General features: G+C 72.3%; 55 protein-coding genes (2 of these 55 only partly in view). 25 read left to right on the top strand and 30 right to left on the bottom strand.

The features are described 5' to 3' along the window. Both AB0B68_RS12205 and AB0B68_RS12200 read left to right on the top strand, forming a co-directional pair. Positions 1–473, top strand: the 3' end of a protein-coding gene (locus AB0B68_RS12205; RefSeq protein WP_357205480.1) for a M48 family metalloprotease. 787 nt of this gene lie to the left of the window's left edge; only the last 473 of its 1,260 coding nucleotides appear in the window; its start codon lies beyond the left edge, outside the window; its stop codon occupies positions 471–473. Next, positions 470–1,594 carry a glycosyltransferase family 4 protein gene (locus tag AB0B68_RS12200; RefSeq protein WP_357259664.1) on the top strand — a complete coding sequence of 375 codons (1,125 nt, stop codon included), beginning with the start codon at positions 470–472 and terminating at the stop codon, positions 1,592–1,594. Before AB0B68_RS12205 ends, AB0B68_RS12200 begins: the two co-directional genes overlap by 4 nt. Positions 1,595–1,607: 13 nt before the next feature. Here AB0B68_RS12200 and AB0B68_RS12195 read toward each other — a convergent pair whose 3' ends face one another. From AB0B68_RS12195 to AB0B68_RS12165, 7 genes are all read right to left on the bottom strand, one after another. Further along, positions 1,608–2,270 (bottom strand): lysophospholipid acyltransferase family protein, encoded by a 663-nt coding sequence (locus AB0B68_RS12195; RefSeq protein WP_357205474.1) that lies wholly within the window; start codon positions 2,268–2,270, stop codon positions 1,608–1,610. Positions 2,271–2,289: 19 nt separating this feature from the next. Continuing rightward, positions 2,290–2,874, bottom strand: coding sequence for a TetR/AcrR family transcriptional regulator (locus tag AB0B68_RS12190; protein ID WP_357259660.1), 585 nt, complete (start codon positions 2,872–2,874; stop codon positions 2,290–2,292). Positions 2,875–3,249: 375 nt separating this feature from the next. Next, on the bottom strand, positions 3,250–4,908 hold the full coding sequence (locus tag AB0B68_RS12185) for a bifunctional diguanylate cyclase/phosphodiesterase (protein ID WP_357259781.1): 1,659 nt from the start codon (positions 4,906–4,908) through the stop codon (positions 3,250–3,252). 79 nt (positions 4,909–4,987) lie between these two features. Further along, a complete protein-coding gene (locus tag AB0B68_RS12180; RefSeq protein ID WP_357205468.1) occupies positions 4,988–5,797 on the bottom strand; it encodes an SAM-dependent methyltransferase in 810 nt (269 codons plus the stop codon). A 190-nt stretch (positions 5,798–5,987) separates the two neighbouring features. Next, positions 5,988–6,656 carry a response regulator transcription factor gene (locus AB0B68_RS12175; RefSeq protein WP_030337723.1) on the bottom strand — a complete coding sequence of 223 codons (669 nt, stop codon included), beginning with the start codon at positions 6,654–6,656 and terminating at the stop codon, positions 5,988–5,990. A gap of 7 nt (positions 6,657–6,663) precedes the next feature. After that, on the bottom strand, positions 6,664–8,355 hold the full coding sequence (locus tag AB0B68_RS12170; RefSeq protein WP_357199668.1) for a GAF domain-containing sensor histidine kinase: 1,692 nt from the start codon (positions 8,353–8,355) through the stop codon (positions 6,664–6,666). A 14-nt stretch (positions 8,356–8,369) separates the two neighbouring features. Then, positions 8,370–10,184, bottom strand: coding sequence for an AMP-dependent synthetase/ligase (locus AB0B68_RS12165; protein WP_357259657.1), 1,815 nt, complete (start codon positions 10,182–10,184; stop codon positions 8,370–8,372). A gap of 191 nt (positions 10,185–10,375) precedes the next feature. On the opposite strand from AB0B68_RS12165, the gene AB0B68_RS12160 reads away from it, so the two are divergent. From AB0B68_RS12160 to AB0B68_RS12135, 6 genes are all read left to right on the top strand, one after another. After that, a complete protein-coding gene (locus AB0B68_RS12160) occupies positions 10,376–10,831 on the top strand; it encodes an SRPBCC family protein (RefSeq protein ID WP_357199674.1) in 456 nt (151 codons plus the stop codon). Positions 10,832–10,862: 31 nt separating this feature from the next. Next, on the top strand, positions 10,863–11,567 hold the full coding sequence (locus AB0B68_RS12155; RefSeq protein ID WP_357199677.1) for a hypothetical protein: 705 nt from the start codon (positions 10,863–10,865) through the stop codon (positions 11,565–11,567). Between the two features lie 76 nt (positions 11,568–11,643). Continuing rightward, entirely contained in the window at positions 11,644–12,591 is a 948-nt protein-coding gene (locus AB0B68_RS12150; RefSeq protein ID WP_355007723.1) for an ROK family glucokinase, read from the top strand. Continuing rightward, positions 12,588–13,295 (top strand): endonuclease/exonuclease/phosphatase family protein, encoded by a 708-nt coding sequence (locus AB0B68_RS12145; protein ID WP_357199733.1) that lies wholly within the window; start codon positions 12,588–12,590, stop codon positions 13,293–13,295. The genes AB0B68_RS12150 and AB0B68_RS12145 overlap by 4 nt, the downstream gene beginning before the upstream one ends. A gap of 116 nt (positions 13,296–13,411) precedes the next feature. Continuing rightward, positions 13,412–14,818, top strand: a complete 1,407-nt coding sequence (locus tag AB0B68_RS12140) for an NAD(P)-binding domain-containing protein (protein WP_355007721.1) — start codon at positions 13,412–13,414, stop codon at positions 14,816–14,818. 137 nt (positions 14,819–14,955) lie between these two features. Next, positions 14,956–15,750, top strand: coding sequence for an alpha/beta fold hydrolase (locus AB0B68_RS12135; protein WP_357199736.1), 795 nt, complete (start codon positions 14,956–14,958; stop codon positions 15,748–15,750). A gap of 19 nt (positions 15,751–15,769) precedes the next feature. Here the strand turns inward: AB0B68_RS12135 and AB0B68_RS12130 are convergent, their stop codons facing one another. From AB0B68_RS12130 to AB0B68_RS12110, 5 genes are all read right to left on the bottom strand, one after another. After that, the gene (locus AB0B68_RS12130; protein WP_357199739.1) at positions 15,770–17,260 is read right to left on the bottom strand and encodes a trehalose-6-phosphate synthase; all 1,491 of its coding nucleotides are present in this window, start codon (positions 17,258–17,260) and stop codon (positions 15,770–15,772) included. Positions 17,261–17,419: 159 nt separating this feature from the next. Continuing rightward, positions 17,420–18,271, bottom strand: coding sequence for a DUF308 domain-containing protein (locus AB0B68_RS12125; RefSeq protein ID WP_357199682.1), 852 nt, complete (start codon positions 18,269–18,271; stop codon positions 17,420–17,422). Positions 18,272–18,763: 492 nt separating this feature from the next. Further along, positions 18,764–18,985, bottom strand: a complete 222-nt coding sequence (locus AB0B68_RS12120; RefSeq protein WP_357199685.1) for a hypothetical protein — start codon at positions 18,983–18,985, stop codon at positions 18,764–18,766. A 46-nt stretch (positions 18,986–19,031) separates the two neighbouring features. After that, entirely contained in the window at positions 19,032–19,367 is a 336-nt protein-coding gene (locus AB0B68_RS12115) for a hypothetical protein (protein WP_357199687.1), read from the bottom strand. Positions 19,368–19,419: 52 nt separating this feature from the next. Continuing rightward, complete coding sequence (locus tag AB0B68_RS12110) at positions 19,420–19,785, bottom strand: hypothetical protein (protein ID WP_357199690.1); 366 nt, start codon at positions 19,783–19,785, stop codon at positions 19,420–19,422. Between the two features lie 358 nt (positions 19,786–20,143). Here AB0B68_RS12110 and AB0B68_RS12105 point away from each other — a divergent pair, with 358 nt between their 5' ends. Continuing rightward, a complete protein-coding gene (locus tag AB0B68_RS12105) occupies positions 20,144–20,836 on the top strand; it encodes a lysophospholipid acyltransferase family protein (RefSeq protein ID WP_357199693.1) in 693 nt (230 codons plus the stop codon). A 54-nt stretch (positions 20,837–20,890) separates the two neighbouring features. Here AB0B68_RS12105 and AB0B68_RS12100 read toward each other — a convergent pair whose 3' ends face one another. Continuing rightward, on the bottom strand, positions 20,891–24,382 hold the full coding sequence (locus tag AB0B68_RS12100) for an adenylate/guanylate cyclase domain-containing protein (protein WP_357259778.1): 3,492 nt from the start codon (positions 24,380–24,382) through the stop codon (positions 20,891–20,893). On the opposite strand from AB0B68_RS12100, the gene AB0B68_RS12095 reads away from it, so the two are divergent. Beyond that, positions 24,381–24,776 carry a hypothetical protein gene (locus AB0B68_RS12095; protein ID WP_357259654.1) on the top strand — a complete coding sequence of 132 codons (396 nt, stop codon included), beginning with the start codon at positions 24,381–24,383 and terminating at the stop codon, positions 24,774–24,776. The two genes, AB0B68_RS12100 and AB0B68_RS12095, sit on opposite strands and share 2 nt — an antisense overlap. 56 nt (positions 24,777–24,832) lie before the next feature. On the opposite strand, the gene AB0B68_RS12090 is transcribed toward AB0B68_RS12095, so the two are convergent. Continuing rightward, positions 24,833–26,053 carry an MFS transporter gene (locus AB0B68_RS12090; RefSeq protein ID WP_357199697.1) on the bottom strand — a complete coding sequence of 407 codons (1,221 nt, stop codon included), beginning with the start codon at positions 26,051–26,053 and terminating at the stop codon, positions 24,833–24,835. Positions 26,054–26,264: 211 nt separating this feature from the next. Between AB0B68_RS12090 and AB0B68_RS12085 the strand changes: the two genes are divergently transcribed. Continuing rightward, complete coding sequence (locus AB0B68_RS12085) at positions 26,265–26,417, top strand: hypothetical protein (RefSeq protein WP_357199700.1); 153 nt, start codon at positions 26,265–26,267, stop codon at positions 26,415–26,417. Between the two features lie 136 nt (positions 26,418–26,553). On the opposite strand, the gene AB0B68_RS12080 is transcribed toward AB0B68_RS12085, so the two are convergent. Continuing rightward, the gene (locus AB0B68_RS12080) at positions 26,554–27,246 is read right to left on the bottom strand and encodes a Crp/Fnr family transcriptional regulator (RefSeq protein ID WP_091407574.1); all 693 of its coding nucleotides are present in this window, start codon (positions 27,244–27,246) and stop codon (positions 26,554–26,556) included. A 269-nt stretch (positions 27,247–27,515) separates the two neighbouring features. On the opposite strand from AB0B68_RS12080, the gene AB0B68_RS12075 reads away from it, so the two are divergent. The 5 genes from AB0B68_RS12075 (at position 27,516) to AB0B68_RS12055 (ending at position 31,074) form a co-directional block, all read left to right on the top strand. Beyond that, on the top strand, positions 27,516–28,013 hold the full coding sequence (locus AB0B68_RS12075) for a polyadenylate-specific 3'-exoribonuclease AS (protein WP_357259775.1): 498 nt from the start codon (positions 27,516–27,518) through the stop codon (positions 28,011–28,013). A 78-nt stretch (positions 28,014–28,091) separates the two neighbouring features. Then, complete coding sequence (locus AB0B68_RS12070) at positions 28,092–28,595, top strand: pyridoxamine 5'-phosphate oxidase family protein (RefSeq protein ID WP_357199703.1); 504 nt, start codon at positions 28,092–28,094, stop codon at positions 28,593–28,595. A gap of 162 nt (positions 28,596–28,757) precedes the next feature. Beyond that, positions 28,758–29,786 (top strand): 6-phosphofructokinase, encoded by a 1,029-nt coding sequence (locus tag AB0B68_RS12065; protein WP_091408060.1) that lies wholly within the window; start codon positions 28,758–28,760, stop codon positions 29,784–29,786. Between the two features lie 72 nt (positions 29,787–29,858). Beyond that, a complete protein-coding gene (proC, locus tag AB0B68_RS12060) occupies positions 29,859–30,677 on the top strand; it encodes a pyrroline-5-carboxylate reductase (protein WP_357199706.1) in 819 nt (272 codons plus the stop codon). Positions 30,678–30,723: 46 nt separating this feature from the next. Then, positions 30,724–31,074, top strand: a complete 351-nt coding sequence (locus AB0B68_RS12055) for a DUF2203 domain-containing protein (RefSeq protein WP_357199709.1) — start codon at positions 30,724–30,726, stop codon at positions 31,072–31,074. Between the two features lie 109 nt (positions 31,075–31,183). Here AB0B68_RS12055 and AB0B68_RS12050 read toward each other — a convergent pair whose 3' ends face one another. From AB0B68_RS12050 to AB0B68_RS12040, 3 genes are all read right to left on the bottom strand, one after another. Further along, a complete protein-coding gene (locus AB0B68_RS12050; protein WP_357199712.1) occupies positions 31,184–31,861 on the bottom strand; it encodes a class F sortase in 678 nt (225 codons plus the stop codon). Next, the gene (locus tag AB0B68_RS12045) at positions 31,858–32,721 is read right to left on the bottom strand and encodes a DUF4397 domain-containing protein (RefSeq protein WP_357259650.1); all 864 of its coding nucleotides are present in this window, start codon (positions 32,719–32,721) and stop codon (positions 31,858–31,860) included. The genes AB0B68_RS12050 and AB0B68_RS12045 overlap by 4 nt, the downstream gene beginning before the upstream one ends. Before the next feature lie 124 nt (positions 32,722–32,845). Next, positions 32,846–33,517, bottom strand: coding sequence for a methyltransferase domain-containing protein (locus tag AB0B68_RS12040; protein ID WP_357259647.1), 672 nt, complete (start codon positions 33,515–33,517; stop codon positions 32,846–32,848). A 152-nt stretch (positions 33,518–33,669) separates the two neighbouring features. Between AB0B68_RS12040 and AB0B68_RS12035 the strand changes: the two genes are divergently transcribed. Beyond that, positions 33,670–35,271 (top strand): glycosyltransferase 87 family protein, encoded by a 1,602-nt coding sequence (locus tag AB0B68_RS12035; RefSeq protein ID WP_357199721.1) that lies wholly within the window; start codon positions 33,670–33,672, stop codon positions 35,269–35,271. Between the two features lie 32 nt (positions 35,272–35,303). On the opposite strand, the gene AB0B68_RS12030 is transcribed toward AB0B68_RS12035, so the two are convergent. Both AB0B68_RS12030 and AB0B68_RS12025 read right to left on the bottom strand, forming a co-directional pair. Beyond that, positions 35,304–35,978, bottom strand: a complete 675-nt coding sequence (locus AB0B68_RS12030; RefSeq protein WP_357199724.1) for an NADPH-dependent F420 reductase — start codon at positions 35,976–35,978, stop codon at positions 35,304–35,306. Positions 35,979–36,206: 228 nt separating this feature from the next. Further along, the gene (locus AB0B68_RS12025) at positions 36,207–36,698 is read right to left on the bottom strand and encodes a glutathione peroxidase (RefSeq protein ID WP_357199727.1); all 492 of its coding nucleotides are present in this window, start codon (positions 36,696–36,698) and stop codon (positions 36,207–36,209) included. Between the two features lie 167 nt (positions 36,699–36,865). Between AB0B68_RS12025 and AB0B68_RS12020 the strand changes: the two genes are divergently transcribed. The 4 genes from AB0B68_RS12020 to AB0B68_RS12005 all read left to right on the top strand — a co-directional run bounded on the left by AB0B68_RS12020 (position 36,866) and on the right by AB0B68_RS12005 (position 41,810). Beyond that, positions 36,866–38,491, top strand: a complete 1,626-nt coding sequence (locus tag AB0B68_RS12020; RefSeq protein ID WP_357199730.1) for a glycosyl hydrolase family 18 protein — start codon at positions 36,866–36,868, stop codon at positions 38,489–38,491. 183 nt (positions 38,492–38,674) lie between these two features. After that, positions 38,675–39,187, top strand: a complete 513-nt coding sequence (locus AB0B68_RS12015) for a hypothetical protein (protein WP_357259644.1) — start codon at positions 38,675–38,677, stop codon at positions 39,185–39,187. A gap of 87 nt (positions 39,188–39,274) precedes the next feature. Next, a complete protein-coding gene (locus AB0B68_RS12010; RefSeq protein ID WP_091407607.1) occupies positions 39,275–40,681 on the top strand; it encodes a class II 3-deoxy-7-phosphoheptulonate synthase in 1,407 nt (468 codons plus the stop codon). Between the two features lie 88 nt (positions 40,682–40,769). Continuing rightward, on the top strand, positions 40,770–41,810 hold the full coding sequence (locus AB0B68_RS12005; RefSeq protein WP_357205695.1) for a GntG family PLP-dependent aldolase: 1,041 nt from the start codon (positions 40,770–40,772) through the stop codon (positions 41,808–41,810). Positions 41,811–41,915: 105 nt separating this feature from the next. Here AB0B68_RS12005 and AB0B68_RS12000 read toward each other — a convergent pair whose 3' ends face one another. Both AB0B68_RS12000 and pknB read right to left on the bottom strand, forming a co-directional pair. Further along, positions 41,916–42,785: a deoxyribonuclease IV gene (locus AB0B68_RS12000; RefSeq protein ID WP_357205686.1), complete on the bottom strand. Its 870-nt coding sequence runs from the start codon at positions 42,783–42,785 to the stop codon at positions 41,916–41,918. Further along, positions 42,785–44,773: a Stk1 family PASTA domain-containing Ser/Thr kinase gene (gene pknB, locus AB0B68_RS11995; protein WP_357205683.1), complete on the bottom strand. Its 1,989-nt coding sequence runs from the start codon at positions 44,771–44,773 to the stop codon at positions 42,785–42,787. Before pknB ends, AB0B68_RS12000 begins: the two co-directional genes overlap by 1 nt. 188 nt (positions 44,774–44,961) lie before the next feature. Here pknB and AB0B68_RS11990 point away from each other — a divergent pair, with 188 nt between their 5' ends. Further along, entirely contained in the window at positions 44,962–45,351 is a 390-nt protein-coding gene (locus tag AB0B68_RS11990) for an Rv2175c family DNA-binding protein (RefSeq protein WP_357205680.1), read from the top strand. Between the two features lie 138 nt (positions 45,352–45,489). On the opposite strand, the gene AB0B68_RS11985 is transcribed toward AB0B68_RS11990, so the two are convergent. Next, positions 45,490–46,572 (bottom strand): polyprenyl synthetase family protein, encoded by a 1,083-nt coding sequence (locus tag AB0B68_RS11985; protein WP_357205677.1) that lies wholly within the window; start codon positions 46,570–46,572, stop codon positions 45,490–45,492. A gap of 9 nt (positions 46,573–46,581) precedes the next feature. Next, positions 46,582–46,980: a helix-turn-helix domain-containing protein gene (locus tag AB0B68_RS11980; RefSeq protein WP_357205674.1), complete on the bottom strand. Its 399-nt coding sequence runs from the start codon at positions 46,978–46,980 to the stop codon at positions 46,582–46,584. A 371-nt stretch (positions 46,981–47,351) separates the two neighbouring features. On the opposite strand from AB0B68_RS11980, the gene metF reads away from it, so the two are divergent. Both metF and AB0B68_RS11970 read left to right on the top strand, forming a co-directional pair. Further along, positions 47,352–48,269 carry a methylenetetrahydrofolate reductase [NAD(P)H] gene (gene metF, locus AB0B68_RS11975; protein ID WP_091407621.1) on the top strand — a complete coding sequence of 306 codons (918 nt, stop codon included), beginning with the start codon at positions 47,352–47,354 and terminating at the stop codon, positions 48,267–48,269. Positions 48,270–48,313: 44 nt separating this feature from the next. Continuing rightward, entirely contained in the window at positions 48,314–49,003 is a 690-nt protein-coding gene (locus AB0B68_RS11970) for a CDP-alcohol phosphatidyltransferase family protein (protein ID WP_112582773.1), read from the top strand. A 31-nt stretch (positions 49,004–49,034) separates the two neighbouring features. On the opposite strand, the gene crtI is transcribed toward AB0B68_RS11970, so the two are convergent. From crtI to AB0B68_RS11940, 6 genes are read right to left on the bottom strand one after another with little or no spacing between them, the layout of a single operon-like run. Further along, positions 49,035–50,522, bottom strand: a complete 1,488-nt coding sequence (gene crtI, locus AB0B68_RS11965; protein WP_357205670.1) for a phytoene desaturase family protein — start codon at positions 50,520–50,522, stop codon at positions 49,035–49,037. A gap of 12 nt (positions 50,523–50,534) precedes the next feature. Continuing rightward, positions 50,535–51,662 (bottom strand): glycosyltransferase family 2 protein, encoded by a 1,128-nt coding sequence (locus AB0B68_RS11960; RefSeq protein ID WP_357205667.1) that lies wholly within the window; start codon positions 51,660–51,662, stop codon positions 50,535–50,537. Then, positions 51,659–52,537: a carotenoid biosynthesis protein gene (locus AB0B68_RS11955; RefSeq protein WP_357259641.1), complete on the bottom strand. Its 879-nt coding sequence runs from the start codon at positions 52,535–52,537 to the stop codon at positions 51,659–51,661. Before AB0B68_RS11955 ends, AB0B68_RS11960 begins: the two co-directional genes overlap by 4 nt. Beyond that, complete coding sequence (locus tag AB0B68_RS11950; RefSeq protein ID WP_355007690.1) at positions 52,534–53,085, bottom strand: GNAT family N-acetyltransferase; 552 nt, start codon at positions 53,083–53,085, stop codon at positions 52,534–52,536. The genes AB0B68_RS11955 and AB0B68_RS11950 overlap by 4 nt, the downstream gene beginning before the upstream one ends. Beyond that, positions 53,082–53,852: a monooxygenase gene (locus AB0B68_RS11945; RefSeq protein ID WP_357205659.1), complete on the bottom strand. Its 771-nt coding sequence runs from the start codon at positions 53,850–53,852 to the stop codon at positions 53,082–53,084. Before AB0B68_RS11945 ends, AB0B68_RS11950 begins: the two co-directional genes overlap by 4 nt. Next, on the bottom strand, positions 53,849–54,337 hold the full coding sequence (locus AB0B68_RS11940; RefSeq protein ID WP_355007689.1) for a YbaK/EbsC family protein: 489 nt from the start codon (positions 54,335–54,337) through the stop codon (positions 53,849–53,851). The genes AB0B68_RS11945 and AB0B68_RS11940 overlap by 4 nt, the downstream gene beginning before the upstream one ends. Positions 54,338–54,783: 446 nt before the next feature. On the opposite strand from AB0B68_RS11940, the gene AB0B68_RS11935 reads away from it, so the two are divergent. Beyond that, a protein-coding gene (locus AB0B68_RS11935) for an SAV_6107 family HEPN domain-containing protein (protein WP_007463070.1) crosses the window boundary here: on the top strand, positions 54,784–54,964 show its 5' portion. The gene runs 269 nt beyond the window's last position; 181 of the gene's 450 nt are visible here — the first part of the coding sequence; it begins with the start codon at positions 54,784–54,786; the stop codon falls past the right edge of the window.

Genomic DNA, 54,964 nt, shown 5'->3' with positions numbered 1-54,964 from the left:
TGCGCGAGGCGACCCCGGCCGAGGTGACCGCCGTCGTGGCGCACGAGTTGGGGCACGCGAAGGATTCCGACGTGGCGGCCGGCACGCTGACCGGGGCGCTGGGTGCCGCGGCCGCCGTGGTGGCGCTCTACCTGCTCGGCTCGTGGGGGCCACTGCTACGGCTGGCAGGTGTCGACTCGGTGGCCCAACCGCGCGCGTTCCCGCTGCTGATCGCCCTGGTCACGGTGGCCGGGCTGGTCGCCGCTCCGGTGCAGGCGCTGATGTCCCGACGGGTGGAGGCGCGGGCCGATGCGCACGCGCTCGCGCTCACCGACGACCCGGAGTCCTTCGAGTCGATGCAGCGCCGGTTGGGCTCGGTCAACCTCGGTGATCCCGACCCGCCCCGCTGGGAATACCTCTACTCGGCCTCACACCCGTCCACAGTGGAGCGGATTGCCGCCGCCCGCGCGTACGCCCGGGAGGCCGGCCGATGAACCGCACCCTGCTGATCACCAATGACTTTCCGCCCCGCCCGGGTGGGATCCAGTCGTTCGTGCACCACCTCGCGGTCCGTCAACCGGCCGGCTCGGTGGTCGTCTACGCGTCGAGCTGGCGCGGGGCGGCGAAGTTCGACGCCGACCAGCCGTACGAGGTGATCCGGGAGCGCACCCGGGTGTTGTTGCCCACCCCGTTGATCGCCCGCAGGGCGGCCCGTTTGGCTCGCGCGTACGACTGCGACACGGTGTGGTTCGGCGCGGCGGCCCCGTTGGGCCTGCTCGCGGCCGGCCTGCGGCGGCGGGCCGGCATCCGTCGGGTGGTGGCGCAGACCCATGGCCACGAGGTCGGTTGGGCGGCCGTGCCGGCCGCCCGGCCGGCGCTGCGGCGCATCGGTCGGGGTGTGGACGTGACCACCTATCTGGGCGAGTACACGCGCAGCCGGTTGGCCCGGGTGCTGGACGGGGTGACCGAGCTGCGCCGCCTCGCGCCCGGGGTCGACGTGGACACCTACCACCCGAGCGTGGACGGTGAACAGGTCCGGGCCCGGCTCGGTTTGACCGACCGGCCGGTGGTCGTCTGTGTGTCCCGGCTGGTGCCGCGCAAGGGTCAGGACACCCTGATCCGGGCCCTGCCGGAGATCCGCCGCCGGGTGCCCGAGGCGGCGCTGCTGATCGTCGGTGGCGGGCCGTACCGGGCGACCCTGGAGAAGCTGGCCCGCCAGGCCGGTGTGGAACGGGATGTGGTGTTCACCGGCACTGTGCCGTCGGTCGAGTTGCCGGCGCACTACGCGGCCGGTGACGTCTACGCGATGCCGTGCCGCACCCGCAACCGTGGTCTCGACGTCGAAGGGCTGGGCATCGTCTACCTGGAGGCATCAGCGACCGGCCTGCCGGTGGTGGCCGGTGACTCCGGGGGAGCGCCGGACGCCGTCCGGGAGGGGGAGACCGGCTACGTCGTGGGCGGCCGGGACATCGCCCAGCTCGCCGACCGGGTCGCCCGGCTGCTCGCCGACCGGGACCTGGCCCGTCAGCTGGGCGCGGCCGGCCGGGCCTGGGTGGAACGGGAGTGGCGCTGGGAGACGCAGGCGGACCGCATGACGGCACTGCTCGCCGGCTGATCGCCGCCCGCGTTCAGCTCTCCCGGGCGGGCGCGTAGTGCGGCACGTACTCCTGGCCGGTGAGCCGCTGGATCGCCGCCATCACCTCGTCGGTGACCGTCCGGATGTCCCGCGGCCCGTTGATCCGCTCGGCGACCGGGATCGGCGGGCCGAACCGCAGGGTGATCGGGTGGCGACGGGGCAGCCGCGCGTCGACCGGCAGCACCTCGGCGGTGCCGAGCACGCCGACCGGGATGATCGGCACCCCGGCGTCGCGGGCCAGCCGGGTCATCCCGACCCGGCCTCGGTAGAGCCGCCCGTCCGGGGAGCGGGTGCCCTCCGGGTAGACGGCGACCAGGCCGCCGGAGCGGAGTACCGGGACGGCGGCGTCGAGGGCGCGCAGGGCGGCCCGGCCGTCGGCGCGGTCGACCGGGATGGCGCCCATGCCGGCGACGATCCGCCGGTTGAGCCAGCCGCCCGGACCCCGGCCGTTGAAGTACTCGACCTTCGCCCAGAAGGTGACGTGTCGGGGCGCCGAGCAGACGAGGAACAACTCGTCGGCGACGGACAGGTGGTTGCCGGCGAGGATCGCGCCGCCGTGTCGGGGCAGGTGCTCCAGCCCTTCCACCCGGGGCTGCCAGCCAAACCGCAGCACGGTGCCGACGGTCAGCTTGGTGACGTCGTACAGCAGGGGCACGTGTCCTCCGGGTTGGTTTTCAGGCGGGCGTCGGGCCGAGGTGCGCGTCCAACGCGGCGTGCAGCAGGGCATCGTCGTCGGTGGCGCCGGGGGCCAGCGGCAGGCTGCCCCAGGCCCAGAGTTGGGCGATGCCGTGCAGGTTCGCCCAGAGCGCGCCGGCCAGCACCGCTGCGGGCGCGTCGGCGTGCCGGCGTGCCTGCGCCACCAGGTCGGCCAGCATGGCGAACAACGGCAGGCTCGTCTCGCGCAGCCGAAGTCGGCCACTGTCCAGCAGGTCGTGGCGGAACATCAGCTCGAACATGCCGCGGTGGGCCGCCGCGAAGTCCAGGTACGTCCGGGCCAGCGCGGTCAATCGGGTACGGGGGTCCGGACCGACGTCGCGCAACGTTCGCTCGATCTGGGCGGTGAGGTCGGCGAAGCCCTCCCGGGCGATGGCGGAGAGCAGGTCGACGTGGGTGGGGAAGTAGCGGCGCGGTGCACCGTGCGAGACCCCGGCGCGCCGGGCTATCTCCCGCAGCGACACCGCCGACTGGCCCTCGCGCAGCACGAGGTCCACCCCGACGGCCACCAACCGAGCCCGCAGCCCCGTCTCGTCCGCGTCCATAGACACTGTCTACCAGCCCCCGTAGACGGTGTCTACCTCTTGCCCTGCGGCGCGTGGTGCGTGCCCAGCCGCGACGTCGTCCACTTTGGCGGTGGGTTGGCTCACGCAGGCGTGTCTCGGCGGCCTGCCGTGCCTTGCCGGAATCAGCATGATGTCTATGAGTCATCAAGATGACTCACAGACATCACACTCAACGCAGTGTCCGGGCCGCGCTGTCCGCTCGCGTCGTTCGCTCGACCCCTGGCCACGGCTGCTCCCCTGCGAGTTTCGTGAAGCGCCCACTGGTGAGCCCGGCGAGCTGCGGGTGATAGGTGCCGGGTGAGCCGCAGTGTGCGAAGTGGGCGGGAACGGGTGGAGCGTGGGCGGGCCCGAGGGTCAGCGGATGCGGGCCAGGATGCGATCGGCGGGGGCCGGGCGGCCGAAGTGCCAGCCCTGGGCCGCGTCGCAGCCGATCGCGCGTAGCCGCTCGGCCTGCCCGGCGGTCTCCACCCCCTCGGCGGTGACGGTCAGGTCCAGCGCGTGCGCCAGCGAGACCAGGGAGGCGAGGATCCGCTCGTCGGTGCGGCCGACGGAGGGCGACCGCAGGCCAGCCACGAACTCCCCGGCCACCTTCAGTTCGGTCACCGGCAGGTCCCGCAGGTAGGCCAGGTTGCTGTAGCCGGTGCCGAAGTCGTCGATGGCGATGCGCACCCCGAGGTCGGCAAGGACCCGCAGGGCGCGGACGGGCTCCTCGGCGGTGCTCATCATCGTGCTCTCGGTGATCTCCAGTTGGAGCCGCTCCGGTGGCAGGCCGGTCTGCCGCAGCAGCGCCCGGACCTCCTGCACCAACCCGGGCCGGTGCACCTGCCGTACCGCCAGGTTGACGCTGACGAAGGGCGCGGCGGCACCCCCGGCCGACCACGCCTCGGCCTCGCGGCACGCCTCGGCCAACACCCAACCGCCCAGCTGGACGATCAGGCCGGTCTCCTCGGCCAACCCGATGAAGCTGTCCGGGCGCAGCACCCCCAACTCGGGGTGCCGCCAGCGGACCAGCGCCTCCACGCCGACCAGGCTGCCGTCGCGCAGTGAGGTCAGCGGCTGATAGTCGAGGTAGAACTCGCCCCGCTCCAACGCCGCCGGGATTGCCGCGGAGAGCGCGTAGCGGGCCAGTTCACGTTGGTTGCGCTCGGCGTCGTAGAGCGCCCAGCGTGCCCCACCGGCGGACTTCGCCCAGTGCAGAGTGCTGCCGGCGGCCCGCATCAGGTCCGTGGGGTTGGCCCCGGCGACCTGGCGCTCGACGATGCCGATGCTCGCGGAGATCTGCAACTCGTGCCCGTCGACCAGGGCCGGTGTGCCTACCGCGGCGAGCGCGGTCTCGGCCACCGCCACCATGTCGTCGGTGCCGGCAGTGCGTTCCACCAGGATGACGAACTCGTCGCCGCCGAGCCGGGCCACCAGGTGCTCACCCATGGCCTTGCGCAGCCGCTCGGCCACCGTGGCCAGCAGCAGGTCACCGATCTGGTGCCCCAGCGTGTCGTTGACCACCTTGAAGCGGTCCAGATCCAGGAAGCACACCCCGACCCGCTGCGCGCCCCGGCCCGGTTCGTTGAGCGCGGCGGCGAGCCGTTCGGTGAACAGCGTCCGGTTGGGCAGGCCGGTCAGCGGGTCGTGGGTGGCCTGATGCCGGAAACGGGCCTCGCTGGCCCGCAGCGCCCGCTCGGCCTGGGTGCGAGCCCGCATGGCGGCGCGGCGGATCGACTCCTGCTCGTCGAGCGTCCGGTCGCGCAGCGCGCGGGCGTAGCCGGTTGCCACGGCCGCCAACAGCCGGGCCATCCGGTCCTCGACGTCCTCGGCCACCAGGCCCAGGTCGCGCACCAGGCGGAGCTGGATGACCTCGACGGTACGACCCAGCCCTTCGGCGGAAGCGATGTGCGCGGCGACCAACTCGGCGCCGACCCGGTGCCCGGCACGCAGGTCGAACGGCTCGGTGAGCAACGCCCCGGCCAGTTGCCCGGTGAGCCGGTCCAGCAGGGACTCCAACTGGGCCTGGGTCATCGGTAAGTAACTGGTGCCGGAGACCGCCTTCGCCCAGGCCCGGGCGAAGGTCCCCGGGTGGGAGGCCGCCCCGGGCGACTCAGTCACCGAGGCGCCCGACGCCGCCCATGAAGACCGCGCGCTCGGCGTCCTCCGCGCTCTCCGGGGTGTCCGGTCGCCACTGGGGCACCCAGACCACGCCCGGGTCGAGCAGCTCGAAGCCGTCGAAGAGCGCGGTCAGCTCGGCGCGACTGCGCACCGACAGCGGGTTGTCGGTGCGCCGGTAGACCCGCTCCGCCTCGGCGCGTTCGTCCTCGCTGCGCCCGTCGTCGCTGGCCTGCGACAGCACCAGGTAGCTGCCGGGCGCCAACGCGTCGCGCAGCGTCCGCAGCAGCTCCGCCGGCCGGTCGTCATCGGGGACGAAGTGCAGGACGGCCACGATCATCACGGCCACCGGTTGGCTCAGGTCGAGCAGCTTGTGGACGTCCGGATGGGCCAGGATCGCCTCCGGGTTGCGCAGGTCCTCCTGCACGATTGCGGCCTGCTCGTTGCCGGCGAGGATCTCGCGGCTGTGCGCCACCGCCACCGGGTCGACGTCCACATAGACCACTCGCGACCGGGGGTCGAGCTGCTGGGCGATCTCGTGCACGTTGCCGACCGTCGGGATGCCCGAACCGATGTCCAGGAACTGCCGGATGCCGGCGTCGGCGAGGTGGTGCACGGCGCGGCGCAGGAACGCCCGGTTGGCCTGGGCCATCAACGGCGCCTCGGGCACCGCGGCGACCATGGCCTGCGCGGCGGCCCGGTCAGCGGCGAAGTTGTGCGAGCCGCCGAGGTAGTAGTCGTACATCCGCGCGACGCTCGGGCGCTCGATGTCGATGGTGTCGGGTGCCCAGTCCGGCCGCTGCATGCGTTTCACCCCTCGGAATCCGCGACGCGAGCATCATCGCCCGCGCGGGTATTGTGCACCCGCCACGCACGCCAGACCATAGCGCGCCGAAGGTTGCCCGCCGACGTCGGTCGATGCGCGACGGTCCGCGCCGGCAGAAGCTGGCGCGGACCGTCGGTCGCGTCGTCCCGCTCGACGAGCGGGAGGCAGGTCAGAACTTCGGCGCGTCCGGTGCCTCGAGCAGGCCCAGCCGCAGCGCGGTCATCAGGGCCTGAGCCCGGTTGGCCGCGCCGAGCTTCTCGTAGAGCTTCGAGATGTGCGTCTTCGCCGTGGACTCGCTGACGAACAGCTGCTTGGCGATGCCCGCCACGCTCATGCCGTCCGCGAGCAGCCGCAGCACCTGCCCCTCCCGGGGAGACAACTGCGGGCCGGACGGGGCGAGCCGGCGCTTCATCGCCTCGGCCAGGTCGGCCGCGGTGAACGCGCTGGGGGAGGAGGCGGCGTGCCGTGCGGCAGCCACCACCTCGTCGGCCGGGGCGGTCTTCGGCACGAAGGCGCTCGCGCCGGCCTCCAGGGCGCCGAAGAGCTGGTCGTCGCCGGCGTACATGGTCAGGACCACGATGCCCATCGACGCGCTGGACTTACGCAGTGCGCGGGTGGCCTCCAGGCCGCTGCCGTCGGGCAGCCGCAGATCCATGATCACCACGTCCGGCTGCAAGGCGCCGGCCTGGCGTACTCCCTCCGCCGCCGTGGCCGCCTCACCGACGACCTCGAACTGGCGGTCGCGCTCGAAGGCGTGCCGCAAACCCTTGCGAATCAGGTCATGATCGTCGACAAGGAGGACCTTGGTACGGGTGGCCGGTATCGGACTTGTGGTCATCCTCGGGTTACTCCCCTTCTGGTGCTGCGCTGCCGCGCACGTTATCGCGCCGGGCCGAGGTGCCGAGAACCACCGCCACGGTCGTGCCGCTGGGTTGCCGCGGCCTGATCTCCAACCGGCCCCGGATACGTTCCGCCCTCTCGGCCATGATCGCAAGACCGTACCGTCCGTCCGGGCGCTGGTCAGCCATCCCCTGACCGTCATCCGACACTTCTATTTGCGCGTACGGGGGGTCGATCTCGCACGTGACCCACAAATTCGACGCCCCGGCGTGCTTGCGCGCGTTGGTCACCGCCTCCTGCGCGATGCGCAGCAACTCGGCTTCGGTGGCGGCCGGCAGCCGGGCGGTGGACTCGTCCAGCGAGAGGTGCACCCGCAGCCCGCCGGACGCGCCCACGGTGCGCGCGTACTCGGCGATCGCCGCGGCCAACCCACCCTGCCGGTCCACCTCGCTGCGCAGCTCGAAGAGGCTCAGCCGCAGCTCCTGGATCACCCGGGTGACCTCGCCGCGCAGCGTACGCAGGGCTTCGGCGGTCTCGTCGGCGTCGTCGAAGACGGTGGCCAGGGCGTTGTCGATGCCGTAGCCGACCATCACCAGTTCCTGGGCCACCCCGTCGTGGATCTCCCGGGCCAGCCGCTGCCGCTCCTCGTTGGTGGCCAGCGAGCGCACCTCGTCGAAGAGCAGTGCCGCCTCCAGCCGCAGCGCGGCCGGGCGGGTCAGCGCGGTCACCCGGGACACCACCGGCGGTGGGTACGCCTGCGTGGCGTCGGCCTCCAGCACCACGAGCCCCACCGTGCGCACCCCGGCGACCAGCGGAACGATCAGCGCGGACACGTCGCCGCCGCGGTGCGAGCGGGACTGCGACCGGGCGGCCGTGGTGGCCTGCTGGGTGGCCCAGGCGTCGGCGATCGCCGAGTCCGCGTCCAGCGTCGTCTCCCAGTCCACCCGGTCGACGCCGGCCTGGGCGAGCACCACGAGGCGACCGCCGCCGCTGGCCGACAGCACCGCGCCCCGGTCCGCGCGGGCCACCGTCCGCAGCTCCTCCAGCAGGTGCTCGGAGATGCCGCCGGGGTCCAGGGTCGCTCCGGGCAGTTGCCGGGCCACCGTCCGCAGTTGGGTCAGCAGCCGGGTCGCCTCGGCGTACGGCTGGGGTTTGCCCTCACCGCGCACCGCCATCACCTGGTGCAGAGTGCCGGCGGCGTAGAGCCCCAACGCTGCCAGGATCAGCCACTGCGCGCAGACCGCGAGGTAACCCGGCTGGCCGAGCTGAAGGCCACCGTCGACCCGGGTCAGCGCGCCGCTGAGCAGCAAAGTGGCGGCGGTGACCACGAGCAGCGCGGCACCCTCCGGGAAGCGGCGGCGCAGCGCGGTGACGGTCACCGGGACCGCCAGGTACGGCAGCACCGCCGAGGCGCCCAGGCCGTCGACGGTGCCACCAATGGACGCCACCGCGGCGACGTGGCTCGCGGCCAGCCCCAGCACCACCACCTCGGCCACCCGGCTCAGCGGGCCGACCAGCCGGTGCTGCGGTGCCAGCAGCGACGGCAGCCCGGCCACCGCCAGCAGCGCGATCCACCACAGCTGGGTGACGTCGCGGGTGGCGAACAGGGTCAGGATGGCGACCAGCGCCAGCATCACCACGCGGGCGGCCGCGGCGAGGGGATGCGGGTGCGGGGCGGTGGCTGTGGATGCGGGCACGTGACGGATGGTAGTCAGCCTCGGTAGATATCGGCGATCTCCGCCGCGTACGTCTTGTGGACAACCTGGCGCTTGACCTTGAGCGACGGGGTCAGCTCGCCGGTCGCCTCGGTGAAGTCGTGGGGCAGGACCCGGAACACCTTGATCGCCTCGGCCTTCGACACGGCCTGGTTCGCGGCGTCGACTGCGGCCTGGATCTCCTTGCGGAGGCCCTCGTGCTCGCGCAGTTGCTCGACGGTGGTGTCGAGGGGCAACCCGGCGTTCTCCAACCAGGTCGGCAGCGCCTCCTCGTCGACGGTGACCAGCGCCGCGATGAACGGCTTGGCGTCACCGACCACGACGCACTGGCTGATCAACGGGTGCGCGCGGACCAGGTCCTCCAGCACCGCCGGGGCGACGTTCTTGCCGCCGGCGGTCACGATCAGCTCCTTCTTGCGACCGGTGATGCTCAGGTAGCCGTCGGAGTCGAGCTGGCCCAGGTCGCCGGTGCGGAGCCAACCGTCGGCGCTGATCGCCTCGGCGGTCGCGGTCTCGTTGCGCCAGTAACCCTGGAAGATCAACTCACCGGAGAGCAGGATCTCGCCGTCGTCCTCGATCCGCACGGTCACGCCCGGGAACGGACGACCGACGGTGCCCATCCGGGTGGCGGTGGGCTGGTTCGATGCGGCAGCGGGCGAGGTCTCGGTGAGGCCGTAGCCTTCCAGGACCGTCACGCCGATGCCCCGGAAGAAGTGACCCAGACGGGCGCCGAGCGGCGCCCCGCCGGAGATCGCGTCCCGGCACCGTCCGCCGAGCGCGGCACGCAGCTTGCGGTAGACCAGCCGGTCGAAGACCGCGTGCTGGGCGCGCAGCGCCAGGCCCGGTCCGCCCGGAGTCTCCAGCGCCTCGCTGTACGCGATGGCGACCTGCTCGGCGCGGGCGAAGATGCCGCCCTTGCCGTCCGCCTCGGCCTTCTGCTTGGCGGCGTTGTAGACCTTCTCGAAGACCCGGGGTACGGAGAGCACGAAGGTCGGCCGGAACGCCTGCAGCTCGGCGACCAGGTTCTTGGTGTCCGCGCAGTGCGCCATGGTGACTCGCGCCTGCACGACGCCGATCTGGATGAGCCGGGCGAAGGCGTGCGCCAGCGGGAGGAAGAGCAGGGTGCTCGCGCCGGCGTTGAAGAGGTTCGGTAGCACCGGCACGGCGTTGGCGATGTCGGCGTACATGTTGCGGTGGGTGAGCACGCAACCCTTGGGCCGGCCGGTGGTGCCGCTGGTGTAGATGATCGTGGCCAGGTCGCCGGCGCGGACGGCCTTGCGTCGCCGCTCGACCTCGGCCAGCTCGACAGAGGCGCCGGTGGTGACCAGCTCGTCGACCCCGCCGCCATCGATCTGCCAGACCTGGCCCAGCTCGGGCAGCCGGTGCCGGACACCGGCGACCAGGGCGGCGTGCGCCTCGGTCTCCACCACGACGGCGACCGCGTTGGAGTCCTCGAGGATCCACGCGGTCTGCTCAGCGCTGGACGTCTCGTAGATCGGCACTGTCACCGCGCCCACGGTCCAGATGGCGTAGTCCAGCAGCGTCCACTCGTAGCGGGTGCGGCTCATCAGCCCGACCCGGACGCCCGGTTCGATGCCGGCGGCGATCAACCCGCGGGCCACGGCGGTCACCTCGTCGCGGAACTGGAGACAGGTCACCTCGGTCCATTCGGTGACGGTGCCGTCGGCGCGCGGAGTGGGGCGGGCGAACTGGGCGGCGTCGGGCGCGACTTCGGCGTTGTCCCAGACCGGATCGGTGAGGTTGGCCGCGTCGCCAACGGTGACGATCGGCGGGACGGAGAACTCGCGCACCTGCACTCCTTCGTGCTCGCACTGGTCGGGCTGGTCGGGCTGGTCGGGCTGGTCGTCGCCATGGGCGTCGGTTGTGTCGAAACCTACCCGGTGAGGAAGGGCACCCTGCCAACGGCCAGCGGGTATGGGTCCTGCCGAGCGCCGGGGGCGGCGCAGCGTGCCGGGCGGTACTCGCCGGGTAGCCTCCCCCCATGGCGGACTCCTCCACCCAGTCGATCATCATCGGCGCCGTACCGGATCGGGTGACGGCGGTCATCTGCGACTTCGCGCGCTACCCGGAGTGGACCGACGCGGTGCGTCGTGCCGAGGTAATCGAGGAGTACGAGGACGGTTACGCCAGTCAGGTGCGTTTCACCATCGACGCCGGGGTGATGGCCGACGAGTACGTGCTCGCCTACGAGTACGCCGAGGACCTGTCCCGGATCGAGTGGCACCTGGTCGCCCCCTCGAAGATGCAGAAGGCCCAGCGTGGTTCGTACGACCTGGTGGGTAACCCGGACGGCGGCACGACGGTGACCTACACGCTGGAGGTCGACCTGTCGGTCGGCATGCTCGGGATGTTTCGGCGCAAGGCCGAAAAGATGATCATGGACACCGCGTTGAAGCAGCTCAAGCGCCGGGTAGAAGCAACCGGTGCGGCGCAGTGACGTGTCCGGTGGCACGGTAGAGGAGCCGACGGTGGGCGGAACGGATCCGGGTTCGGCCCGGGAAGAGGCGGAGCGGCTGGTCGCCACCCTGCTGGCAGGGGCGCGACTGGCCTCCGCCGGCTCGGCGGGCGGCGCGCTCGGCTCGTTGGGCGGGATGCTGTCCGGTGTCCTCGGTCACAGCGCGGGTCCGGACGCCCGCTCCGGCACCGGTGGTGCTTTCGCCACCGGTTCGGCCGAATGCTGCGTCTGCCCGGTCTGTCGGGGCATCGCCGCGTTGCGGGACCCGAGTCCGGAATTCGCCGAACGGCTCGCGACCGGCGCCGGTGACCTCGCCGCGGGTGTCGCCAGCCTGCTCCGCGCGTTCTCGCCGGCGGAACCGTCCGCGCCGGGGACCGCCGAGCCGGCCGCCGAGCCGGCCACCCCGTCCTCACCGGCACCCGCCGCGAGCACCGACGACGTGCTCCCCGAGCCACCCCCGAGCGGCCCGCCCACCGCGACCGTCGACGAGCACGTGTGGCGCGATGCCACCCGTACCGGGCATGATTCTCAGCCGGCGCCGGAGCGGGATGTCTGGTCGGTCGCCACCCGGACGGCGGACCCACTCGCCCCGGCCGCCGTACCACCCGTCGACGAGGCCGGGACGGCGACCGTACCGGCGCCGACCACCCGTCCCGTGGTGCCCGCATCGCGGGTGCCCGACGACGCCGACGCGGAAGCATCGGGCGACGGCGCCTGAGCGCGGGACCTTCCGACCCGGACCGGCACTGGGCCGGGACCCGGGCCGGACAGCACAGCAGAGGGGGGCGGTAGCGGTGACGCTGACCATCGGAGTCGACGTCGGTGGCACGAAGGTGGCCGGCGGTGTCGTGGACGACACCGGCACGGTCCTCGTGCAGACCCGACGGGACACTCCCGCCGATGACGTGGCCAAGACCCGCGACGTCATCATCGAGTTGGTCGGCGAACTGGCTGCCGGGCGGACCATCGAGGCCGTCGGCATCGGCGCGGCCGGTTGGATCGACGCCAGCCGTTCGACTGTGCTCTTCGCGCCCAACCTGGCCTGGCGTGACGAACCGCTGCGCGAGTACGTCAGCGAGGCCATCGGGCTGCCCGTGATCGTGGAGAACGACGGGAACGTCGCCGCGTGGGCCGAGTTCCGCTACGGCGCGGCCCGCGACGCCGACGACTCGATGATCATGTTCACGATCGGCACCGGTGTGGGCGGCGGCGTCGTCCTCGGTGGCGACCTGATGCGCGGCGCGCACGGCATCGCCGCGGAACTGGGCCACATGCTGGCCGTGCCGGACGGGCACCAGTGTGGCTGTGGCCGGCTGGGCTGCATCGAGCAGTACGCCAGCGGCAGCGCCCTGGTCCGCTTCGCCCGGGCCGGCGCCCGGCAGGAGCCCAACCGCGCCACCGCACTGCTGAAGCTGGCCGGCGGTGAGGCCGAGGCGATCACCGGCCCGATGGTGACCGCCGCGGCGCAGGGCGGCGACCCGGTTTCCGCCGAGGCGTTCGCCCAGATCGGCCGGTGGCTGGGCACCAGCCTCGCCGACATGGCGCAGATCCTCGACCCGCAGACCCTGGTGGTCGGCGGCGGCGTGATCGACGCCGGTGACCTGCTGCTCGGCCCCACCCGCCGCTCGTACCTCGACGCGCTCGCCCAACGCGGTCGCCTGCCGGTGGCCGAGGTGCTCCCGGCGGAGCTGGGCAACAGCGCCGGGGTGATCGGCGCCGCCGACCTGGCCCGCCGGATCTGAGGCGGTCGGGGATGGGCGTGCCGCTGCGCGTGGTGTCGTACAACGTCCACAGCCAGCGCGACGACACCGCCGCGCTGGCGGCCGTGGTCCGGGCCGCGACGCCGGACGTGGTGATCGTGCAGGAGGGGCCGCGCCGGTTCCGGTGGCGGCAGAAGTCCGCCACGTTGGCCGAGTCGTTCGGTCTGGTGGTGGCCGCCGGTGGGCTGCCCGCGCTGGGCAACCTGCTCCTGACCAGCCTGCGGGTCCAGGTGCTCGGCACCCGCTGCCAGCGCTTTCCGCTGACCCCGGGCCGGCACCTGCGCGGCGCCGCGTACGCCGACTGCCGCGTCGGTGACGCCCGGTTCACCGTCGCCGGCTCGCACCTGTCCACCGACCCGGCCGAGCGGCCCTCGCAGGCCGCCGAGTTCAAGCGCGGTCTGGACGCGGCGACCAGCCCGGTGCTGGCCGGGGCGGACCTCAACGAGGGTCCGGACGGGCCGGCCTGGGCCACCGTGTCGCGCGGGTTGACCGACGCCGCGGTGGCCGCCGACCGGGCCGAGCGGCTCACCTACTCCTGCGCCGACCCGCGCCGACGCATCGACGCGCTCTTCGTCGACCCGAGGATCACAGTGGTCGACTACGACGTGGTGGACACCCCGCAGACCCGCCGGGCCAGCGACCACTTCCCGGTCCTGGTCGACCTGCTGCTGCCCTCCACCGGCTGACCCCCGACCCCGGCTCGACCGTCGGCGCCTCCGGCTCAGGACTGGACATCCGGCCCGGTTGTGGAGAGGATTTCGCGGCGACCGGCACGCCTGCCGTACCAAAGGAGATGTCCCCGGTGTCCACCTCCACCGACCACGGCCGGCCCGACCCGGAGGCGACCTCGCCGACGGCGAACAGCGACGGGCGCCCGGTCTCCGACCGGGGCGACACGGTCTGCGTCATCGGGGCCGGGGCCAGCGGGTTGACCGCCATCAAGAACCTGCGTGAGCACGGGTTCGGCGTGGACTGTTACGAGCGGGAGACGGGCGTCGGCGGCGCCTGGAACTGGCGCCACGACCGCAGCCCTGTCTACGCCAGCACCCACCTGATCTCGTCGAAGCCGTTCACCCAGTTCCCCGACTTCCCGATGCCGGACTCCTGGCCGGACTACCCGCACCACGGTCAGCTGCTGTCCTACTTCGAGCGGTACGCCGACCACTTCGACCTGCGTTCGCACATCTGGTTCGGCACCGAGGTGATCCGGGTCGAGCCCGTCGAGGGGGACCGGTGGGACGTGACCACCCGCTCCACCGGCGGTTACGGCCCCGAACGCACCGCCCGGTACGCCGCCGTGGTGATCGCCAACGGCCACAACTGGTCGCCGAAGCTGCCCCGCTACGAGGGCCTGGAGGAGTTCCGCGGCGAGATCATGCACGCCTCGTCCTACAAGGACCCGGCGCAGCTGCGCGGTAAGCGGGTGCTGGTGGTCGGTGCCGGCAACACCGGCTGCGACATCGCCGTCGAGGCCGCCCAGCAGGCGTCGCGCTGCTGGCACTCCACCCGCCGGGGTTACTGGTACGCGCCGAAGTACGTGCTCGGTCGCCCCGCCGACCAGGTGAACGACACCCTCCTGGCGCTGCGGGTGCCGCTGCGGGTACGGCAGTGGCTCTACCACTGGACCCTGCGGCTGACCGTCGGTGACCTGACCCGCTTCGGCCTGCCCAAGCCCGACCACCGGGTGTACGAGACGCACCCGATCGCGAACAGCCAGCTCGTGTACTACGTGGGCCACGGCGGGATCGGCCCCGTGCCGGACGTCGCCCGGTTCCACCCGTACGCGGTGGAGTTGGCCGACGGCCGCGAGATCGACCCCGAGGTGGTCGTCTTCGCCACCGGTTACCTGCCGCGCTTCGAGTTCCTCGACGCGTCGGTGTTCGGTGACAGCGCGGGCGCGGGCCGGCCCACGCTGTGGCTCAACGCGTTCACGCCGGGGCACCCGACGCTGGCCGTCGCCGGCCTGCTGCAACCGGACTCCGGGTTGTTCACCCTGTCGCACTGGCAGACGGTGCTCTTCGCCCGGCTGCTCCAGGCCCGCCGGGACCGGCCGGAACGGGCCACTGCGTTCGCGGCCCGGGTGCGGGACCGGGCGGGGGAGCGGTACTCCGGGCCGGTCAAGGACAGCAGCCGGCACTGGTTCGAGGTCGGGCACGCCGACTATCTGCGCGCCATCCAACGCGCCCTGGTCGAGCTGGAGGGCAAGTGAGCGCGAGGAGTGAGCTTGCGAGCCCCGCAGTCGCGAACGAAAGGCTGGCATGTGGTGAGCGCGAGGAGTGAGCTTGCGAGCCCCGCAGTCGCGAACGAAAGGCTGGCACGGTGAGCGCGAGTAGCGAGCTGCGGATCATGCGGGGTCGGGAGTGGTCCCGGCCGGTCCGGCCGGCCCGGCGGGAGGTGCTCAGCGCGGTCCCCGAACTGGAGCAGGGGCGGCCGCCTCTGCTGTTCGTACCCGGGTTCGGGCACGGCGCGTGGGCGTTCGCCGAGCACTGGTTGGGTCACGTGGCGTCGCGGGGGTTCCCGGCGTACGCGGTGAGCCTGCGCGGGCACGGTGGCAGCGAGCCGGCGCCGGAGGCGACGCTGCGGGCGTACGCCCACGACGTGGTCCAGGTGGCCGCGAGCCTGCCGCGGCAGGCGGTGCTGGTGGGGCACGGCGCGGGGGCGCTGGTGGTGGCACACGCGTTGGCCCGCTACCCGGCGCGGGGCGCGGTGCTGGTGGCGCCGGTCTTCGGCGGCTGGGGAGTGCTGGGCGCGGCGTTGCGCCGCAACCCGGCGGGTACGTTGCCGGCGGTGTTCGGCGGGCCGTTGCGGCTCAACCGGGGGCAGTTGTTCAGCCGCGAGTTGCCCGACGAGGAGGCCCGGCGGTACGTGGGACGCCTCGGTCGGGCGGGTCGGCGGGCCCAGTGGGCGCTGCTGGGCGAGCCGGAGGCCGAGCCGGCCGTGGGCGCGCCCCCGGTGTTGGTGCTGGGCAGCCCGGACGACCGGGTGGTGCCGGCGTCGACGTTGACCCGGGTGGCCCGCCGCTACGGGTCGGCCCCGCTGCTCTTTCCCGGGATGGGCCACGACCTGATGCTGGATGCGCGGTGGGCGGAGCCGATCGACGCGATCCTGGACTGGCTGGAGAAGGAACCGGCGGCGCACTGAGCAGCCGGGCCGCCGGCGGTCAGCCGCCGGCCTGGTGGCCGGCCGGGCTGCCCGTCGGGGTGGCCGGTCGGGGCACCCGAGCGGGGCCGTCGGTGTCGGTGCCGGTCAGGCGACTGATCAGGGCGCCGCCCTCGTCCAGGGCACGCAGGTAGGAGCGGGCCCAGGCCCGGATGTCGTGCTGGTGCAGGTGGGCGCGCATGGCCCGCATCCGCTGCATGCTGTCGGCCGGGTCGGCCCGCAGCGCCGCGCGCAGGGCCTGTTTGAGCCCTTCCAGGTCGTGCGGGTTGACCAGGTACGCCTGGGACAGCTCGGCGGCGGTGCCGGCGAACTCGCTGAGCAGCAGTGCGCCGGTGTCGTCGACCCGCGCGGCCACGTACTCCTTGGCGACCAGGTTCATTCCGTCGCGTAGCGGGGTCACCGCCATCACGTCGGCGACCCGGTAGAGCGCGGCCAACTCGGCCCGGTCGAAGGGCTGGGTGAGGTAGTGGATCGCCGGCTCACCGACCCGGCCGAACTCGCCGTTGATCCGGCCGACTTCGCGTTCGATGCGTTCGCGCAGGATCTGGTACTGGCCGACGCGTTCCCGGCTCGGCATGGCGACCTGCACCAGCACGGTGTCGCGGACCTTGACGTCGCCGCTGGCGAGCAACTCGCTGTACGCCTTGAGGCGCTGCTCGATGCCCTTGGTGTAGTCCATCCGGTCCACGCTGAGGACGACCTGCCGGGGATCGCCGAGGTCCTGACGGAGCCGGTGGGCCCGGGCGGCAACGTCCGGGCGGTCGGCGAGCGCGGCCATCTCGGCGGTGTCGATGGAGACCGGGAAAGCGCCGATGCGGACGACCCGGTCGTCGATGCCGATCCGCCGGTCGGTGGCCGGCAACTCCAGCACCCGGGTCACCAACTGGGCGAAGTTGTGCGCCGCCTGCCCCCGTTGGAAGCCGACCAGGTCGGCGCCGAGCATGCCGCGCAGCAGTTCGGCCCGGCGGGGCAGTTGCATGAACAACTCCGGCGGCGGGAACGGGACGTGCAGGAAGAACCCGATGCGCAGGTCCGGGCGGAGGGTGCGCAGCAGACCGGGGACCAGTTGCAGGTGGTAGTCCTGCACCCAGACCACCCCGCCCGGCTCGGCCACCTCCGCGGTCGCCTCGGCGAAGCGCTGGTTGACCCGCTGGTACGCCTCCCACCACCGGCGGTGGTGTTGCGGCTGCTCCACCGAGTCGTGGTAGAGCGGCCAGAGGGTGGCGTTGGCGAACCCCTCGTAGTGGTCGCGCAGGTCTTCCGGGGTGAGCGCGACGGTGTGCATGCGCACGCCGTCCACGTCCGGCAGGGCGGGGGCCGGCCCGGTGCCACCGGCCCAGCCGACCCAGGTGGCCGGGGTGTGTCGCAGGAGCGGGAGCAGCGCGCTGACCAACCCACCCGGGCTGCGCCGCCACTCGCAGGCCCCGTCGGGGGCCTGGTTGTCGTCGATGGGGAGGCGGTTGGCCACCACCACGAGAGAACTCTGTCGCATCTCGGGCATTCCGATCAGCAGAGGACTGACCGCCGCGAGCAAGGAAAAACCGGTCAGTCAGCGGGGGAAGTGACGTACAGCGGTATTCCTACTGACAGTAAGTTACACCACTGTTACGCGCCCGGCGGGGCGCTGCTGTCTCGGGATGCGGGCCGACCGTCAGACGACGGCGCCGTTGTCCGGGTCGTCCTCGTCCTCGTCGCCGGGGCGCAGCCGCCAGATCAGCGTGACGAAACCGGCCAGGATGCCGGTGAACCCGAACAGTGTGACCGCCGAGCGGTCGATCGGGAGCAGCCACGGGAAGAGGAACAGCACGAACCCGACGACCACCCCGAGCACGCCGATCACCGCGTACTTGCTGACCCGCGGCAGCGGCGGCGGTGGTGGTGGGTGGTAGCCCTCGTCGTCCTCGTCGTCGGGCAGGTCGGCGCCGAAGGTGTCCAACCCGTCCAGCAGCGACGGCTCGTCCGGTCGGGTGCCGCGCCCCACCGAGATTCCGGAGATGTCCGTCGCGGACGGCAGCCGACGAACGTCGGTGGCGGTCGGACCCGCTTCGTCGGTGCCGGAGCGGGTCAGCGACCCGGAGGTCGACTCGTCCCGGGTGTCCCGCTCGTCCACGTCCTCCGAGGCCGGCCACGGGTTGTCACCGGGCGTGGAGGTGGTGTGGAAGCCCGCCACGATACGTGCCCACTCGGCGTCGATGTCCGGTTCGTCGCGCGCCGGTGGCTGCTCCGGAGTGGTCTCGTCGGCGAGCTGGGTCAGGTAGTCCCGGGCGGTGGTCAGGTGCGAGCGGTCGACGTAGAGCCGGTCGACCGGTCGGGCCGGCACCGTGGTGGTGCGGGTGACCGGATTGAGGTCGGCGGAGGGCTGGAGGTAGGCGGCGATCCCACCGGCGGCCAGCACGTCGAGCAGGTGCTCACCGACGCGCGGATCGACGTCGCCGACGACGGCGTACTCGTTCGCGTCGAGCCCGTTGTCCCGCCGTCCCCGGCGGGCCCCACCCGCTGACACCCGGACATCCCCCTTTAACGCGCCTTCCGGCGCGGCCACCGCTGCCCTTCGGCGCCAGTCCGCACGCCGTGCTCTGAATCGTGACACGTCAGGGCATGGTTCCGGGAGTGCGTTGTGTCGCGTCTTCCAAAGTCACGGCTGCTCCCGCAGGTCGCGGCGGGGCTCCTTTGTCCGTTTTTGCTAATCCTTGCCAACAGGAGGTCTCCGGGTATGGCGCTTCTCGCCGACTCGCCGACCGCCCGCTTGATCTCGCTGTGACCGCGATGTCAGGTCAGGTCTGGAGCGGGACCGCCGGGGCCGGAGTGGGAGACGAAGCCGCCGTCAAATGGCCCAACCGACGCGGACCCCGACCCCGTATTGGCGGATCATGGACCGCAGCGGGGCCGAGCCGTCTGAACGGCTCGGCCCCTTCGATCAAGTGCTGAACTGCGGCAGCCCGCTTCCGACCCCCGCCAGTCGGCTCTGGCCGGCGTCCTGGTGCTTTACCCGGTGTCATTGTCGTTCGACGCGGTACTGCTCCACGAGACCGTCGTGCAGGCCAGCAGGGAGATCGGTATCCGTGAGCAGGTCGATGGACCACGGCACCGGACACGGGCCCGGGTGGACGTCATCGGGGCACAGCAGGGCCGCGATCTGGTCCACCAAGGCGCGGGCGTCTTCTGCGCTTGCATAGATGCCGACGCGAAGTTCCCAGATGGACGGTTGCCCGACCATGCCGCCTCCTTTGGGGGAGTTACCGCCGAGGAGCCAGGCTACCGGCTCAGACCGGGTGACAGTGCCGCTTGTAGTGACCCGGCGGCACCTTGCGGTTGGCGTCCTTCTCGGCGTTCAATTTGGCGCTGTTGTACGTCGTTCCGGTGCCAGTGCCGTAAATGACGTCCACGACGGTGGTGTCCTTGATGCGGACCACGTGGCAGCGGACGGTGACGGTGTACCGGGCCAGGGTTTCCGCGACCGCGGTGGTCGATGTTCCTGCACGGTCCGCATGGGCCGCCGTGATCGGTTCAGCGGCTGATGCTGGGCCGCCGGCGAACGCCATGGCGGCTGACGCCACGATAGGAAGCAAGGCCGCAGCTAGCTTTGGCGTACGTTTCATGGAACATCTCCTTCAAAGTTTCGACGCCTGGGATGCGGGCTGAACGACTGCATTACGGACGCCATTCGATGCTGCTGGCTCCACCGACGCCGAAGATGCAAGGACCGGCTTGAAGCCGTTGGGTCGGATTGCCGGCCTTCGGCGCCGCCCATCCGGAGTACTTGTCGGGCGCGCCGTTGCAGTCCGCCCGCAGTCGGACCTGTCCCCCGTAGACGCGGCACCAGGTGTAGGCGTACTGGCCGGTCGTGTGGATGCGCGGGCAGTCGACGTCAGGGCCGGCGGCCTGCGCCGCCGCCGAAATCACGGACATGGTGACGGTCGCGGTTGGCGCATGTGCCGAGGCCAGTGCCGGTGCGGGCGCCAGTACGGCCAAGCCGAGCGTCAGTGTGGCGGCAGCGCCGAGAGTTCTTAGATTCATTCCAGATCCAATCTGTGATCTCCGCCGATTACTGCGACAGCCTCCGCGGCGGGACGGCGGCTGTTGCAATCAGCTTTTGCGGAGGCGGCGCAGTCGGACAAGCGAAAGCCTGTTCGGAACCATTCGGAACAAGTGATCGAACAGTTCCGTCCTGATGAATCTGTCCCGGGCATCAGCCCTCGCTTGGCCGGCCCCGTCGCGCGGTTCCTCAAAGCCGCCCGCGGCATGCAAGGGGTAGGAAAGTCGAGGCGATACGTCCGCCACGAGCTTGGTCCGTTGTGGTGAGAGCGCTCGCTTCGTAGGCTCGTCGGCGACGACGGCTGGCGCTGTCGCGAGCACACCATGGGAAGGGACGCCGGTGCTCTACTGGCTGCTGAAGTACGTCATTCTCGGTCCGCTGCTCAAGCTGATCTTCCGCCCGCAGGTGGAGGGCCTGCGCAACGTCCCGGCGACCGGTCCGGTGATCCTGGCGAGCAACCACCTCTCCTTCTCCGACTCGATCTTCACGCCGTTGATCACCGCCCGGAAGGTCACCTTCGTCGCCAAGGCCGAGTACTTCACCGGCAAGGGAATCAAGGGCTGGCTGACCAAGATGTTCTTCGTGGGCACCGGCACGATTCCGGTGGACCGCTCCGGCGGTCGGGCCGCGCGCGCCGCCCTGGACACCCAGTTGCAGGTGCTGCGGGCCGGGGGAGTGGCCGGCATCTACCCCGAGGGCACCCGCTCCCCGGACGGACGGCTCTACCGGGGCAAGACCGGGGTGGCCCGGCTCGCCCTGGAGAGCGGCGCGGTGGTGGTGCCGGTGGCGATGCTCAACGCCGACGAGATCCAGCCCCCCGGCAAGCTCATCCCCAAGATCGATCGGGTGCGGATCCGGTTCGGGGCGCCGCTGGACTTCTCCCGCTACTCCGGGCTGGCCGGCGACCGGTTCGTCGAGCGCGCGGTCACCGACGAGATCATGTACGAGTTGATGGAACTCTCCGGCCGGGAGTACGTGGACGTCTACGCCCAGAAGCTCAAGCAGCCCGTCCCGACGCCGCTGGCCGCCTGAGCCACCGCCACCGCCGCCGCCGCCGCCACCGCCGCCACCGGCCCCGGTCGGCGGTCAGGGCAGGTGCAGCAGGGCGGGGGCGTGGTGGCGGCTGGCGAAGTCGTGCAGGCGGGCCCGGGTCGCCTCAGCGGCGGGTGGGTCCGTCTCGGCAAGCGGGCCGATGGCAAGCGCCAGCGTGATGATCTCGTCGGTCACGTCGCTCATCCGGGCGTAGCTCGCCGCCGCCGAGCGGAGCAGGTTCGCCGCCGTCGATGAGTCCCCGGCGTGCCGGGCCAACGTGGCGTCGGCGACCTGACCGGCCGCGTGAGCCCACGGGGTCGTCCGGGGCGCCCGGTCGAGCAACTGCCGGACCAGCCGGGCCGCGTCCGCGCCGAGCACCCCGGCGACGTGCCCGACGGCCGGCACCCACTCCGCGAACGGAATCATCCGGGTCCGTTGCCAGTCCTCGTCCAGCTCCGTGAGCAGCGCCATCGCCTCGTCGCGGCGACCCTGCGCCGCCCGGCAGAGGGCGGCGTGCGCCAGGGTGGAGCGCAGCACCCGGTGGAATCCGGTACGCCGCGCCGCGACCAGCGCCTGCTCGATGAGATCCCCGCCCGGTGCGTCCGACCCCGCTGTGTCGTCAGGCCCGTCGGGTCCGACCAACTCGGCTCCGGCCAGACCGCGCATCCAACCCGACACCGCCACGATGTGCAGATCCCACTCCGCTGTCGGCCGCCGGGTCGACTCCGCTGCCATCGCCAGCGCCGCCGTCCAGTCACCCGCGTAGTACGACCGCGCCCACTGGTCGGCGAAGCTGGTGGCCAGGCTGTGCTCGCCGCCCAGGTCGAGGGTGAGCTGCTCGTCGACCAACCGGGCCGAGCCGGCCAGGTCGCCCTCCTCCTGCAACGCCCAGGCCAGGTTCTGCACCGCCCGGCGGCGACTGGTCAGCCGTTCCACCCGGCAGTGCTCGGTCACCTCCGCCAGCTCCCCGAACGCCTCGGCGGAGCCGGCCAGGTAGCGCGCCACGGCCAAAGTGATCCGCGCGTTGGCCTGGACCTCGCGCAGCTGGAGCCGCTCGGCGAGGGACGCCGCCGCCCGCGCCGCGGTGCACGCCGGCTCGGTCTCCGCGTTGAGCATGTGCACCCGGGCCAGCTCCAGCAGCGCGCCCGCCTTCTCCTGACTGTCCGGCAGGTCGCCGTAGATGCCGATCGCCTGGTCCAGGCAGTGCAGGGTCGCCGACCGGTCGGCCCGACTCCAGGCGGCGGTGGCGAGCAGCGTCCACGCGCGCGCCGCCCCCGTCCGGTCGCCGCTCGTGGTGAGCCGCGCGGCCAGCCGGGAGAGGAGGTCCGTGCCCCCCGCCACCAGGAAGGCGTCCCCGTCCCGATAGAACGCCAGCTGGGCGTCGAACAGCTCCAGCGCCGGGTCCGACCCCACGTCCAGGACCAGCGCCCGGCCGACCAGCGCGGCGGCGGTGTCCAGCGCGTGCAGCTCGTACGCGCGGCGGGCCGCCCGATGCAGCGCGTCCCGCGCCGACGGGGCGTAGGGGGCGGTGTCCAGCCCGACCGTACGGGCAATCTCGTGGGCCGCCCAGCGATGGTTGGCCAGCACCTCGGCCAGGTCGTACTGCCGGTCGTCGGTGAGCTGTGCCATCCAGTCGGCGGTGCGTTGGTGGCGCAGCACCCGTTCGGCCCTGGGCAGTCGCTGGTAGCAGACGTCGCGTACCAGGATGTGCCGGAACCGGTACTCGGACTTTCCGGGCATCGTCGACGTGCTCTGCTCGTACACCAGGTCGCGACGTTGCAGGCGGTCCAGCGCGCGCTCCACCCACTCCACCGGCCGTCCCAACGCCATCGCCACCGGCGCGGCCCAGAACACCACGCCGACCACGGCGGCGGCCTGGAGCACCGCCCGGTCGGCCGGGTCCAGCAGGTCGAGCCGGTTGGCGATGACCGCCTGCACGGTGCGGGGCATCTCCGCGCCGCCGTCGAGGTCGGGGTGGGCGGTCGTACCGACCGCGTCGAGCAGGCCGCCGTCCAGCAGCATCCGGGCGTACTCCTGGGCGTAGAGCGGGTTGCCGTCGGCGAACTCGATCAGCGGGGTACGCGAGCTGGACGGCAGCGTCGCCTGCCCGAGGAGCAGCGAGTAGAGCGTGTCGATGTCTGTGTCGTGCATCGGCGGCACCGAGATGGACATCGCGCCACTGATCGTGCCGGTCCAGGCCGGATGCCGTTCCCGCAGCTCCGGCCGGGCGGTCGCCACGACCAGCAGCGGTACGCCGCGGGCTGACGCGCCCAACTGCTCGACGAAGGCGAGCATCTGCTGGTCCGCCCAGTGCATGTCCTCGAAGACCAGGACGGTCGGGCCGGTCGTCGCCAGGGTGATCAGGAACCGCCGCCAGGCGGCCTCGGTCTCACCGGGGGTGAGCCGTTCACCGGGTACGCCGATCAGCGGGCCGAGCGCCTCGGCCAGCCGGGTCGCGTGCGGGTCGGCGAGCTGTCCCAGCCGGGACCGTAGCCGTTCGCGCAGCGCGGTCGGGCCGTCGACCTCCGGCACGCCCACCCAGGTCTTCACGATGTCCGACAGGGCGGCCCAGGTGACGTTCTCGCCGAACGGCGGGCACTGCCCGACGAGCCAGGTGATCGGCGGGCCGGGCAGGCTGCCGGCGTGCCGGGCCAGCTCGCGCAACAGCCGACTCTTGCCCACCCCGGCCGGGCCGAACACCGTCACCAACTGGGACGTCCGTTCGGTCACCATCCGGTGCAGCGCGTTGACCAGCAGGCCTCGCTCGTGCTCCCGGTCCACCATCGGGGTCAGCTCGGCGCCGCGCGGGTCCCGGTGGGGTCGCACCTGGACGGCCAGCCAGATCCTGCTCACCGCGGACCGGCCGCGCAGGGTGACCGGTGGTTGGTCCGCGTACTCCATCTCGTGTCGGGTGGCCGACCAGGTGCTCTCGTCGACCACGACACCGCCGGGCGGGGCGAACCCCTGTAGGCGGGAGGCCGTGTTGACCACGTCTCCGGTCACGAAGGCCTGCCCACCGTCGCGGGTGGCGGAGAGGTCGACAAGGGCCTCGCCGGTCGCGATGCCGACCCGGAAGCTCAGCGGGGCCTGCGGACCGGCGGGCTGGCGGGCCAGGTTCCGTTGCAGCTCCAGGCCGGCGCGGACGCACCGCAACGCGTCGTTGTCGGTGGCCACCGGCGCGCCGAACAGCGCCATCGCCGCGTCGCCGATGTACTTCTCGACCACCCCGCCGTACTGGTGCACGATCCGGCGCACCGTGGCGAAGTAGGTCTGCTGCAGACTGCGGGCCTGCTCCGGGTCGGCCCGCTCCGCGTAGCTGGTGAAGTCCACGATGTCGACGAAGAGCACGCTGACCTGACGCCGGTCCTCCTGCACCGCGACGGCGTGGTCGCGCAGCGGTTGACCACAGCTGGTGCAGAAGTTGACCTCGGTGCTGTTGGCGTGCCCGCAGTGCGCACAGTTGACCCCAAGCGGTTGGCCGCACCCGCCGCAGAAGCGGTCGTCCGGCCCGGCCGCGCGCGCGCAGTGTCCACACTTGAGGTCGATGTTCAGCTCCGTGGGCGAAAGAGGTCAGTATCGCGGCCGGTCGGCCAGTCGGGTACCCGACGTGCGGACGGGCAACGGCATCGATCGGTCGGGGTTAGTGTTCCGTACCAGGAAGTTTCATGTCAGGGAGAGTTCCGTGCAGGTACGACTGTCCGCCTCGTGGACCGATCCGGGTGGCACGCTTTGGGCGCCGGGCGACACGATCGACGTCGATGCGGTCACTCTCGCCGAACTGGAGGAGCAGGGCATGGTGGAAGAGCCTGAGGGTCAGTCGGGCGGGTCGGGGGAGACCACGACCACCTCGTCGAGCACGTCCACGGCTGGTAAGCCGACCGATCCGAAGAAGATCGGGCCGGGGCCGGGTGCGCCGCCGGCCGACAGCACGGAGAACTGATCGCCCGGGTGCGGTCGGCGGGCCTTCGGTCCACCGGCCGCACCCGTCGGGCGGTCTCACCCGTTGGCCGCTGCGAACCTGCCCGGCGTCGGCAGGCGTAGCCCAAGGGCCCGGGTGAGCAGGGGAGCGATCAGCGCCAGGGTGGCCAGCACACCCAACCCCGAGATGACCAGCACCCATCGTGGCCCGACCATCGCCAACAGCGGTGCGCCGACGGCGTAGGCCAGTGCCTCCGCCGCGTACGGGAACATGTAGACGGTGCCGAACACCACGCCGAGCCGTTCGGCCGGCACGTTCTGCTGGATGAGGGTGTCGGCGGCGACGTTGTGCCAGCCCGCGCCGACGCCGGCCACCGCCTGACCGGCAATGGCGAGCGCGATCACCGGGCTGAGGCCGGTGACAAGCGTTCCGGCGCCGAGCGCGAGCAGCGCACCGTAGAGGACCAGGTCCATCCGGATGCGTACGCCGGTTCTCGCCAGGCACATCGGACCGAGCACCATGCCGACGCCGTAGGCGGTGCCCAGCAGACCGATCGTGACCTCGGTGGCGCCCAGCTCGGCGCGTCCGAGGGGGACGATGGCGAGGTTGTCCAGCGCGGCGAACATCACCATCACCAGGAACCCGACCGAGACCGCACGGACGACGCTGTGCCCTCGGACCACCCGCAGTCCTTCGCGCAGCACCGTCCGCAGTGGCTCGGGCCGGCGGGTCGCGCCGGTCGTCGAGAGCGCCCGGACTCCGCCGATCAGCAGCGCGGAGAGAACGAATGTCGCCGCGTCCACGAGCAGCGTGGCGGTCAGTCCGAGGGTCGCCAGCAGGAGGCCGCCGACGGCTGGCCCGGCAGCGAGCCCGATGTTGACGCCCGTCGCGAGTTGCGCGTTCGCCGCCGGTAGCTGCTCGCGTTCGACCAGGCGGGGGAGCAGGCTGCGCCCGGCGGGAGTGAACGCGGTCGCGGCCGTGGTAGCCGCGGTGATCAGCGCCAACAGGACGGGCAGGGGTGGCGCGAGCAGCGCGACGGCGACGTACGTCAACGCCTGGGCGGTGTCGCAACCGATCATCAGCCGGCGTTGGTCGAAGCGGTCGGCCAGGGCGCCGAGCAACGGTCCGAGCAGCCGGGGCACCGTCGAGGCCAGCAGCAGCAGGGCGACCGCGCCGCCGCCGTGCCGGTCGTAGACGGCGATCAGCAGCGCCGTCCGGGCCAGCTGATCACCGGTGTACGACACCAGGCGCGCCGACCAGTACCGACGAAATGCGACATTGCCGCGGAGTAATGACATGACCGGTGGCTCCTCACTGCTGCGGGTATGTCGGCACGGGCCCTGGAACAGGGGCGGGCGCGGCAACCTTGTCAGCGCGGTGTGGGGGCCAACAACCGCTCTTCAGCCAGTGATTGATGTCGATTTGTCCTATTTTGTCCCACCGCTCCACGCCGTAGCGTCCTCGGCAAGACAAGCGCAACGAGCACCACACACCGACCAGGAGGACGACATGGCGACCACGACGACGACCACCACCACCACCGCGAGCGGCTGGGCCGGGCCGGGCATCTGGGCCGGGCCGGGATTCTGGGCCGGACCGGGCTTCTGGGCGGGCCCCGGCTACCAGCCGGTCGCGACCAGCTGGATCGGCCCGACCCGCTGAACCCCACCCGCTGAACCGCGAGCACGGTGACGCCGGCTGCCACTGGCAGCCGGCGCAGCCGTGCGTACGGGTAGGAGAGTGGGTGGCGACGGATAGGGCCCGTCCAGATCGGATGCCCGAGCGACGTGCCGGTCGGTCAGCGGTCGGCCATGCCGGCGCGGCGGCGCAGCGCGGCCACGTCGGTCACCACGATCCGGCGGCCCTCGGTGCGCAGCCAGCCACGGCTGGCGAACGAGCCGATCGCCTGGTTGACGCTCTGCCGGGAGCCACCGGCCATCTCGGCCAGTTGACTCTGGTTGAGCTCGATCGTGATCATCGGTGCCTGGCTCTCGCCCGCCAGCCGCACCAGCGTCTTCGCCACCCGACCGGGCAGGTCGAGGAAGACGTGGTCGGCGTTCTGCTCGGTGAGCCGGCGGATCAGCCCGCCCAGTGAGCGCATCACCGCGTCCAGGATGCGGGGGTTGGAGTGCACCAACTCCATGAACGCGCCCCGCGAGAGCGCGAGCGCCGCGCAGTCCTCGATGGCCTCCGCCGAGGCGGACCGGGTGGACGCGTCGAGCAGGGAGACCTCACCGAGCACGTCCGGTGGACGGATAACCGACAGCACGGCCCGCTCGCCGGTGGGTGCGGTGCGAAAGACCGCCACCGCGCCGCGGCGCAGCACGATCAGGGACTCGCCGGGATCGTTTTCCACGAAGAGCAGTTGGCCCTTGCGGTAGGTGCGCGGGACGGCGGCCGCGATGACGCGCTGCCGCACCTCGGGCTCCAGCCCAGCGAACATCTCGACACCCGTGAGCGCGTCACCCGGCTCCGGCAGGCGAACCTCCACGGCCCAACCCCTCCCCCGGTCATGGACCACAATTCGCTCACCGGGCGAACCTGATGGGCCCCGACAAGGTGAACTGACACCGATTCGGCGTCCGGTAGCGGTACACATCAGATCATGACGGTCCGGTCGCTTGCTGTACACCCCTCGAAGCACTTCCGTGACCGTCACGGTCTGCGACGCGCCGTACGCGAGGTGTCGTGGCGGCGTGCTCCACCGTCGGACGGGCCCCGCCGGACGCGGCCGGGCGGCGGTGGGCGAGGATGCCCGGAATGGTCTACCGCTACTTCTACGACTGCGAGTTCATCGAGGACGGCACGACCGTCGACCTCGTCTCGATCGGTGTCGTCGACGAGTACGGCCGCGAGTTCTACGCGGTCTCCACCGAGTTCGACGACTCCCGCGCCGTGCCCTGGGTTCGACGCAACGTGCTCGACAAGCTGCCCTCCCCGGCGGACCGGGCCTGGCGCTCGCGTGAGCGCATCCGCGACGACCTGTACGACTTCCTGACGGAGCCGATCCGGGACCGGCCGGGGGAGCAGCTGGAGCTGTGGGCCTGGTTCGCCGCGTACGACCACGTGGTGCTCGCCCAGCTCTGGGGCGCGATGCCGGCGCTGCCCCGGGAGATCCCCCGCTACACCAAGGAGCTGCGGCAGCTCTGGGACGACCGGGGTCGGCCGCCCCTGCCAGACGCGGACGCGGCCCGGCACGACGCTCTGGTCGACGCCCGGCACAATCTGGCCCGCTGGCGGGCGATGACCGCCCGTTGAGTGGTGGCCGCGCCGCCGTAGGTTTGACCGGTTCTGTCCCGGGCAACGGTTCGACCAGCCGAGCCGAGGGAGATTGCCATGAGCCACCAGCCGAGCAGCGCCGCGGAGGCACGCGCCCGTGTCACCGGCCTGGCCCGGGCCGCGCGGATCTGCATGCTCACCACGACTGCTCTGGACGGGCGCCAGGTGAGTCGCCCGATGGGGCTCCAGGAGGTCGAGTTCGACGGCGAGCTGTGGTTCTTCGCCTACGCCGACTCGGCCAAGGTCCGCCAGCTCCGGGTGAACCCGGAGGTCAACGTCGCCTTTTCCGACCAGAAGCACAACGCGTGGGTGTCGATCTCCGGCACCGCCACCGAGGGGTTCGACCGGGACCGGGCCGAGCGGCTGTGGAACCCGCTGCTCAAGGCGTGGTTCCCCGACGGGCTGGAGACCCCCGGTCTGACGCTGATCAAGGTGCACGCCAGCTCCGCCGAGTACTGGGACTCGCCGAACAGCACCGTGGTGAACCTGCTCGACTACGCCAGGGCCGCGGTCACCGGCCGGCCGCCGAAGGCCGGCGAGAACCATGAGGTGACCTACTGACCGGGGGCGGGTGCCCGGGGCGCGCTGTCGTCGTACCGGCGGGCCGACTACAGTTCGCAGTGACGGCCCGCCCCGGGCCGGCAACGGCGCCGATGGTCTGACCTGACACATACCCTGGGGCATATCGGGCTTTACCTGATGCTCCAGGAGGATGAGCGGATCATGCGTATCGGCGTGCTCACCGGCGGCGGCGACTGCCCCGGTCTCAACGCGGTCATCCGGGCGGTGGTCCGCAAGGGCGTCGCCACTTACGGTCACGAGTTCGTGGGCTTCCGGGACGGCTGGAAGGGCCCACTCGAGGGTCTGTCCCGCCCCTTGGACATCGCCGACGTTCGCGGCATTCTGCCCCGCGGCGGCACCATCCTCGGCTCGTCCCGGACCAACCCGTTCAAGATCGAGAACGGCGTCGAGCGGATCAAGGACAACCTCGCCGCCCAGGGCGTGGACGCGCTGATCGCGATCGGCGGCGAGGACACCCTCGGCGTGGCCACCAAGCTCTACGAGCTGGGCGTGCACGTCGTCGGCGTGCCGAAGACGATCGACAACGACCTGGGCGCCACCGACTACACCTTCGGCTTCGACACCGCGGTCAACATCGCGATGGAGGCCATCGACCGGCTGCACACCACTGCGGAGAGCCACCACCGCACCCTGGTCGTCGAGGTGATGGGCCGGCACGCCGGCTGGATCGCCCTGCACGCCGGCCTGGCCGGTGGCGCCAACGTGATCCTGCTGCCCGAGCGTCAGTTCGACGTCGACCAGGTGGCCGGCTACGTGGAGAAGCGCTTCCAGCACCAGTACGCCCCGATCGTCGTGGTCGCCGAGGGCGCCCAGCCGCTCGACGGCCAGATGGTGCTCGCCAACCAGGAGCTCGACTCGTTCGGCCACGTCCGCCTCGGCGGCATCGGCCAGTGGCTCGCCGAGCAGTTGGAGGCCAAGACCGGCAAGGAGGCCCGCACCGTGGTGCTGGGCCACATCCAGCGCGGTGGCACCCCGACCGCCTTCGACCGGGTGCTCGCCACCCGCCTGGGCCTGCAGGCCATCGACGCCGTCAACGACGGCGACTGGGGCAAGATGGTCGCGATGCAGAGCACCGACATCGTCCGGGTGCCCCTCGCCGAGGCCACCCGCGAGCTGAAGACCGTGCCGCTGGAGCGGTACGCCGAGGCTGAGGTCTTCTTCGGCAGCTGATCGATCGTCGGCGGCGCGGCGGGCCTGCGGGTCCGCCGCGCCGCGACCCAATGCGAGGGGGTACGGGCCGACATGCCAGCCGGAGTGCACACGGTCGCGGTGATCGGCGCGGGCAAGATCGGTGAGCTGATGCTCTCCGGGCTGCTGCGTTCGGGATGGCCTGTGGACCGGCTGCTGGCCACCGCCCGCCGACCCGCTCGCGCGGAGGAGTTGACCGCCCGGTACGGCGTACGGGTGGTCGACAACCTGACCGCGGTGGACGAGGCCGCTGTGCTCGCGGTCTCGGTCAAGCCGCAGGACGCCGCCGCGCTCCTCGACGAGATCGGCCCCAAGGTGCCGGCCGACAAGCTCGTCATCTCGCTCTGCGCCGGTCTGCCCACCAGCTTCTTCAGCCGCCGGTTGCCCGAGGGCACCCCGGTGGTGCGGGTGATGACCAACACCCCGGCGCTGGTGGACGAGGCGATGACCGCGATCTCGGCCGGCGAGCACGCCACCGGGGCGCACCTCACGCTGGCCGAGGAGATGTTCAAGCCGCTCGGCCAGACGATCCGGGTGCCCGAATCACAGCAGGACGCTGTCACCGCGCTCTCCGGCTCCGGCCCGGCCTACTTCTACCTGCTGGTCGAAGCCATGATCGACGCGGGGATCCTGCTCGGGCTGCCCCGTCAGGTGGCGCACGAGTTGATCGTGCAGACCGCGATCGGGTCGGCGGTGATGCTGCGCGACTCCGGCGAGCACCCGGTCAAGCTGCGCGAGGCGGTCACCTCGCCGGCCGGCACCACCATCTCCGCGATTCGTGAGCTGGAGAAGCACGGCGTACGCGCGGCGCTGCTCGCCGCGCTGGAGGCCGCCCGGGACCGCGCCCGCGAGTTGGCCGCACAGGCCGACTGAGCGATCGGGGCGCCTCACGAGGCCGTGCGTGCCGCATACTGGCCCGGTGTTCACACTTGCCCAGGCCCGGCACCTGGTGGCCACCCTGCAGCCGCGCGTCGACGAGTTGATCCGGGTCCGGGCCGACCTGGCCGAGTTGCGCGCCGACCTGGGCGACCACGGCATGAGCGCGCTCGGCGGTCTGGCTGAGGTCAAGGCACTGGAAGCTCGGTTGCACGCCGTCGTTGACGAGCTGCACCAGCACGACATCCAGGTCAAGGGCATCGCCCCGGTGCTGCTCGACTTCCCCGGCGAGCGGGCCGGCCGCGCCGTGCTCTGGTGCTGGCTGGAGGGCGACTCCGACGTGCGCTGGTACCACCGGGCAGAGTGCGGCTTCGCCGGCCGCCGCCCTCTCTGACCCTTCGCGCCTCACCCGCTTGATCCACTCGGGTTCATGGAAATCGCGCTATTCGAGCGCGGCGGACGCCCCGACTTCCGTGAACGCGAGTGGATCAAGGTTGCGCGACTCAGCCTGCCGCGGACGTCGGCAGGACCGGGTCGGGGGCATCGGTCACCGCGAACACCACAACGTTGTCGACGTAGTGGCCCCGCCGCCGGTCGAAGTCGCCCCCGCAGGTGACCAGGCGCAGCTCCGCCCCGGGCGTCGGGCCGTAGACCACCGCTGTCGGAAACTGGTCCTTGCGGGTACGCAGCGACCCGGTCACCCGGAACGGCAACCGCTGCCCAGCTCGCCACACCTCCACCAGGTCGCCGGGTCGTAGCTCGCCGAGCCGGGCGAAGACCGCCGGGCCGCGTCGGGAGTCCAGGTGCCCGGCGAGGACGGCCGGACCGGTGTCGCCCGGGGCCGGGCCGCCGCCGTACCAGCCAGCGGTGTGGAAGTCGGTCGGCGGAATCAGCACGCCGGCGCGGTCCAGACCGAGCACTGTGAGCGGTGAGTCGACGTCGATGCGCGGTACGCGTACCCGCGTGGGTGGACCGTGTGGCGTGGGCGCGGCGGCCACCGACGGGCAGTCGTCGCCGCAGCCGGGGTGCCAGCTCGCCACCGGTGGTGGCGGGCCGGTGGTGGCCAGCCCGACCCCGGTGCCGGCGGCCAGGCAGACCGCCGCGCCGGCCGCGACCAGCGCGGCCAGCGGTGTCCGGCGCTCACGGTGCCGCCGGATCGACGGGTCCGGCCCGGCGCTCACCAGGTGGTGCGCCGCCGCCGACGCCAGAGCAGCAGGGCCACCGCGCCGGCCGCCGCGGCCAGACCGCCGGCCACCAGGGGGTACGCGTCGAGCCCGCCCGCGGCGGTGCCACCGGCGCCGCTGTCCACCCCGCCGGCCGGGACGACGGTGCCGCCCTCGGCGTCGCGGCGCAGCTCGGCGGTGAGCCCGCCCTGTTTCGCGTCGAGCACCAGCAGCGAGTAGACAGCGCCGCCGGTGAGCCGCACCTCGGCGTCGGTGCTCGGCCCGCCGGCACCCGTCAGCTTCAGCCGCCAACTGCCCGGCTCGACCTGCTGGTAGTCGGTCGTGGTGGCGAACTGCACCCCGTCGGCGATCGTCGGACCGTTGGCGGCGGCCACGTCGAGCACCGGGGTCCGCACCGAGGCCTGTACGACCCGCACCTTGGCGCGGCCGTCGGTGGGGGCGCTGAGATCGTCGTTGAGCACCCGCAGGCCGAGGTCGGCGTGCCGCCCGACACCGGCCACGGTGAACGCGTCCCCGCTGGTCACCGCGACCTCGGTGGTGAGCACCGGGGGGTCGCTGGCGGGCGCGCCGGCCTCGCGCATGGCCACCGCGTACCGGCCCGGCGCGAGTTCGAGGTAGTCGGAGACCACGCCGTAACCGACCCCGGGGAAGACCTGCGGCTTCGCCGCGCCCGGCGCGGCAAGGTAGACGTCCACCGCCGGGGTGTCCGGGGACAGGTGCGCGAGCCGGACGTATCCGACGGTGTCCACGCCGGCGTTGGCCGGCACCGGAATGGCGGCGGTGGCGAGGGCGGTGCCGAGCAGGAGCGCGCCGGAGCCGGCCAGCAGCCGGCGGGGCACGGTACGGAGCGTGTACATGTCGCCTCCGGGGGGCACGTTCGGTGAGCGGGCGGCAACCCAGAGAACAGGGTCCCGTGAACAGGACTGTGACGCAAGTTGCCACAGCGATGTTTTGTCGCTGTCGCTGTCGCTGTCGCTGTCGCTACCGATCGCGGATCGCGAGGAGGCCGAACAGGTCGGGGACTCCGCCCGGTCCCGCTTCGACGACCCGGACCAGCCGAAGGCCGGCGTCCACTGTCGCGTTCACCAGGTCGGCGAGGGGGACGTGCCAGGCTCCCACCCGTACCCGCACGCCGGTGACGTTCCAACTGTCGAAGCTGTGCGACCGGTCGGCGTACCGCGCGTCGACGACGACACGCGGATGCTGACTCCAGTCGGCGAACGCGCCCACGAAACACGGGTGCACGCCAACGTGGACGAACCGTCCGCCGGGACGCAGCACCCGGGCGACCTCGCGCAGCACGGCCGGGTAGTCGGGCAGGTCGGTGCTGGCCAGCACACACATCGCGGCCGGCAGCGACGCGTCGGCGACCGGCAGCGCGCCCGCGTCACCCCTGAACACCGGCAGCCGCCCTCGCGCGTGCCGCAACTGCCCGCCGGACAGGTCCACGCCCACCGGTGTCCAACCCAGACCCGTCGGCACCGGAGCGTGCGCGCCGGTACCGCAGCAGATGTCGAGGCAGGGACCTTCGCCCGCGCCGAGCAGGTCCGCCACCGTCGTGTGCACCCGGCACAGGTAGTCGCCGCCGCCGGAGATGAAGCCCTCGTACCAGTCCGCGTGGGCGTCGTACGCCGGTCTGCTCGTCGTCCCCATTCGCCGAGGCTACGAGTCGGCGCCCGCCCGGGAAACCCGTTCTTCCGGAGGCAGAAATGGGGCGTTTGCGTCTGCTCCCGTGTGGCTGTCCGAAGCCCGGCGTCTGCCGTTACCGGGCCCACCGGACCACGGCGGTCGCCTATTCTCGGGCGATGCGGGATCGCCGGGTGGCGCTGGCGTGGGCGGCCTTCGTCGTCGTCGCGCTGGTGTCCTGTGTGCTCGTTCTGCGCCGTCCGGATCGCCTCTCCGACCTGCACATCTACTACGGTGCGCTGTCCGACCTGCGCGCCGGCGAGCCGCTGTACGGGTATGTGGCGGAGAACGGCGGTCCGTTCACCTATCCGCCGTTCGCCGCTCTCGTGCTGTGGCCGATCACCGCCCTCAGCGAGGGCGTACTCCAGGGGATCTGGCTGGTGGCGACGTGCGCGGCGGTCGTCGCCATCGCTGGGTCGGTGGGTGTCGCGCTGACCACCCGACGTTCCCGACGCCCGCTCGTCGTGGCGCTGGCGGCCACGGTGCTGATGCTCTCCGCGCCGGTGCAGAGCAACCTCCGCTTCGGGCAGGTCAGCATCTTCATCGTGTTGATGGCCCTGCTCGACGGGCTGGGCGTCGTCCCACCCCGACTGCGCGGGACGCTGGTCGGGGTGGCCGCGGCTATCAAGCTCACCCCGCTGCTGTTCGTGGTCTACTTCCTGGCCGTCGGGCGCTACCGCGACGCCGGTCGGTCGGTGGCGGCGTTCGTGGCCTGCGCGGGGCTCGCCGCGATCGTGCTGCCCCGGGAGAGCTGGTCCTACTGGACCGAGACCGTGCGACAGACCTCCCGCATCGGCAATCTGTCCTCGTTGGGCAATCAGTCCCTGCACGGGATGTTGCTGCGCGTCGGCGTCGACGAGACGGCGCTGCCTCTGCTCTGGGCCGGCATGGTGGCGCTGATCTGCGTGGTGGCGCTGCTCCGGGCCCGGCAGCTGACGCGGCAGGGCTGCCCCGGGCACGCCGCGGTGCTCGTCGGCTGCGCCACGGTGGCCGCGTCCCCGGTGTCCTGGACCCACCACCAGGTGTGGCCGGTGCTCGCCGCGATGCTGCTGATCGGCGCGTCCGGCGTCACCCAGCGGGTCGCCGGCGCGGCGCTGCTCGCCGCCGTGGTCGTCTCGTTGGGCGCGGTGCTCAGCCCGATCTCGACGCGGCCGGGGGTGCAGTTCCTTTTCGAGAACGCCCGTGCCCTCGGGGTGTGCGTCCTGTGCCTCGTCGGCTTCGGTGGTGTCGCCGTCGCCGCCCAGCGCACGAGCAGACGACCGGCCGCCGGCAGGGCCTGGCTGAGGGTGGGCGTCACGGCAACCGTGGCGGTCGCGTTCTTCGCCGTGCAGCCGCTGCCGGCCGGGGCCGACCCCACCTTCAAGGCGTACAGCCTCGACGATGTCGTCAACCCGCGATACTTCTTCGTCTGCCGTGGTCCGGCCGAATGCGCCGCTTACGCCACCGACGTGCCGGTCACCTTCGGCACCCGTGCCGAGAAGACGAAGGTACGGGTCAACGGCGTGGTATCCCCGCAGGTGACCCGCCTGGAGTACTACTCAGCACCGGGTGGAGCGCCCCGGGCCATTCCGCTGCTCGCCGCGTACCCGGGTCCGCGTACCTTCTCGTTCCGCTCGGCGACGATGGCCCACGGTCGCCTCGTCGCGTACGCCGCGGACGGGCAGCCGATCGCCAGCTACGACGACGAACTCGCCGCCGCCCTCCGCACGACCACCAGGTAGGCGGTCGCGGGCAGGGCGGCGGCTGGCCCTGCTCAGCGGGTGGCGGCGGCCACGGCGGCGCGTACCTTCGCGGCGTCGCCCGGGGCCGGGTGATCCCAGTCGGTCGGGCTCGCGGAGTAGAGCGTGCCGTACGCCGGGGTGTCCGGCTGGTAGCGCCACCCCTCGGCCAGCGGGCCGACGTCCACCGCGTCGTAGCCGATCTGGTCCAGGAAGGCGGTCACTTCGGCCTTCGCGGCGGCGTCGTCACCGGCGATCGCGAGGGCGCTGCGGTCGGCCGCGCCGGTCGGCCGGGAGAGCGCGGCCAGGCCCTTGAAGTAGATGTTGTTGAAGACCTTGACCACTCGGGAGTCCGGCAGGTGTCGCTGGAGCAACTCGCTGCTGGTGGTCTCGCCGGAGTCCAGTTCCGGGAAGGTGCCATCGCGCTGCGGGTAGTAGTTGTTGGTGTCGATGACGACCTTGCCGGCCAGCGGTTCGACGGGCACCGCCCGGTACGCCTTCAGTGGGACGCTGACGACCACCAGGTCGCCCACCTGCGCGGCGTCCTGCGCGGTGCCGGCGCTGGCGTGCTCGCCCAGGGTCTCCACCAGGTCGGTGAGGGTCTCCGGGCCCCGCGAGTTGCTCAGCACCACGTCGTAGCCGGCGTCGACGGCCAGCCGTGCCACGGTGCCGCCGATGTTGCCACTGCCGATCAGTCCCACAGTTGTCATGCTCGTTCCCAACTCCGTCCACCCACGACGCATTCCCGACCAGAATGGTGGGTTATTCTGGTCACCCGCTGCCGGTAGCTGCGCAGCCTGCTCGCGATCGTCGCCGGCCCAGCGGATGCCTGGTCGCGCTGCGGGCCCGCCCGCCCAACGTACCGCTCACGCCGACCGCGAACCGGCTCTCCGAGGACCTGCCACCCTCCGGTGCGGCGTGGAGTCGGGAGGCCCGGCTCAGGGGGTGGGGAGGGTCTTCTCGATGGCTGCGCGCAGGTCGTCGGAGTCGGGCGCGACAGTGGGGGCGAAGCGGGCGGCGACCGAGCCGTCCGGGGCCACCAGGAACTTCTCGAAGTTCCAGCGCACATCGCCGGTGTGCCCGTCGGCGTCCGGGGTGTTCACGAGCGCGGCGTAGAGCGGGTGCCGGTCCGGGCCGTTGACGTCGACCTTCTCGGTCAGCGGGAAGGTGACCCCGTAGTTGACCTGGCAGAAGTCGCTGATCTCGGCGGCGCTGCCCGGCTCCTGCCCGGCGAACTGGTTGCACGGCACGCCGAGTACCACGAGGCCCTGGTCGGCATAGGTGTCGGCGAGCGTCTGGAGGCCGGCGTACTGCGGGGTGAGGCCGCAGCGGGAGGCCACGTTGACGACCAGCATCGCCTTGCCGCGGTGGCGGGCCAGGTCGGCGGGGCCGCCGTTGAGGGCGTCGATCGGGATGTCGAAGACGGTCATGGGCCGAGGTTACGCGTCGGCCGCGCGTCGACCAGGGGTGGGCGCAGCGTACGCACTCCGTGCACCAGGAGAAATCGAAACATGCGCATCTTGACGAACTGATGACGGCGTGAGTACCGTCTCACCATCTCTTTTGGAAAGTTTCCTAACAGTTCGGGAGACGCCGCATGAAAAGATCGCTCCGCCGGGCCCTCTGGGCCGGTGCCGTGGTCGCCGTGACCGTCGCAGCGGTGCCGGTGACCACCGCGTTCGGCGCCGGCACGGTCACCACCACCTTCACCAAGGCGCAGGACTGGGGGACCGGTCACGAGACGAGGGTGACAGTCACCAACGGCTCCAGCGCCACTGTCACCACCTGGCGCATCGAGTTCGACCTACCGTCGGGCACCACCATCAGCAGCGCCTGGGACGCCGACGTCACCAGCAGCGGCAACCACTACGTCGCGGTCAAGAAGAGCTGGGCCGGCGGCATCGCCCCCGGCGCCTCGTTCAGCTGGGGTTACAACGGCACCGGGGCCTTCAAGGCACCGCTGAACTGCACCATCAACGGTGCCGCGTGCGGCGGCGGAACGACCCCGCCGACCACGACTCCGCCGACCACCACCCCGCCGACCACGACGCCCCCCACAACGCCTCCACCCACCACGCCGCCGCCGACCACTCCGCCGCCGAACACCGGCGGCAAGAAGGTCGTCGGCTACTTCGCCGAGTGGGGCGTCTACGGGCGCAACTACCACGTCAAGAACATCCAGACCAGCGGCTCCGCCGCCAAGCTGACCCACATCCTGTATGCCTTCGGCAACACCACCGGTGGTCGCTGCTCCATCGGCGACAGCTACGCCGACTACGAGAAGGCGTACACGGCGGCGGACAGCGTGGACGGCGTCGCCGACACGTGGGACCAGCCGCTGCGCGGCAGCTTCAACCAGCTGCGCAAGCTCAAGCAGCTCAACCCGCACCTCAAGGTGATCTGGTCGTTCGGTGGCTGGACCTGGTCCGGCGGCTTCACCCAGGCCGCGCAGAACCCGGCCGCGTTCGCCGAGAGCTGCTACAACCTGGTCGAGGACCCGCGCTGGGCGGACGTCTTCGACGGCATCGACGTCGACTGGGAGTACCCGAACGCCTGCGGTCTGACCTGTGACACCAGCGGCCCGAACGCGTTCAAGAACGTGATCAGCGCGCTGCGGTCGAAGTTCGGGTCCAGCGCTCTGGTCACCGCCGCCATCACCGCGGACGGCAGCAACGGCGGCAAGATCGACGCCACCGACTACGCCGGCGCCATCGGTAACCTCAACTGGCTGATGCCGATGACGTATGACTACTTCGGCGCCTTCGCGGCCCAGGGTCCGACGGCACCGCACTCGCCGCTCACCTCGTACACCGGCATCCCGCAGCAGGGCTTCAACTCCGACGCGGCGATCCAGAAGCTCAAGAGCAAGGGCGTCCCGGCCAACAAGCTGCTGCTCGGCATCGGCTTCTACGGCCGGGGCTGGACCGGTGTCACCCAGGCCGCTCCGGGTGGCAGCGCCACCGGCGCGGCGCCGGGCACCTACGAGGCCGGCATCGAGGACTACAAGGTCCTGAAGAACACGTGCCCGGCCACCGGCACGATCGCCGGGACCGCGTACGCCAAGTGCGGCAGCAACTGGTGGAGCTACGACACCCCGTCGACCATCAACGGCAAGATGACGTACGCGAACAACCAGGGCCTCGGTGGCGCGTTCTTCTGGGAGCTCTCCGGTGACACGAGCAACGGCGAGCTCATCGGCGCCATCAAGGGCGGTCTCGGCTGAGCCGAGGGCCGACGCACCACCCACACGGCGGGAAGGGACCCGCACCGTCCCTTCCCGCCCGTGACACAGCGGCCCGGCCGACGCCCAGCGCGTCGACCGGGCCGCCGCCGTTGGGCTCGTACAGCCGGATGTGGCAGACTCGCGGCTCGGCACGTCTCGATCTCACCGCCGACGGAGGTGATCATGCGACCGATACACAGCAGGCTGGCGGCGACCGCCGCCGGGCTGATGCTGCTGCCGGTTGCCCTGGTCGGCTGCGGGATCGGCGACAAGGACGAGGAGAAATCGGCCCCCAAGCCGGCCCGGGCCCCCGCCGAGGAGGCCGCCACCCGCTCCCGTGAGCGCGTGCAGGCGTACCTCGACGCCATGACGGCCAAGGACGTCGCCGCCGGCCGCAGCCAGCTCTGTGCTCTGCTGCACGACGGCTTCGACCGTGGTGCCACCGGCCCCAACGGTGACTTCGCCGACCACTTCCAGGTGCCGGAGGCGGCCATTACGGACATCCGGTCCGGTCCGCTCGGGCAGGAGGTCCGCGTCTCGGTCTCGGTCGCGGTCGGCAAGCGCACAGTCGTCCGGCCGTTGGTCTTCACCGTCACCCGCGACGGCAGCGACTGGTGCATCGCCGGGGAGACGCCGGACAAAACGACGGTCGCCAGCCCGACGCCGACCGGTGTGGTCCCCTCGCCCGCGTCCTGACCAGCGCCCGGCAGATTGATCTCCCATCTGCCGGAACCGTCCCCCTCGCCGCCCGGCCACCCCGACCGTCGCCGTACGCTTTCTGTCATGCGCCATGAGTGGCATCAGCTGAGCCATCCCGCGGTGGGCAGCCCGGGCCTGCAGACCAGCCGACCGACTATCGATTCCGCCGAGGACGCCGCGCTCGGTCTGGACCGATGGCGGGAACTGCCCCGCGAGCAGGTCCCGCCGTGGTCCGACCCGGCCGCCGTGGCCGCGGTCTGCAAGGTCCTCGACACAGTGCCGTCGGTCGTCGCGCCCTACGAGGTGGACCAGCTCCGGCAGAAGCTCGCCCTGGTCTGCGAGGGCAAGGCGTTCCTGTTGCAGGGTGGTGACTGCGCCGAGACGTTCGTGGACAACACCGAGAGCCACCTGCTGGCCAACGCCCGCACCCTGCTCCAGATGGCGATCGTGCTCACCTACGGCGCGTCGCTGCCGGTGGTCAAGGTCGCGCGGGTCGCCGGGCAGTACACGAAGCCCCGCTCGCTGCCGACCGACGCCCGCGGCCTGCCCGCGTACCGCGGCGACATGATCAACTCGCTGGAGGCCGACCCGGCCGCCCGGGTCGCCGACCCGCAGCGCATGATCCGCGCGTACGCGAACTCGGCGGCGGCGATGAACATGCTCCGGGCGTACCTCGCCGGCGGGCTCGCCGACCTGCACGCCGTGCACGACTGGAACAAGGGCTTCGTGAAGAACTCCCCGGCGGGGGAGCGTTACGAGGCGATCGCCCGGGAGATCGACCGGGCGCTGGCCTTCATCCGGGCCTGCGGCATGACCGACGACGAGGCGCTGCGCACCGTCACGCTCTACTGCTCACACGAGGCCCTGGCCCTGGAGTACGACCGGGCGCTCACCCGGGTCTCCGACCGTCGGGCGTACGGGCTCTCCGGGCACTTTCTGTGGATCGGCGAGCGCACCCGGCAGATCAGCGGCGCGCACATCGACTTCATCTCCCGGATCGCCAACCCGATCGGGGTCAAGCTCGGCCCGACCACCTCCCCGGACGAGGCGATCGAGTTGTGCGAGAAGCTCAACCCGGACAACATCCCCGGTCGACTCACCCTGATCAGTCGGATGGGCAACCACCGGGTACGCGACGCGCTGCCGCCGATCGTCGCCAAGGTCACCGCCGCCGGGGCCAAGGTGGTCTGGCAGTGCGACCCGATGCACGGCAACACGCACGAGTCGTCCAACGGCTACAAGACCCGGCACTTCGACCGCATCGTCGACGAGGTGCTCGGCTACTTCGAGGTGCACCGTGGGCTGGACACCCACCCCGGCGGCCTGCACGTCGAGTTGACCGGCGAGGACGTCACCGAGTGCCTCGGCGGCGCCCAGGGGATCGAGGATCTCGACCTGCCCGACCGGTACGAGACCGCCTGCGACCCCCGACTGAACACCCAGCAGTCGTTGGAGTTGGCCTTCCTCGTAGCGGAAATGCTGCGTGGCTGAGCTTGCGGGCCCGCAGTCGGCAGTCGGAGGATGACCATGGCTGACGCGAGGAGTGAGCTTGCGAGCCGGCAGTCGGCAGTTGAAAGGGATGACAGTGCCTGATCTTTTCGTGGACCTGCGGTCCGACACGGTGACCCGACCCACCGCCGGGATGCGGGAGGCGATGGCCGCCGCTGAGGTCGGTGACGACGTCTACGGCGAGGACCCGAGCGTCAACGCGCTGGAGGCCGAGGTCGCCGCGTTGTTCGGGCACGAGGCGGCGCTGTTCGCCCCGAGTGGCTCGATGGCGAACCAGATCGCCCTGCAACTGCTGGTCCCGCCCGGCGACGAGTTGCTCTGTGACGCCGACGCGCACGTGGTCACGTACGAGATCGGCGCCGCGGCCGCGTACGGCGGGATCTCCTCGCGGACCTGGCCCTCGGTGGGCGCGGACATCGACCCGGAGGTGGTGGCCGGGATGATCCGGCCGGACGGTTACTTCGCCGTCCCCACCCGGGCGATCGCCGTCGAGCAGACCCACAATCGCGGCGGCGGCGGGGTGATTCCGCTGGCGACCCTGCGGGATCTGCGCGGGGTGGCTGACGAGGCGGGCGTCGCGCTGCACTGTGACGGCGCCCGGATCTGGCACGCGCACGTCGCCGACCGGGTGCCACTGATCGAGTACGGCCGGCTCTTCGACACGCTGTCGGTGTGCCTCTCCAAGGGTCTCGGCGCGCCGGTCGGTTCGCTGCTGGTGGGCAGCGCGGACAAGATCGAACGTGGCCGGCTGATCCGTAAGCGGATGGGCGGGGGCATGCGCCAGGCCGGCATTCTCGCCGCCGCCGGTCGCTACGCGCTCGCGCAGCACATCGACCGGTTGGCCGACGATCACGCGAAGGCTGCTCGGCTCGCCGAGGCGGTGGCGCCGTTCGGTGTGCTGGCTACCACTGTCCGTACCAACCTGGTCGCGCTGGACCTCACCAAGCACACCCTGGACGCTCGGGCCCTGGCCGCCGCGGCGCGGGCCGAGGGCGTACTGATCTCCGTGCTCGGCCCTCGTACCGCCCGCCTGGTCACCCACCTGGGCCTCAGCGACGCGGACATCGACCGCGCCCTGGCAGCCCTACCCCGCATCCTCGCCGCCGCCTAAAACCCCACCCCACCCACCTCGGCCCCCGTTCACCTCGGTGATCAAGAGGTTGGCGTCAGATTCCGACCTCGGGCTGACGCAAACCTCTTGATCAACAAGGGTGGGTCAGGGGTGGGACAGGCGGGTGAGGGTGGCGATGTCGGCGGCGTGGCCCACATGCTTCTCGCTGGGGGTTTCCACGACGATCGGGACGCCAGCGGTCGCCGGGTGCGCCATCAGCTCGGCGAAGGCGGGCTCGCCGATGCTGCCCTTGCCGATGTTCTCGTGCCGATCCCGGGTGGAGCCGCACAGATCCTTCGAGTCGTTGGCGTGAATCAGCCGCAGCCGGTCCGCGCCGACAGTGGCCACCAGGGTGTCCAGGGTCGCCGTCATGCCGCCCTCGGCCGCCAGGTCGTGGCCGGCCGCCCAGGCGTGGCAGGTGTCGAAGCAGACCCCGAGCATGGGGTGCCCGTCCACCGCGTCCAGGTAAGGCCCGAGCTGCTCCACCCGGGAAGCCAGTGAGCGGCCACCGCCGGCGCTCGGCTCGACCAGCAACATCGGCCCGCCGGCGTCGGCAGCCCAGTCGAGCAGCGGCAGCAGCACCTCGCGGACCTGTCCCATCGCCGCCTCGGCGTGCCCCTCGTCCACCGAACTGCCCGCGTGGAACACCACCCCGCGCGCACCGATCGCCACGCCCCGACGAAGCGCGTGCGCCAGCGTCTGGCCCGACTTCTCGACAGTGGCAGGGGTGGGCGAGCCGAGGTTGACCAGCAGAGCGGCGTGGATGAACGCGGGAATGCCCCGCTCGGCGCAACCGTCGCGGAACAGCGCGTCCTGCACCGGGTCGCCGTCGGGCAGTGCCCAGCCTCGCGAGTTGGAGACGTAGACCTGCACCACCTGCGCGCCGGTCGCGTCGGCGTACGGCAGGGCAGCCTTCGCCAGCCCACCCGAGGTCGGAGTGTGCGTGCCCACCGGCCGCACGGAGATCGTCGGCATCAGAAGCACGTCAGGGTGACCGGGGTGCCGGGCGCCACCTGCGAATTCTCGCCCGGGATCTGGATCCGGACCACGGCGTTCGGGTTGATCGCCATCGTCACCGGGAAGCCCTGGCCCTCCAACGCCTGCTTGGCCTGCTGGCACGGCAGGTCGATCACCCGCGGCATGGCGAGCAGCGGTGGCCCCTTGCTGACGTCCAGCTTGACCTCGGTGCCCTTCTCCACACCGGCGCCATCGGCCGGGCTCTGGCCGAGGATCTCGTCCCTCGGCTTGTCGGATTCCTTGTAGGTCTCCTTCAGCACCAGGTTGAGCTGGGCCAGGGTCGTCCGGGCGTCGGTCAGGCTCTTGCCGACCAGGTTCGGCACCGTCACCGGCGCCCTGCCCCGACTCAGAATGAGGGTGACCTTCGCACCGGGTTTGACCTCGGTGCCGACCTTCGGGGAGCTGTCCACCACGACCCCGGCCGGCAGGCTGTCGTCGTAGCGGGGGGTGCCCTTGGCCACCACCAGCTTCACGTTGACCAGGTCCGCCTCGGCGAGCTCGAACTCCTTGCCGATCACGTCCGGTACGGGGAAACGCTCCGGACCGAGGGAGAGGGTCAGGGTGATCGTGCCACCCTTGAGGATCTCGGCGGCGGAGGCCGGGTTCTGCTCCAGCACGCTGTCCTTCGGGGCCTTCTCGTCGAAGCGCGGCTCAGCGTACGCGACGAGAAGCCCGGCGCGGTCGGCCCGCGCCTGCGCATCGGCCTTGCTCAGGCTCACCAACTGCGGAGCGTCCGTGTAGCGGCCGACACCGAACCACCAACCCCCGAGCGCGGCCACCAGGCCCAGCGTCACGACCACGGCCGCGACGGCCAGCCGGCCACGAGGGCTGCTCAGCAGCGTGCTGCGCAGCGCGGCGAGCCGGGCGCCCAGGCCCTCCGCCGGCTCCGGGGCAGCCCGGCGCCGCCCCGGCCCCTGGCTGCTGGCGCCCTCGGGCAGGCGTGCCCAGGACGGGCGGTTGGGCGGCTGGAGCGTCGCGACCATCATGGTCGGCTGAGAGAGTGACGGTGCGTCACTGACCGGGCTGAGTACCGCGGTGTGGCTGTTGGCGTCGCCCAGACGATCCCGGGCCACCTGCACCTCGGTCAACAACGCGCCGGCGTCCGCGGGCCGTGCTCCCGGGTCGCGGCGGGTGGCCCGCTGCACCAGGTCGTCGAGGACCGACGGCAGGCCCGGCACCAACGTCGAGGGCGCCGGCACGTCCCGGTCGACGTGCTGCCAGGCGACGTCCACCGGGCGGTCCCCGTCGTACGGCACCCGACCGGTGAGCATCTCGAAGAGCACGATGCCGGCCGAGTAGACGTCGGTGCGCGGATCGGCGCGGCCCTCGGTGACCAGCTCCGGGGCGACGTACGCCACGGTGGCCATCAGCTGGTTGCCCTGCTCCTCGTCGGCGCTCGCCTCGACCGCCCGGGCCAGCCCGAAGTCGGCCACCTTCACGACGCTGTCGACCAGGTTGGCGACGCCACCGGTAGGCGCCTCCGCGACCAGCACGTTCTCCGGCTTGACGTCGCGGTGCACGAGACCGGCCCGGTGCGCGGCGGCGATCGCGGCGAGCATCTGCTCGGCGATGGCCAGCGCCTCGTCCGGGTTGAGCCGGCGTCGCTCGGCCAGCACGTCCCGCAGCGTGCGGCCACGGACGTACTCCATGACCAGGTACGGGAGGCCGGCGTGCGTGCCCTGGTCGTAGACCGCCACCACGTTTGGGTGGGTCAGCCGGGCGATGGTCTTCGCCTCGTCGGTGAACCGGGCCACGAAGTTGGCGATCCGGGCCCGTGCCTCGCTCGCCTGGGTCGGGTGAATGATCTTGACAGCGACGGTGCGCTCTAGGCGTTCGTCGGTGGCGGTGTACACGGTCGCCATGCCACCACGGGCCACGCGACCGCGAATGCGGTAGCGCCCGTCGATCAGCGAGCCCAGCAACGTGTCGGCGACCTGAGTGTCCATCGGCAGGCAGTCTATGTGTCCAGAGGGTGAAGGATGAACAGGATGCTACAGCCGTACGCCGAACCGGTCCGTCCCGCCGCGTTCCCCGCCCCTTGTTCGCTGGTCAGCGGCGATCAGGAAAGAGGACGCGGAGGGGCCGCCCGGGGTGCCGGTGGCTCGTCGCGGCGGCGGCGTGGCAGGGTGGTCGGGTGACCGAACCCGTACCCGACCAGGCCGCGCCCGGCCTGGAGCTCGCCGGCCCCACCGACCCGGCCGACTGGTTGACCCTGCCCGACGTCGCCGAACGCCTCGACGTGTCGATCAGCAAGGTGCACCAGATGATCCGTGACCGGGAGCTGTTGGCGGTCCGCCGCGACGGCGTCCGCCGGATCCCAGCGGACCTGGTTGCCAACCAGACCGTGCTCAAGCACCTGCCCGGCGTGCTCAATCTGCTCTCCGACAACGGCTACGACGACGAGGCCGTCCTGCGCTGGCTCTACGAGCCGGACGACACCCTCCCCGGTGCCACCCCGGCCGCCGCCCTCTCCGGCGACCAGGCCCGCGAGGTGAAGCGCCGAGCCCAAGCCCAAGGCTTCTAGCCCCCACCCTCGCACCCGCCCCACCGCGCTTCCGCGCTTCGCGCCTTCCGGCGTTGATCATGAGGTTGGCGGCGCGACACGCCGAGGCGAAGGTCGCCAACCTCATGATCAACCCGGTGGGGCGGCGGGCGGGTGGGATTAGTCGGCTCGGCGGGTTGCGGCTATGGCCAGGTCGACCAGGGCTTGGCGGGCCTCGGTGTCGAGGTCGACGGCGGTCAGGGCGGCCAGGGCGGCGTCGGTGAGTGTGGCGATCCGCTGTTCGGTACGGGCCAGCGCCCCGCTCCCCGAGATCACCTCGCGGAGCCGGGCCACCCCGTGCTCGTCCAGCTCCGGGTCGCCGAGGTGGCCGAGCAGCAGCTCGCGGCCCGCGTCGTCGGTGGCCTCCACGGCCGCCGCCACCAGGTAGGTGCGCTTGCCCTCGCGCAGATCGTCCCCGGCCGGCTTGCCGGTCAACGTCGGGTCGCCGAAGACCCCCAGCACGTCGTCGCGGAGCTGGAACGCCTCGCCCAGCGGCAGCCCGTACGCCGAGTAGGCCGTCCGCACGTCCTCCGGCGCGTCGGCCAGCGCGGCGCCGAGCAGCATCGGACGCTCGACGGTGTACTTCGCGGACTTGTACCGGGCGACCTTGCTGGCCCGCTCCACCGAGGTGTCCCCGGTGACCTGCGTCAGCACGTCGAGGTACTGCCCGACGGTGACCTCGGTGCGCATCTCGTCGAAGACCGGCCGGGCCCGGGCCAACGACCACAGGTCCAGGCCGGCGGAGTGCAGCAGTTCGTCGGACCAGACCAGACACAGGTCACCGAGCAGGATGGCCGCGGCGTCGCCGAAACCGTCCGGGTCACCGCCCCAGCCGGCCTCCCGGTGCCGGGTGGCGAACCGTCGGTGTACCGCGGGCTCGCCGCGTCGGGTGTCGGAACGGTCCATCAGGTCGTCGTGGATCAGGGCGCTGGCCTGGACGAACTCCAGCGCGGCCAGGGCGGTCAGCACCTGGTCGCCGTCCAGCCCGCCGGCCCCCCGGAACCCCCAGTAGGCGAATGCGGGACGCAGTCGCTTGCCGCCGCCGAGCACGAACGCCTCGATCGCCTCGGCCACCGGACCCAACGCGTCGTCCACGGCGGCGAGCCGGACCCGTTGGCCGGCCAGGAACTCGGTGAGAGCCTTGTCGACCCGCTGCCGCAGGCCGGCGCGGTCGACGGGGGACACGGGAGCAGCGTGGGTCACGCCCCGACGCTAGCCGGTCGTCCGTGCTCGTGCTCCACCGCCACGCGTAGTCCCGCCGGTGCGGCCGGTGCGGCCGGGACCCGTCCGCCCAGCCGGACGCGCGCCGGCCGCCGCGGTGCGGCCCGGCCCGGTGGCCCGCGTCGAGCCGGCCCGACGGGTGGCCGCGGCGGCCTCCGCGAGCACCACCAGCGGCACGTCCAGGACGACGGCGAGCCAGCCGAGCCAGAACCCGCCCGGCACGCGCCGCTGTCGTTCCCACCGGGAAACCTCGTGCCGACTCAACGTCGGCACCCCGGCGGCGGCACACAACTCGGCGGCGGCTCGCTGCTGGCTCCAGCCACGGGCCAGTCGGCACCGGGCCAGCAGCGGCCCGAGCTGCGCGGGACGCGGCGATGCGGGCGGGATCATGAGTCCTCCTGGCGGGCGTCGGTGCGGCGACGACCCACCCGTCCGAGCGGACGGACCGGCGTCACCGCTCGGTTGCTGACCCCCGCGCGAGACCTGGCCACCCCCGCCGCCCCTCCCGCACCGTCCCTTTCTACCTCGGAGGTACGACGCCTTCCGCCGTCAGGTCGGGGGCGCGCGGTGCGCACCCTCCGCCGGCTCACGGCGGACTCGGCGACACCGCTCACCGGCTCCCGGCGGGCCGGACGACGCAGCTCCCCGGGCCGGGCGACGCCGCCCAACGGGCCGGACGACGCCGCCCTCGGGGCCGGGTGGCACCGCCGCTGGGTGGGAAGGGCCTGGGTCCTGGTGCCATCGACCGCTAGAGTCGGGTCGTGGCGCTCGGTCTTCCCTCGACACTCCCCAATCCGCAGCCGGCGATCGGGGAGCTCATCCGTGAGCGCCAACCGACCTTCTCGTTCGAGTTCTTCCCGCCCAAGACCGAGGCGGGGGAGCAGCTGCTCTGGCAGGCCATCCGCGAGCTGGAGTCCCTGCGCCCGTCGTTCGTGTCGATCACGTACGGCGCCGGCGGCTCGACCCGGGACACCACAGTGGCGGTGACCGAGCGGATCGCCACCGAAACGACACTGCTGCCGATGGCCCACCTGACCGCGGTCAACCACTCCGTCGCCGAGCTGCGGCACGTGGTTGGCCGGCTCGCCGGGGTGGGGGTGCGCAACGTGCTGGCCGTTCGTGGTGACCCCCCGGGCAACCCGGGCGGTGAGTGGATCCGCCACCCCGAGGGCGTGGACTACGCCGAGGACCTGGTCCGGCTGGTGCGCGACGCCGGCGACTTCAGCGTCGGCGTGGCGGCCTTCCCGTACAAGCACCCCCGTTCGCCCGACGTGGCCAGCGACACCGCCCAGTTCGTCCGCAAGTGTCGGGCCGGCGCGGAGTTCGCGGTCACCCAGATGTTCTTCGACGCCGACGACTACCTGCGGCTACGTGACCGGGTGGCCGCTGCTGGCTGTGACACCCCGATCCTGGCCGGTGTGATGCCGGTGACCCAGTTCAGCACCATCGAGCGGTCCGTGCAGCTGTCCGGTGCGCCGTTCCCGCCGGCGTTGGCGGCCCGCTTCGAACGCGTCGCCGACGACCCGGACGCCGTCCGTCGGCTCGGCATCGAGCAGGCCAGCGAGATGTGCCGCCGACTGCTGGACGAGGGCGTGCCGGGGATCCACTTCATCACCCTCAACCGGTCCACCGCGACCCGCGAGGTCTGGCAGAACCTGAAGGCCGGCGCCCGCGTGTGAACGCTGCGCTTGCGACACCTGTTGCCCGGCACGACGGTTGATCCGTGGTGGGCACACAGCTGAACTGGGATCAGTACGCCACGGCGTGGGCGCGGTTGCACGGCGGGTTCGACCCTCGGGTCGCCGCGCCGGTGGTGCGCGCCTGGCTGCGATTCGCGTACCACGTCGGATACGTGCTGGGTCGACTGCGGGTCAGCCCCACCGCGGTCACCGTGGCCGGGGTGCTGCTCTGCTTCTGCGTACCGTTGCTGGTGGGCCGGCCGGGGGACGGGCCGTTCCTCGGCGCGCTGTTCGTGCTGCTCGCCGCCGTGGCGGACAGCGTGGACGGTGCGGTGGCGGTCGCCACCGGCCGCACCACCCGGCTCGGCTACGTCTACGACTCGGTCGCCGACCGGCTCGGTGAGGTGGCGTGGTTGCTGGCCTTCTGGCTGGTGGGCGCGCCAGGTGGGTTGGTGGTCGCGGGCGGCGCGCTGTCCTGGTTGCACGAGTACGTCCGGGCGCGGGCGGTCGCCGCCGGCATGCGGGAGATCGGCGCGGTGACGGTGGGCGAACGCCCCACCCGGGTCTCGGTGGCGCTGGCCGGCTTGCTGGTCGCCGGGCTGGCCGGGCTGATCGAGCCGGACCTGGCCGCTGGCACCATCACCATGGCGACCGCGGTCTGGGTGCTGCTGGCCGGTTTCGGCCTGGGGCAACTGCTCTCCAGCATCCGTCGCGCCCTGCTCGACGCCGACTGAGCGGCCGGGCCAGCCCGGCTCGACGCCGGGTCTACCAGGCGGGGCCGATCTCGTCGGCGACGATCTGCGCGGAGAGGGTCACCATCGGCAACCCACCGCCCGGGTGGGTGGATCCGCCCACCAGCCACAGTCCGTCAACCGGGCCCCGGTTCGCCGGGCGCAGCAGCCCACCGGCGGTGCCGTAGATCGAGCCACCCGGTGCGCCGGTCGCCACGTCCAGGTCGGCCGGGGTGCGGATCTCGCGGAACAGCAGCCGGTCGCGCACGTCCACGCCGCGCCGCGCCAGCACGTCCAGGATCCGGTCGGCGTACGCGTCGGCCAGCCCCGGGCGTCGCCAGTCGACAGCGCCCGCCGCGGTGCCCTGTCGGGCGGCGTTGACCAGCACGAACCACGCCTCGTGTCCGGCTGGGCGGACCATCGGGTCGTCGGCGACTGTGACGAACACCGCCGGGTCGGCCGCCGGCCGGGCCCGTACACCGCGCCCGGGGTCACCGAAGACCGCGTCGAACTCGGCGTCGTAGTCGTCCGGGAAGAAGACGTTGTGGTGGGCCAGCCCGGTGCTGCCGGAGACGCCGAGCAGCAGCACGAAGCCGGCGAGGCTGCGGTCGGTCAGCGTGGCCAGCCGACGCGGGTGCGGCAGCAGGTCACGGTAGACGGTGAGCGCGTCCACGTTGGCCACCACCACGTCGGCGGGTACCGGGGTGGTGACGCCGGCGAGGCGTACCCCGTGCACCCGGCCGCCGGTGGCGTCGATCCGGGTGACAGTGGCGTCGGTCTGCACGACCACGCCGAGGTCCAGGCAGCGGGTCAGCAGCGCGTCGGCGAGCGTGCCCAGACCACCGCGCAGGTACCAGCCGCCGAAGGTCAGCTCGGCGTAGGGGACCGCGACCAGCGCCGCCGGTGCCCGACGTGGGTCGGCGCCGGTGTAGGTGGCGTACCGGTCCAGCATCATCCGCAGCCGCGGATCGGACAGGTGCCGGCGGCCGAGGCCGCGCAGACTGCGGCCCGGGGCGATGGCGGCCAGGTCGCCGACGCGCCAGGCCAGCGACGCGAGGTCGCGGGGAGAGTCGACGGTACGGCGCAGGATGTCCCGTGAGGAGGCGTTCCACACCCGCGCAGCCCGGCGCCACAGCCGCTGCCAGTCGGCCGCCGCCCGGTCACCGAACGCGGCCCCGATCCGGGCGGTGAACTCCTCCGGGTCGGCGCACGAGTCCAGGGTCGGGCCACCATCGGGAAAGACGTGCCGGACGATCGTGTCCAGCGGAACCAGGTCCAGGTATTCGTCGAGCTTCGCCCCGGTCGCCTCGAACAGGTCGTGGAAGACCTCGGGCAGGGTGAGCAGGCTCGGCCCGGTGTCGAAGTGGAACGACCCGGCCGGGGTGTCGTGCGTGTAGCGGCCGAGCTTGCCGCCGACCGTGTCGGCCCGCTCGAAGACCGTCACCTGGTGCCCGGTGGCGGCCAGCCGGGCGGCGGTGGCGAGGCCACCCACCCCGGCGCCCACGACCACGATCCGCGCCATGCCGCGTCCTCCCTAGCTGACCGGGCGGCCCCGCCAGGTCAGGCGGCGTCGCTTTCGCAGATGGTACGACCGCAGGGTCAGCCAACCGAGGACCACGACCGACACGGGGTGTGCGAGCGCGTCGGGCCACCACCGGCCACCTGTCGCGCGGGCGGTGAGCACCCGTCCGGCCACCCCGAGCACGTACGCGGCCAGACCCACGGTGGCCACCATCGGTGCGCCGGCCGCCGCACCCGTCAACGCGATCAGTGGTGGGGCGGTGTAGAGCAGCAGCAGCGCCGCCACCACGGCTGCCGCCGCGCCCGGGTGCCCGAACGACGCCCAGAGCGACTTCGAGTACCCGTCGCGCAGTTGCGGCCAGTCGTCGTACATCCGGCAGGTGGCCAGCCGGGAGCCGTCGGCCAGGGCGATCCGCCCACCGGCCCGCTTGACCGCCCGGGCCAGCTCGACGTCCTCCAGGATCTTGTCGGCGACCGCGGCGTGCCCGCCGGCGGCGTTGTAGCCGCGCCGGTCCACCACCAGGAACTGCCCGCCCGCCGCGGCCAGCGACGGCCGCGACGAGCGCTCCATCGCGCGTAGCGGCAGGAAGGTCAGCCAGAGCCACTGCAGCAGCGGCTGCACCAACCGGTCGCCGGCCGTCGCCACCACGATCCGGGGGTACGGCGACAGCAGCGTCGCCCGGGCGGCGCGCAACTCGGTGACGGCAGCGGCCACGGCGTGCGGGGCGAGCACCACGTCGGCGTCGACGAAGGCCAGCGCGGTGGCGTCCGGGTCGGCCCGGGTGGCCAACTGCCAACAGGCGTGCGGCTTGCCCAGCCAGCCCGGTGGTGGGGCGACCCCGGTGAGCAGCGTGACCCGGGGGTCGTCGCCGACCACCGCGCGGACCACGTCGGCGGTGCCGTCGGTGGACCCGTCGTCGAGGACCACGACGCGCAGCCCGGGTACGCCGCGCTGGGCCAGCAGGGCACGCAGGCAGGGCGTGACCCGGGTGGCCTCGTCGCGCAGCGGCAGCAGCACGGTGACCGGCTCGTCGACGTCGTCGGGCCGGTCGGTGGGTCGGCGCAGCCACCGGGTGGCGTTGAGCCAGGTGTGCCCGGTCAACGCGGCGACGGCGATGAGCAGGGCGAGCAGGACGGTCATCGGGTCGCGTCGACGCCGGGGCGGTGTGGCTGGTGGGCCTCCCGACCGGGGTCACCGCCCCGGCGGGCACGCAGGAGGGTCACCGCCAGGGGTACGGCGGTCACCGCCATGCCGGCCGCGCCCCAGAGCGCCGAGGCGGGCAGGTCGAGGAAGACGGCGTGGGCCAGGATGCTGGAGAAGTACGTCCACAGGTAGAGCGCGAGCATCGGGTGGTCCCGCCGATCGGTGTGTTCGGCGGCCGGCCCGGCCAGCGGGCGCAGCGCGCTCATCATCAGCACCGCGAAGAGCAGCCAGCCCAGGTAGTTGCTGACCGGGATGCCGGCCAGGCCGGGCAGGGCCGGGGTGGCGTCGCGCCAGACCCAGTAGCCCTCGGCCACCATCTGCGGGTCGAGGAAGAGGTCCCAGGCGGCCAGCCCCACGGTGGCCAGCGCGATCCGCCCCACCCATCGACCCACCGTCGGCCCGCTGCCGTCGGCTGTCGGCCCGCTGCCGTCGGCAGTCACGGTCCTGCCGCCGGTCAGTCGGACCGCTGCCAGCCAGGCCGGCCAGGCCATCCAGGTCCAGGCCAGCGGAATGATCAGCGGCACGCCGGCCAGCTTGGGACCCAGCTCTCCGGAGTAGTCGTAGCTGCCGAACGGCACGCCGGTGGCCACCCCGATCGCCTCGATCGTGAACCCGCCGCCGGTGGCCACCGCGACCAGCGCCGCCGCCACCCGTGGGCCCCGGCTGAGCAGCGCGTGGCCGACCGAGAGCAGCCAACCGAGGACGACGGTAGCCACTGTGAGCCCGGCCCGGGTGGCGCCGGTGGTGAGCGGGTAGCAGATCTGGGCGAGGACCAGAACGGCGAGCAGCGTCCAGGAGATCCGCCGGGTCATGACGCCGGTGGCTCGAGCGGCAGATCCCGACCGAGTACGCCGAACGGTCGCTCGTCGCCGGGGAAGTGGAAGTCGCGCAGCACGTCGACGAAGCCGAACCGTCGGTACAACCGCCAGGCCCGCGAGGTCTGCTCGTCGGCCTCCGGGGTGGACAGCAGCACGGTGTCGCCCTCCGCCATGCCGAGCAGCGCGCGCAGCTGACCGGTGCCCAGGCCGTGCCCCTGCGCCGGCGGCCGGACGTGCAGCTCGACCACCTCGAAGCAGTGGGTGAGCCAGCGCGTGCGGGTCGGGGCGTTCAGCGCGCGGTGCACCTGGTCGTGCCACCACTGACCGGAGGCGCCCAGGTAGCCGTAGCCGAAGCCGGCGAGGTGACCCTCACTGGTCAGGCTGGCGACCGCCCGGAAACCCGGTCGGCGGACGTGGGTGGCGATGTAACCGCGCCGGGCCTCCAGCAGGTCGGTGCGGTATCCCATCGCCTCGCCGTAGACGGCCACCACGTCGTCCAGCCGCCGGACGAGATCGTCCGGCGTCCAGCGCACCAACCTCATGCCCGTCCACCCTTCACCGTTTCCGGGCCGCCGTCGACGACCCATCCGAGCACCGACCGGTCGCCGACCACGTCGCGCACCTCGAACCGGGCGAACAGTTCCTCGGCGTACCAGCCCGCGGTGGGGGTTCGCATGATCGCCGCCCGGTGCTCCGGGTGACGGTACGCGAACGCCACCAGGTCCGTCGGGTCGCGCCACACGCTCACCGTGCCCTGCCAACCCAACGGGGCCTCTCCGACCCCGAACCGGGCCAGCAGCCCGGGCGCGTCGCGCAGAGCGGCGGCCACCGGCGGGATCGCCCGCCAGAAGGTGGCCGCCCGGCGGGCCCGCAGCCGGGCCCGGGTCAGTGCCAGCACCGGGCCGGTGACCCGGCCGCCCGACGGGTCGCCGAACGGCCGCTGGCCGGACCACTCGCCCCGGCTGGTCAACGGGCGTAGGTCGATTCGTGCCTGGGCGTGGGCGATGCGCGCCCAGGCCCGCCCGACCGGAGAGTCGTCGAAGCCGGCCGCCGCGGCGGGGGAGTCCCAGACGGTCAGCGCCGCCCACCGGGTCAGGTCGGCGTCCCGGGGCCCGAAGTCGGTGCCGGTTCCGGTGCCCAGCAGCTTGCCGAAACGAACGCCGGGGAGGGCCCGCAACCGGCGGGGGTCCACCGCCATCCGGGTCAGCGCCCGGGGCAGCGCGCCAGGGGAGGTCCGCCACACGTGCAGCGTGACCAGCTCCGGAGCCGCGCTGACGTCGCCGCTGTGCCTGCTGGTTCGCTCGCTCACGCCACCTCGGCGGGGGTGCCGGCGGTGACCCGCAACAGCTCGGGGTAGGTGGTCGGGAAGACCGCCTGGGGTACGCCACCCGCGGCCCAGATCTCCGGGTACGCCGCCAGCGCCGTGTCCACCAGAGTGCGCAGCGGGTGCGGGTGCCCGAGTGGGGCGACCCCGCCGATCGGCTGCCCGGTGTGGGCCCGGACGAACTCCGGGGTGGCCCGACGCAGTCGGGTGACGCCGATCGATGCCGCCAGGCCGGCGGTGTCGACCCGGTGTGCGCCGGAGGTGAGGACGAGCAACGGCGTGTCGTCCGCGTCGAAGATCAGTGAGTTGGCGATCTGGCCGACCTCGACGTCGAGCGCCTCGGCGGCCGCCGCGGCGGTGTGCACCGCGTCGGGCAGCAGACGGACCACGCTGGGCTCACCGGCGCCGTCGAGGGTGCCGGCGGCGGTGAGCGCGTCCTGCACCGCCCGTACGTTCGGGTGTGGCTGCATCCCGCCATTCTTCCCGGTCCGTTGGTGGCCGGTTCAGTCGGCCGGCACGCTCGGCGCGTCACACGTTGCATTTTCGTCGGAGGGGAGGTGTACTGTCAGCAGCAGTTAGAACGAGTGTTCGATTGCCTCGAACGCCCGTTCCAACCAGCCGGAGCGCGGCGTTTCGCGGCGCCACCTCCGGGCGGTGCGGCTCCGCGGGCCGCACCTGGGTTTCCGGGCAGTCGCGAGCCTGGTCCCCATTAGGCAGGAGCGTCGCTCGCCGCCCACGACCCCCGGGCGGCGGGCGACGCACCCGCCGGTCCGCCGGCCGGGTGTGGTGTGGGGAAGCATCCACACCCGGCCGGCCACACCCGGTGCGTCTTCCTCCGCACCACCCCGACCTCGGCGTCTCGTCGGTGGCATCAGCCGCCGCAGTGACGTCTCGGCCACGTGGAGGAGAGACACCCATGCCGACCAACCCGGCTCAGGCACCGACGGTGCCGGCGCACGTGCTGCCGCACCGCACCCCCGCCCAACTCCTCACGTTGGCCCGCCGTGGGCTGGTCGAGGCCGGCCAGACCCGACCTGACGGTCTGCGCTACGCGGCTGCCCACCTGGCCGCCCTGCGCGCGGCGGCAGCTCTGCTCG

It is taken from the genome of Micromonospora sp. NPDC049049, assembly GCF_040649115.1.
Taxonomy (GTDB): domain Bacteria; phylum Actinomycetota; class Actinomycetes; order Mycobacteriales; family Micromonosporaceae; genus Micromonospora.
This window is presented reverse-complemented; position numbering and strand designations above follow the sequence as displayed.

Excerpts from the sequence above, each read along its gene's own strand:
- proC (WP_357199706.1), top strand. The coding sequence starts at position 29,859 with ATGCCAGCCGGAGTGCACACGGTCGCGGTGATCGGCGCGGGCAAGATC.
- AB0B68_RS12030 (WP_357199724.1), bottom strand. The coding sequence starts at position 35,978 with ATGACAACTGTGGGACTGATCGGCAGTGGCAACATCGGCGGCACCGTG.
- AB0B68_RS11940 (WP_355007689.1), bottom strand. The coding sequence starts at position 54,337 with ATGCAGCCACACCCGAACGTACGGGCGGTGCAGGACGCGCTCACCGCC.
- AB0B68_RS12160 (WP_357199674.1), top strand. The coding sequence starts at position 10,376 with ATGGCGGACTCCTCCACCCAGTCGATCATCATCGGCGCCGTACCGGAT.
- AB0B68_RS12180 (WP_357205468.1), bottom strand. The coding sequence starts at position 5,797 with ATGCAGCGGCCGGACTGGGCACCCGACACCATCGACATCGAGCGCCCG.
- AB0B68_RS12110 (WP_357199690.1), bottom strand. The coding sequence starts at position 19,785 with ATGAATCTAAGAACTCTCGGCGCTGCCGCCACACTGACGCTCGGCTTG.
- AB0B68_RS12040 (WP_357259647.1), bottom strand. The coding sequence starts at position 33,517 with ATGGGGACGACGAGCAGACCGGCGTACGACGCCCACGCGGACTGGTAC.
- AB0B68_RS12085 (WP_357199700.1), top strand. The coding sequence starts at position 26,265 with ATGGCGACCACGACGACGACCACCACCACCACCGCGAGCGGCTGGGCC.
- AB0B68_RS12190 (WP_357259660.1), bottom strand. The coding sequence starts at position 2,874 with ATGGACGCGGACGAGACGGGGCTGCGGGCTCGGTTGGTGGCCGTCGGG.
- AB0B68_RS12095 (WP_357259654.1), top strand. The coding sequence starts at position 24,381 with ATGTTCAGCTCCGTGGGCGAAAGAGGTCAGTATCGCGGCCGGTCGGCC.
- pknB (WP_357205683.1), bottom strand. The coding sequence starts at position 44,773 with ATGGACACTCAGGTCGCCGACACGTTGCTGGGCTCGCTGATCGACGGG.
- AB0B68_RS11960 (WP_357205667.1), bottom strand. The coding sequence starts at position 51,662 with ATGACCGTCCTGCTCGCCCTGCTCATCGCCGTCGCCGCGTTGACCGGG.
- AB0B68_RS12130 (WP_357199739.1), bottom strand. The coding sequence starts at position 17,260 with ATGCGACAGAGTTCTCTCGTGGTGGTGGCCAACCGCCTCCCCATCGAC.
- AB0B68_RS12120 (WP_357199685.1), bottom strand. The coding sequence starts at position 18,985 with ATGGTCGGGCAACCGTCCATCTGGGAACTTCGCGTCGGCATCTATGCA.
- AB0B68_RS12185 (WP_357259781.1), bottom strand. The coding sequence starts at position 4,908 with ATGACCCAGGCCCAGTTGGAGTCCCTGCTGGACCGGCTCACCGGGCAA.
- AB0B68_RS12000 (WP_357205686.1), bottom strand. The coding sequence starts at position 42,785 with ATGCCGACGATCTCCGTGCGGCCGGTGGGCACGCACACTCCGACCTCG.
- crtI (WP_357205670.1), bottom strand. The coding sequence starts at position 50,522 with ATGGCGCGGATCGTGGTCGTGGGCGCCGGGGTGGGTGGCCTCGCCACC.
- AB0B68_RS12090 (WP_357199697.1), bottom strand. The coding sequence starts at position 26,053 with ATGTCATTACTCCGCGGCAATGTCGCATTTCGTCGGTACTGGTCGGCG.
- AB0B68_RS11950 (WP_355007690.1), bottom strand. The coding sequence starts at position 53,085 with ATGAGGTTGGTGCGCTGGACGCCGGACGATCTCGTCCGGCGGCTGGAC.
- AB0B68_RS11955 (WP_357259641.1), bottom strand. The coding sequence starts at position 52,537 with ATGACCCGGCGGATCTCCTGGACGCTGCTCGCCGTTCTGGTCCTCGCC.
- AB0B68_RS12175 (WP_030337723.1), bottom strand. The coding sequence starts at position 6,656 with ATGACCACAAGTCCGATACCGGCCACCCGTACCAAGGTCCTCCTTGTC.
- AB0B68_RS12070 (WP_357199703.1), top strand. The coding sequence starts at position 28,092 with ATGAGCCACCAGCCGAGCAGCGCCGCGGAGGCACGCGCCCGTGTCACC.
- AB0B68_RS12115 (WP_357199687.1), bottom strand. The coding sequence starts at position 19,367 with ATGAAACGTACGCCAAAGCTAGCTGCGGCCTTGCTTCCTATCGTGGCG.
- AB0B68_RS12035 (WP_357199721.1), top strand. The coding sequence starts at position 33,670 with ATGCGGGATCGCCGGGTGGCGCTGGCGTGGGCGGCCTTCGTCGTCGTC.
- AB0B68_RS12045 (WP_357259650.1), bottom strand. The coding sequence starts at position 32,721 with ATGTACACGCTCCGTACCGTGCCCCGCCGGCTGCTGGCCGGCTCCGGC.
- AB0B68_RS12015 (WP_357259644.1), top strand. The coding sequence starts at position 38,675 with ATGCGACCGATACACAGCAGGCTGGCGGCGACCGCCGCCGGGCTGATG.
- AB0B68_RS12065 (WP_091408060.1), top strand. The coding sequence starts at position 28,758 with ATGCGTATCGGCGTGCTCACCGGCGGCGGCGACTGCCCCGGTCTCAAC.
- AB0B68_RS12200 (WP_357259664.1), top strand. The coding sequence starts at position 470 with ATGAACCGCACCCTGCTGATCACCAATGACTTTCCGCCCCGCCCGGGT.
- AB0B68_RS12075 (WP_357259775.1), top strand. The coding sequence starts at position 27,516 with ATGGTCTACCGCTACTTCTACGACTGCGAGTTCATCGAGGACGGCACG.
- AB0B68_RS12010 (WP_091407607.1), top strand. The coding sequence starts at position 39,275 with ATGCGCCATGAGTGGCATCAGCTGAGCCATCCCGCGGTGGGCAGCCCG.
- AB0B68_RS12025 (WP_357199727.1), bottom strand. The coding sequence starts at position 36,698 with ATGACCGTCTTCGACATCCCGATCGACGCCCTCAACGGCGGCCCCGCC.
- AB0B68_RS12005 (WP_357205695.1), top strand. The coding sequence starts at position 40,770 with ATGACAGTGCCTGATCTTTTCGTGGACCTGCGGTCCGACACGGTGACC.
- AB0B68_RS11980 (WP_357205674.1), bottom strand. The coding sequence starts at position 46,980 with ATGATCCCGCCCGCATCGCCGCGTCCCGCGCAGCTCGGGCCGCTGCTG.
- AB0B68_RS12135 (WP_357199736.1), top strand. The coding sequence starts at position 14,956 with ATGCGGGGTCGGGAGTGGTCCCGGCCGGTCCGGCCGGCCCGGCGGGAG.
- AB0B68_RS12020 (WP_357199730.1), top strand. The coding sequence starts at position 36,866 with ATGAAAAGATCGCTCCGCCGGGCCCTCTGGGCCGGTGCCGTGGTCGCC.